48 protein-coding genes (2 of these 48 cut by a window edge) are annotated in these 57271 nt (G+C 70.9%); 26 read left to right on the forward strand and 22 right to left on the reverse strand.

The annotated features are described in order from the left end of the window. The 3 genes in view from AB0I38_RS18660 to AB0I38_RS18670 are tightly spaced (at most 2 nt apart) and all read right to left on the reverse strand, a layout consistent with a single transcriptional unit that may run on beyond the window. A protein-coding gene (locus AB0I38_RS18660; RefSeq protein WP_358468938.1) for a DNA repair ATPase crosses the window boundary here: on the reverse strand, window positions 1-268 show its 5' portion. It extends 4619 nt beyond the left edge of the window; only the first 268 of its 4887 coding nucleotides appear in the window; its start codon is at window positions 266-268; its stop codon lies off the left edge, out of view. Between the two features lie 2 nt (window positions 269-270). Then, window positions 271-2367, reverse strand: coding sequence for a flotillin family protein (locus tag AB0I38_RS18665; protein WP_358468941.1), 2097 nt, complete (start codon window positions 2365-2367; stop codon window positions 271-273). Further along, complete coding sequence (locus AB0I38_RS18670) at window positions 2367-2900, reverse strand: hypothetical protein (RefSeq protein WP_358468944.1); 534 nt, start codon at window positions 2898-2900, stop codon at window positions 2367-2369. The genes AB0I38_RS18665 and AB0I38_RS18670 overlap by 1 nt, the downstream gene beginning before the upstream one ends. Before the next feature lie 203 nt (window positions 2901-3103). On the opposite strand from AB0I38_RS18670, the gene AB0I38_RS18675 reads away from it, so the two are divergent. Further along, a complete protein-coding gene (locus AB0I38_RS18675; RefSeq protein ID WP_358468947.1) occupies window positions 3104-4015 on the forward strand; it encodes an NADP-dependent oxidoreductase in 912 nt (303 codons plus the stop codon). A gap of 33 nt (window positions 4016-4048) precedes the next feature. On the opposite strand, the gene AB0I38_RS18680 is transcribed toward AB0I38_RS18675, so the two are convergent. Next, the gene (locus AB0I38_RS18680) at window positions 4049-7117 is read right to left on the reverse strand and encodes an AfsR/SARP family transcriptional regulator (RefSeq protein WP_358468950.1); all 3069 of its coding nucleotides are present in this window, start codon (window positions 7115-7117) and stop codon (window positions 4049-4051) included. A gap of 552 nt (window positions 7118-7669) precedes the next feature. On the opposite strand from AB0I38_RS18680, the gene AB0I38_RS18685 reads away from it, so the two are divergent. From AB0I38_RS18685 to AB0I38_RS18700, 4 genes are all read left to right on the forward strand, one after another. Further along, window positions 7670-8770, forward strand: a complete 1101-nt coding sequence (locus tag AB0I38_RS18685; RefSeq protein ID WP_358468953.1) for a TOMM precursor leader peptide-binding protein — start codon at window positions 7670-7672, stop codon at window positions 8768-8770. Further along, on the forward strand, window positions 8767-10026 hold the full coding sequence (locus tag AB0I38_RS18690) for a hypothetical protein (protein WP_358468956.1): 1260 nt from the start codon (window positions 8767-8769) through the stop codon (window positions 10024-10026). Before AB0I38_RS18685 ends, AB0I38_RS18690 begins: the two co-directional genes overlap by 4 nt. A 551-nt stretch (window positions 10027-10577) precedes the next feature. Continuing rightward, window positions 10578-11138: a PadR family transcriptional regulator gene (locus tag AB0I38_RS18695; RefSeq protein WP_358468959.1), complete on the forward strand. Its 561-nt coding sequence runs from the start codon at window positions 10578-10580 to the stop codon at window positions 11136-11138. Between the two features lie 11 nt (window positions 11139-11149). Further along, a complete protein-coding gene (locus AB0I38_RS18700; RefSeq protein ID WP_358468962.1) occupies window positions 11150-11869 on the forward strand; it encodes a VOC family protein in 720 nt (239 codons plus the stop codon). Between the two features lie 120 nt (window positions 11870-11989). Here AB0I38_RS18700 and AB0I38_RS18705 read toward each other — a convergent pair whose 3' ends face one another. The 3 genes from AB0I38_RS18705 to AB0I38_RS18715 form a co-directional block, all read right to left on the reverse strand. Next, window positions 11990-12868: a 1,4-dihydroxy-2-naphthoyl-CoA synthase gene (locus AB0I38_RS18705; protein ID WP_358468965.1), complete on the reverse strand. Its 879-nt coding sequence runs from the start codon at window positions 12866-12868 to the stop codon at window positions 11990-11992. Window positions 12869-12878: 10 nt separating this feature from the next. Further along, window positions 12879-13391 (reverse strand): PadR family transcriptional regulator, encoded by a 513-nt coding sequence (locus AB0I38_RS18710; RefSeq protein WP_358468968.1) that lies wholly within the window; start codon window positions 13389-13391, stop codon window positions 12879-12881. A 120-nt stretch (window positions 13392-13511) separates the two neighbouring features. After that, on the reverse strand, window positions 13512-13844 hold the full coding sequence (locus tag AB0I38_RS18715; RefSeq protein WP_189122310.1) for an ArsR/SmtB family transcription factor: 333 nt from the start codon (window positions 13842-13844) through the stop codon (window positions 13512-13514). Between the two features lie 87 nt (window positions 13845-13931). On the opposite strand from AB0I38_RS18715, the gene AB0I38_RS18720 reads away from it, so the two are divergent. Next, window positions 13932-14102 carry a DUF3073 family protein gene (locus AB0I38_RS18720; RefSeq protein WP_358468972.1) on the forward strand — a complete coding sequence of 57 codons (171 nt, stop codon included), beginning with the start codon at window positions 13932-13934 and terminating at the stop codon, window positions 14100-14102. A gap of 150 nt (window positions 14103-14252) precedes the next feature. On the opposite strand, the gene AB0I38_RS18725 is transcribed toward AB0I38_RS18720, so the two are convergent. Continuing rightward, window positions 14253-15659: an LCP family protein gene (locus tag AB0I38_RS18725; RefSeq protein ID WP_358468975.1), complete on the reverse strand. Its 1407-nt coding sequence runs from the start codon at window positions 15657-15659 to the stop codon at window positions 14253-14255. A gap of 327 nt (window positions 15660-15986) precedes the next feature. Here AB0I38_RS18725 and AB0I38_RS18730 point away from each other — a divergent pair, with 327 nt between their 5' ends. Genes AB0I38_RS18730 through AB0I38_RS18740 form a run of 3 tightly spaced genes read left to right on the forward strand, consistent with a single transcriptional unit; the run spans window position 15987 to window position 20305 of the window. After that, entirely contained in the window at window positions 15987-16385 is a 399-nt protein-coding gene (locus AB0I38_RS18730) for a DUF1992 domain-containing protein (protein WP_358468978.1), read from the forward strand. 46 nt (window positions 16386-16431) lie between these two features. Then, window positions 16432-18735, forward strand: coding sequence for a xanthine dehydrogenase family protein molybdopterin-binding subunit (locus AB0I38_RS18735; RefSeq protein ID WP_358468981.1), 2304 nt, complete (start codon window positions 16432-16434; stop codon window positions 18733-18735). A gap of 10 nt (window positions 18736-18745) precedes the next feature. Beyond that, window positions 18746-20305 carry a phospholipase D family protein gene (locus AB0I38_RS18740; RefSeq protein WP_358468984.1) on the forward strand — a complete coding sequence of 520 codons (1560 nt, stop codon included), beginning with the start codon at window positions 18746-18748 and terminating at the stop codon, window positions 20303-20305. A gap of 140 nt (window positions 20306-20445) precedes the next feature. Here the strand turns inward: AB0I38_RS18740 and aroQ are convergent, their stop codons facing one another. Both aroQ and AB0I38_RS18750 read right to left on the reverse strand, forming a co-directional pair. Further along, the gene (gene aroQ / locus AB0I38_RS18745; RefSeq protein WP_358468987.1) at window positions 20446-20895 is read right to left on the reverse strand and encodes a type II 3-dehydroquinate dehydratase; all 450 of its coding nucleotides are present in this window, start codon (window positions 20893-20895) and stop codon (window positions 20446-20448) included. A 127-nt stretch (window positions 20896-21022) separates the two neighbouring features. Beyond that, window positions 21023-21841, reverse strand: coding sequence for an NAD-dependent epimerase/dehydratase family protein (locus AB0I38_RS18750; protein ID WP_358468990.1), 819 nt, complete (start codon window positions 21839-21841; stop codon window positions 21023-21025). 345 nt (window positions 21842-22186) lie between these two features. Here AB0I38_RS18750 and AB0I38_RS18755 point away from each other — a divergent pair, with 345 nt between their 5' ends. The 3 genes from AB0I38_RS18755 to AB0I38_RS18765 all read left to right on the forward strand — a co-directional run bounded on the left by AB0I38_RS18755 (window position 22187) and on the right by AB0I38_RS18765 (window position 25652). Next, entirely contained in the window at window positions 22187-22333 is a 147-nt protein-coding gene (locus tag AB0I38_RS18755; protein ID WP_358468993.1) for a hypothetical protein, read from the forward strand. A gap of 30 nt (window positions 22334-22363) precedes the next feature. Then, the gene (locus AB0I38_RS18760; RefSeq protein WP_358468996.1) at window positions 22364-24904 is read left to right on the forward strand and encodes a DUF4118 domain-containing protein; all 2541 of its coding nucleotides are present in this window, start codon (window positions 22364-22366) and stop codon (window positions 24902-24904) included. 79 nt (window positions 24905-24983) lie between these two features. Continuing rightward, the gene (locus AB0I38_RS18765; RefSeq protein WP_358468999.1) at window positions 24984-25652 is read left to right on the forward strand and encodes a response regulator; all 669 of its coding nucleotides are present in this window, start codon (window positions 24984-24986) and stop codon (window positions 25650-25652) included. Window positions 25653-25722: 70 nt separating this feature from the next. On the opposite strand, the gene AB0I38_RS18770 is transcribed toward AB0I38_RS18765, so the two are convergent. Beyond that, window positions 25723-26907 carry a site-2 protease family protein gene (locus tag AB0I38_RS18770; protein ID WP_358469002.1) on the reverse strand — a complete coding sequence of 395 codons (1185 nt, stop codon included), beginning with the start codon at window positions 26905-26907 and terminating at the stop codon, window positions 25723-25725. 306 nt (window positions 26908-27213) lie between these two features. On the opposite strand from AB0I38_RS18770, the gene AB0I38_RS18775 reads away from it, so the two are divergent. From AB0I38_RS18775 to nrfD, 5 genes are all read left to right on the forward strand, one after another. Next, window positions 27214-29349 carry a polysaccharide lyase 8 family protein gene (locus AB0I38_RS18775; protein ID WP_358469005.1) on the forward strand — a complete coding sequence of 712 codons (2136 nt, stop codon included), beginning with the start codon at window positions 27214-27216 and terminating at the stop codon, window positions 29347-29349. Window positions 29350-29394: 45 nt separating this feature from the next. Beyond that, the gene (locus tag AB0I38_RS18780) at window positions 29395-30354 is read left to right on the forward strand and encodes a hypothetical protein (protein ID WP_358469008.1); all 960 of its coding nucleotides are present in this window, start codon (window positions 29395-29397) and stop codon (window positions 30352-30354) included. 80 nt (window positions 30355-30434) lie between these two features. Next, on the forward strand, window positions 30435-33599 hold the full coding sequence (fdh, locus tag AB0I38_RS18785) for a formate dehydrogenase (RefSeq protein ID WP_358469011.1): 3165 nt from the start codon (window positions 30435-30437) through the stop codon (window positions 33597-33599). Then, entirely contained in the window at window positions 33592-34473 is an 882-nt protein-coding gene (locus AB0I38_RS18790; protein WP_358469014.1) for a 4Fe-4S dicluster domain-containing protein, read from the forward strand. Before fdh ends, AB0I38_RS18790 begins: the two co-directional genes overlap by 8 nt. Then, a complete protein-coding gene (gene nrfD / locus AB0I38_RS18795) occupies window positions 34467-35429 on the forward strand; it encodes an NrfD/PsrC family molybdoenzyme membrane anchor subunit (RefSeq protein WP_358469016.1) in 963 nt (320 codons plus the stop codon). The genes AB0I38_RS18790 and nrfD overlap by 7 nt, the downstream gene beginning before the upstream one ends. A 113-nt stretch (window positions 35430-35542) precedes the next feature. Here nrfD and selD read toward each other — a convergent pair whose 3' ends face one another. After that, a complete protein-coding gene (selD, locus tag AB0I38_RS18800) occupies window positions 35543-36517 on the reverse strand; it encodes a selenide, water dikinase SelD (protein ID WP_436838758.1) in 975 nt (324 codons plus the stop codon). Window positions 36518-36788: 271 nt separating this feature from the next. Between selD and selA the strand changes: the two genes are divergently transcribed. The 4 genes from selA (at window position 36789) to fdhA (ending at window position 42089) form a co-directional block, all read left to right on the forward strand. Next, complete coding sequence (gene selA, locus AB0I38_RS18805; protein WP_358469020.1) at window positions 36789-38078, forward strand: L-seryl-tRNA(Sec) selenium transferase; 1290 nt, start codon at window positions 36789-36791, stop codon at window positions 38076-38078. Continuing rightward, window positions 38078-39850, forward strand: coding sequence for a selenocysteine-specific translation elongation factor (selB, locus tag AB0I38_RS18810; protein WP_358469023.1), 1773 nt, complete (start codon window positions 38078-38080; stop codon window positions 39848-39850). The genes selA and selB overlap by 1 nt, the downstream gene beginning before the upstream one ends. A 65-nt stretch (window positions 39851-39915) precedes the next feature. Further along, window positions 39916-40809 carry an MIP/aquaporin family protein gene (locus AB0I38_RS18815; protein ID WP_358469025.1) on the forward strand — a complete coding sequence of 298 codons (894 nt, stop codon included), beginning with the start codon at window positions 39916-39918 and terminating at the stop codon, window positions 40807-40809. A 56-nt stretch (window positions 40810-40865) separates the two neighbouring features. Next, a complete protein-coding gene (fdhA, locus tag AB0I38_RS18820; protein WP_358469027.1) occupies window positions 40866-42089 on the forward strand; it encodes a formaldehyde dehydrogenase, glutathione-independent in 1224 nt (407 codons plus the stop codon). Window positions 42090-42164: 75 nt separating this feature from the next. Here the strand turns inward: fdhA and AB0I38_RS18825 are convergent, their stop codons facing one another. Together AB0I38_RS18825 and AB0I38_RS18830 are read right to left on the reverse strand one after the other, a co-directional pair. Then, window positions 42165-44603, reverse strand: a complete 2439-nt coding sequence (locus AB0I38_RS18825) for a PEP/pyruvate-binding domain-containing protein (RefSeq protein WP_358469029.1) — start codon at window positions 44601-44603, stop codon at window positions 42165-42167. Continuing rightward, window positions 44600-45259, reverse strand: a complete 660-nt coding sequence (locus AB0I38_RS18830; RefSeq protein ID WP_358469032.1) for a TetR/AcrR family transcriptional regulator — start codon at window positions 45257-45259, stop codon at window positions 44600-44602. Before AB0I38_RS18830 ends, AB0I38_RS18825 begins: the two co-directional genes overlap by 4 nt. A 119-nt stretch (window positions 45260-45378) precedes the next feature. Here AB0I38_RS18830 and AB0I38_RS18835 point away from each other — a divergent pair, with 119 nt between their 5' ends. Both AB0I38_RS18835 and AB0I38_RS18840 read left to right on the forward strand, forming a co-directional pair. Beyond that, window positions 45379-45783, forward strand: a complete 405-nt coding sequence (locus AB0I38_RS18835; RefSeq protein ID WP_358469035.1) for an ArsR/SmtB family transcription factor — start codon at window positions 45379-45381, stop codon at window positions 45781-45783. 68 nt (window positions 45784-45851) lie between these two features. Then, on the forward strand, window positions 45852-46919 hold the full coding sequence (locus AB0I38_RS18840; protein WP_358469038.1) for a cation diffusion facilitator family transporter: 1068 nt from the start codon (window positions 45852-45854) through the stop codon (window positions 46917-46919). 12 nt (window positions 46920-46931) lie between these two features. On the opposite strand, the gene pstB is transcribed toward AB0I38_RS18840, so the two are convergent. The 8 genes from pstB to AB0I38_RS18880 form a co-directional block, all read right to left on the reverse strand. Then, window positions 46932-47759, reverse strand: a complete 828-nt coding sequence (pstB, locus tag AB0I38_RS18845; RefSeq protein WP_358469205.1) for a phosphate ABC transporter ATP-binding protein PstB — start codon at window positions 47757-47759, stop codon at window positions 46932-46934. Window positions 47760-47787: 28 nt separating this feature from the next. Next, a complete protein-coding gene (gene pstA / locus AB0I38_RS18850) occupies window positions 47788-48678 on the reverse strand; it encodes a phosphate ABC transporter permease PstA (protein ID WP_358469041.1) in 891 nt (296 codons plus the stop codon). Further along, complete coding sequence (gene pstC / locus AB0I38_RS18855; protein ID WP_358469044.1) at window positions 48678-49616, reverse strand: phosphate ABC transporter permease subunit PstC; 939 nt, start codon at window positions 49614-49616, stop codon at window positions 48678-48680. Before pstC ends, pstA begins: the two co-directional genes overlap by 1 nt. Further along, window positions 49616-50614: a PstS family phosphate ABC transporter substrate-binding protein gene (locus AB0I38_RS18860; protein ID WP_358469047.1), complete on the reverse strand. Its 999-nt coding sequence runs from the start codon at window positions 50612-50614 to the stop codon at window positions 49616-49618. The genes pstC and AB0I38_RS18860 overlap by 1 nt, the downstream gene beginning before the upstream one ends. Window positions 50615-50761: 147 nt before the next feature. Continuing rightward, window positions 50762-51508, reverse strand: coding sequence for a FadR/GntR family transcriptional regulator (locus AB0I38_RS18865; protein ID WP_358469050.1), 747 nt, complete (start codon window positions 51506-51508; stop codon window positions 50762-50764). A 30-nt stretch (window positions 51509-51538) separates the two neighbouring features. Then, window positions 51539-52279: a hypothetical protein gene (locus AB0I38_RS18870; protein ID WP_358469052.1), complete on the reverse strand. Its 741-nt coding sequence runs from the start codon at window positions 52277-52279 to the stop codon at window positions 51539-51541. A 216-nt stretch (window positions 52280-52495) separates the two neighbouring features. Next, complete coding sequence (locus AB0I38_RS18875) at window positions 52496-52684, reverse strand: hypothetical protein (RefSeq protein ID WP_358469055.1); 189 nt, start codon at window positions 52682-52684, stop codon at window positions 52496-52498. Window positions 52685-52747: 63 nt separating this feature from the next. Further along, window positions 52748-53668, reverse strand: a complete 921-nt coding sequence (locus AB0I38_RS18880) for a DUF4437 domain-containing protein (protein WP_358469058.1) — start codon at window positions 53666-53668, stop codon at window positions 52748-52750. Window positions 53669-54212: 544 nt separating this feature from the next. Between AB0I38_RS18880 and AB0I38_RS18885 the strand changes: the two genes are divergently transcribed. The 3 genes in view from AB0I38_RS18885 to AB0I38_RS18895 are tightly spaced (at most 46 nt apart) and all read left to right on the forward strand, a layout consistent with a single transcriptional unit that may run on beyond the window. After that, complete coding sequence (locus AB0I38_RS18885; RefSeq protein WP_358469061.1) at window positions 54213-55106, forward strand: isocitrate lyase/PEP mutase family protein; 894 nt, start codon at window positions 54213-54215, stop codon at window positions 55104-55106. Between the two features lie 46 nt (window positions 55107-55152). After that, a complete protein-coding gene (leuC, locus tag AB0I38_RS18890; RefSeq protein ID WP_358469064.1) occupies window positions 55153-56604 on the forward strand; it encodes a 3-isopropylmalate dehydratase large subunit in 1452 nt (483 codons plus the stop codon). A 2-nt stretch (window positions 56605-56606) separates the two neighbouring features. Further along, window positions 56607-57271: the 5' end (the start) of a hydantoinase/oxoprolinase family protein gene (locus AB0I38_RS18895; protein WP_358469067.1), read on the forward strand. 1387 nt of this gene lie beyond the right edge of the window; 665 of the gene's 2052 nt are visible here — the first part of the coding sequence; the start codon lies at window positions 56607-56609; its stop codon lies beyond the right edge, outside the window.

Consider the following 57271-nt stretch of genomic DNA (forward strand, 5'->3'; position numbering starts at 1 on the left):
TCAGGCCGATGAAGACGTTGTAGCCGAAGAGCATGACGTCGCCCAGGGAGACGATGTCCCTGGGGACGCAGTTGTTCTCCGTGCGGATGCGCTCGGTGCCGACCAGGCGCAGCTCGGTGCCGCCGAACACGTCCAGCCGCCGGGCGTTGACCGTCTCGGCCGCGCGGGCGAGGGCCTTGGCCTGGGCCTCCAGCCGGTTTCTGAGCACCTCGTAGGTCCCGGCCGCCAGGTCCGGCGTGTCCGTGACGGAGTCGCCGGACGCGGTCATCGTCACACCCTGGCCGCGGCGAGGGCGGCCACCGGGGAGTCCGCCACCCCGAGGCGGCGTGCCGTCTCCAGCAACTCACCGAACGCCACCGAGTCGGGTCCGCCGCTCTGCATGAGCCGCAGGAGCAGCGCCGACACGGTCAGGTTCTTCAGGTCCTCGGTGCTCACCCCGCCCACCAGCGCCGAGAGGTCCGACGCCAAACTCGCCGTCCCGTTGAGGTACGGCGCCGCCAGCGCGCCGGCGACCTCCGAATGCTCCATGAACCCGTCCACCGCCTTGCCCGCGGTGATCGAGCCCACCACCTTGTCGAAGAACATCGTGTCGCCGCCCACGATGTCGATGTTGGCCTTGGCCAGGCCGGCCGCCAGCACGCTGGCCTGCGACTCGGCCACCTGCCGGCTGACGTCGATCTGCCGGAGCCGTACCTCGGTCTCGGCCTCCAGCCGCAGGCGGTACTCCTCGTGCGCCCGGCTCGCCTCGTCCAGCGCGGCCAGCGCGGCGGCCTTCTCCGTCAGACCCTCGGCCTCGGCCTTGAGCTTCTCGCCCACCGCCGCCGCCGAGGCCACCGCCATCGCCTGCTCGCCCTCCGCGCGCGCCTTGAGGCGGTCGCCGTCGACCAGGGCCATCGCCCGGGCGCCCTCGGCCTCGGCGCGCAGCTTCTCGCTCAGCACCAGCGCCTCCGCGCGGCCGACCTTCTCGATCGCCTCCGCGTCGCGTTCCCGCACCTGGACCTCGGCCAGCCCGGCCGCCGCCGACTCCGCCTGCACGCCCTCGGCCAGCCGGATCTTGGCCCGGGCCTCCAGCTCGGCGGCCTGCTGCCGGGCCTCGGCCAGCACCAGCTCCTCGCGGGCCCTGAACTTGGACGCCGTCTCGGCCGCCTCGGCTGCCTTGATGTCCTTGACCAGGTTCTCCTGGGCTTCGGCCTCGGCCGCGATGATCACGGTCTGGCGGACCCGCTCGGCCTCCTCGACCGCGCGCAGCCGCTTGATGCTCTCCTCCTGCTCGGCCACCGTCCGGTCGACGGCGATGCGCTCGCGCACGACCTCGGCGATCGACCGCTTCTCGGTCTCGACCTCCTTGTCCTTGGCGATGCGCGACAGCTCGGTCTCGCGCTCACGCGCGATGACCTCGAGCAGGCGGTCCTTCTCGATGCGCTCGCTCTCGATGGCGATCACGCGCTCGCGGTTCTTCTCCGCGACGGCCACCTCGCGGGCCCGGTTCTCGTGCTGCACGCCGAGCTGCTCGTCGGTCTTGATGTTGGCGGTCTGCGCCTTCAGCCGCTCCTCGGCCTGCACGCGGGCGGTCTCGGCCTCCTCGCGGGCCTTCATGGTCTCGATCTCGCGCTTCTGCTTGATCTCGGCGTCGGCCTGGCGGCGTTGCAGCTCCAGGATGGCCTCGCGGGCGTCGACGTTCTGGCGGGTGATCTCCTTCTCCTCGGCGCGCTGGAACTCGTTGGTGCGGACGTGCTCGAGCGCGGTCAGCTCGGTGATCTTGCGGATGCCCTGGGCGTCCAGGATGTTGCTCTTGTCCAGGGCCTGCAGCGAGGTCTGCTCCAGGTAGTCGATGGCCGCGTCCTCCAGGCTGTAGCCGTTGAGGTCGGTGCCGATCAGCCGGATGATCTGGTCGCGGAACTCGTCGCGCTTGGTGTAGAGGTCGACGAAGTCGAGCTGCTTGCCGGCGGTCTTGAGCGCCTCGGAGAACTTCGCGCTGAACAACTCCTGCAGCGTCGTCTCGTCACTCGCCCGTACGGTGCCGATGGCCTGGGCCACCTTGATCACGTCCTCGGCGGTCTTGTTGACCCGGACGAAGAACGTGATCTTGATGTCGGCCCGGATGTTGTCGCGGCAGATCAGTCCCTCACGACCGGTCCGCCCGATCTCGATGGTCTTGACGGAGATGTCCATGATCTCGGACCGGTGGACGACGGGGAGCACGATGGCGCCGGTGAACGTCACGTCGACCTTGTTCACCTTGGAAATGATCAGCGCCTTGCCCTGTTCGACCTTGCGGAAAAGGCGGCTGATGAGAATGAGCAGGCCTATGACGACGACCAGGACGACTGCCAGGAATACGCCGAGGCCGGTCGAGATGACATCCATCAGTTCTCCTTTTCGTAGGGCATGACCCAGAAGAATTCGCCGTCCGCGTCGTACTCGAAGATCAGCGCGTCGTCGCCGCGGGCGAGGTTGTCCGTGCCGGTGGTCCGCACCTGGACGACGGCCGAGGAGCCGTCGGGGGCGGTGACCTCGGCCTGGCCGAAGTCGGAGGTCGCCTGGCCGGTGCGGATCACGCACATCTGGCCGACGAAGTCGCCACGGGAGTGCGTGCGCGGCTCGGGGACCAGTCGCCGCAGGGTGGTCAGCGCGGCGCGGACGCACACCCACGCGCCGGCCGCCGCGACGACCGGCACGACCGTCAGCGCGGGACCGCTCACCAACTGGCTGCCGATCAGACTGAGCAGCCAGGCCAGCGCGACCAGCAGGGAGATCGTGATGCCGGCGGGGACGCCGCCCAGCCCCAGCCAGGTGGCGTCCGGCTCGTCGAGGTCGAGCAGGCCGGCGATGACGACGACCCAGTACGCGACGACCACGACGAGGAGGAAGCTGAAGATGACAGTCGGAAAGCTCAGCACGACATGGAAGAAATCGGTCATTAGGTCCCTATTTGCCCCGTTGTAGCCCCGTCCCCGTGAAGCCCGTAAAGGACTATATCTAGATAAAGGCGGAGTAAAGGGAAAAGTTCCCCACATCGTGAATTACGAAGTTGATGCAGCTCTGGCCGGTTGACCTCAACCATGGTTGAGGCAGCAGGCTGACCGCTATGAGCGGAAATATCATGAGAGCAGCGGCCTTCGCCGCCTTCGGCGGGCCTGAGGTCCTCCAGGTCATGGAGCTGCCCGCGCCGCAGGCGGGGCCGGGACAGGTACGGGTGCGGGTCAGGGCCGCCGGAGTGCAGCCGTACGACGCGGCGGTGCGCGCGGGCTGGACCCCGCCCGGCGTCACCGGCGACCTGCCGCGCGTTCCGGGCAACGAGTTCGCGGGCGTGGTGGACCAGGTCGGGGAGGGCGTCACCGAGGTGTCGGCCGGCGAAGAGGTGCTCGGCTTCTCACAACTCAACGCCTACGCCGAGTACATCGTGGTCCCCGCCTCCGCTGTGGCGGCCAAGCCGGACCGGGTGCCCTGGGAGGTGGCGGGCGCGCTGACCGCCGCCGTGCAGACGGCCGAGCTGGCGCTCGACGGGCTGGCGGTGGCCTCCGGCGACACGCTGCTCATCCACGGCGCGGCCGGCGCGGTGGGCACGGCCGCGGTGCAGATCGCCCTTAGCAGGGGCGCCACCGTGATCGGCACCGCCCGCGAGGAGAACCACGCCCACCTGCACGACCTCGGCGCCGTCCCGGTCGTCTACGGCGACGGGCTGACCGAACGGGTGCGCGCGCTCGCCCCCGGCGGCGTGGACGCGGCGCTCGACGGCGCGGGCGGGGTGGCGGTGGACGTCTCGCTGGCGCTGGTCAAGGATCGCGGGCGCGTCATCACGCTGGTCGAGCACGCCAAGGCCGCCGGTCTGGGTATCGGCGTGGTCCAGGGTGAGCGGACTGCGGAGCGCCTCGGCCGCTACGCGCGCCTGTACGCCGAGGGCCGGCTGAAGTTCCCGATCCGCCGGACGTACCGGCTGGAGCAGGCGGCCGAGGCGCACCGGGAGATCGAGACCGGCCACGGCCGCGGCAAGATCGCCCTCATCGTCGGCTGAGCCACCGAGGAGCCGACCGGCGCGATGAAGCGGTCACCGGGCCGGCGGCTCCGCTCCGCGAGGAGCGGAGCCGCCCTGACAGCCCGCGAGCAACTCGGTGAGCTCCGCGACCTCGGTGTGGTTGTCGAGCTCCGCGAACAGCCGGCGGGCTCTGCTCCAGGCCTCGTGAGCCTGGCCGGGATCGGTGGCGGCGTAGAGGGCGCCGAGGAGCTTGAGAGCCTGCGCCTCAGGGTAAGGGCTGGCGAGTTCGCGCCAGATGTCGACGGCGGCGATGGTGTGCTCGACGGCCCGGGTGAGGTCGCCCTCCGCCTGTTCGAGCTCTCCGAGGGCGCGCAGTGACATGGCTTCCTGGTATCTCGCTCCCCACTGACGCGTCAGCCGGATGCTCCTTTCGAGCACCTGCCTGGCCCGGGGATCGCCGAGTTTGACGTAGATGATGCCCAGGTGCGGCATGAGCGTGATCTCGCTGCCCAGGCTGCGGAGGGAGCGGGCGTACGCCAGGCCGCGCGTGATGTGCTCCTCCGCTTCGTGGAGCCTGCCCTGATCGCGTCGTACGATGCCGAGCATGTTGTGGATCCGGCACAGCTGTGACGTGAGGGGCACATCCTCAGCGAGTCGCAGGCTGACCTCCAGATGGGCAGCGGCTCGCTCGTTGTCGCCCCGGATTCGGTGGCCGTACCCCAATTGCCACTCCGCTTCGACCTGCCCGAGCACATAGCCGGCTGCCTTGGCCTTCTCCAGCGCCGCGTCGAGATGCGCCACCGCTTGCCTGGAGTCTCCGCTGACCACGAACGCGGTCCCGGCCAGGATGCGCGCGTCGACCTCGCCCCGTACGTCGTCCATCAGCTCGAAGAGCTCCACCGCCGAAAGCGCGTGCGCGAGGGCTTCGTCCTCGGCATGCCGTGGCGCCATGCGAAGGCATTCGGCGAGGTCGCGCAGCATGAAGGCGCGCCCCCGCCGGTCGTCGGCGCGCTCGCAGGCCGCCAGCGCGATCCGGCTCATCGACTCCCAGTCGTCGTAGTAATCACGCAGCTCGAAGAAGTTGACGGCCGAGTCGGCGAGCTGCCAGCAGAGCGTGTGCGATCCGAACGAGGCAGCCTGCGTAACCGCCGCGCGCAGCGCCTCTCTCTCGGCCTCGAACCAGGCGCAGGGATCCGCGATCTCGACACGAGGCTCGTGATGCGCGTCCTCGGCCTGGAGCGTCGGGAAGACCCTGCCTGGGAGCAGCGTGTCGGCCCGCCGCGCGAGGACCAGCCAAGCGCCGAGCGCACGGGTGACGGCCGCGTGAATCTGCCGTGGAGAGGCTTCGATGTCCGCGCGGTCGCGGGCGTGCAGGCGGATCAGGTCGTGGAACCGGTAACGCGACTGACCGGCGGCGTCCACGCCCGCGAGGTTGAGAAGGTTGGCGCTCAGCAGCTCGCCGAGGCATCGCTCGGCCTCCTCCGGGGACGTGTCGAGCACCGCCGCCGCCACCCAACCGGCGAAGTCGGGGGTGTCCAGCTTGCTGAGCAGGTAGTAGAGCCGCTGGGTCGTCGGTGACAGGGCCGCGTAACCGAGACCGAGCGAGGCCCGTACGGTGAGGTCGCCGACTGAGAGCTCGTCGAGACGTCGTCGCTCGTCGCGCAGGAGCTCGGCGATGCGGGCGAGGGGCCAGTCGGGCCGGGAGGCCAGGCGCGCCCCGGCGGCTCGGACGGCGAGCGGCAGGTGGCCACAGAGCCGGACGACCTCGGCGGCCTCCACGGATGCGGCCCGTGCCTGCTCCGACCCGGTGATCCGGGCCAGCAGTTCGATGGCCTGCGTGGGCCGGAAGACATCGAGGCGCAGGTGCAGGGCGCCGGCCAGGCCCATCAGCCGGTGGCGGCTGGTGGTCAGCACCGCGCAGCTGCTGGAGCCTGGCAGCAGGGGCCTGACCTGCGATTCGTCGGCCACGTTGTCAATCAGCACGAGCATCCGCTTGCCGGCCAGGAGCGATCGGTAGAGGGCGGTGCGATCGCCGATCGACTCCGGGATCGCGGCTCCTTCGACGCCGAGTGCGCGCAGCATCGCTTCCAGCGCTCGGGCGGCGGCGGCGGAGTCGTCGGCGCCGGAGAGGCCGACGTAGAGCTGGCCGTCCGGAAACGCGCCCGTCAGCTCGTGCGCCACGTGCAGGGCGAGCGTGGTCTTGCCGACCCCGCCCATGCCCGAGATGGCGCAGATCGTCAGCGCCTGGCGCCGGTCCGGGGACAGCGCGTCCCGGAGTGTTGCCACCTCGTCGTCCCGGCCGGTGAAGTCGGCGATCGTCGGCGGGAGCTGGCGCGGGACCAGCGGCGAGGGCGACTCGCCCGGACCTTCCGCCGCAGGCCACGCGCCGGGTTTCGCCGGAGGATCGATCTGCTCGTCGCCACGGAGGATCGCCTCGTGCACGCGGCGCAGGAGGGGACCCGGCTCAAGGCCCAGCTCCTCCGCGAGCACGTCGCGGACGTTGGTGTAGGTCTCCAGCGCCTCGATCCGACGGCCGGACCGGTAGAGGGCGAGCATCAGATGCGCGTGCAGGCTCTCCTGATAGGGGTGGGTCTGGGCCGCCTCGCGTAGGTCGCCCACCGCCTCCGCGTGCCGCCCGAGGGCCAGCTCGGTCTCCGCCCACCGCTCGTAGACGGTGAGCCGGAGTTGTTCGAGGCTCAGCGCCTGCTGCGCGATCGGCTCGGAATCGATGAACTCCGCGAACGCGGGCCCCCGCCAGAGATCCAGCGCGCGCCGGAAACAACGGCCGGCCGACTCGTGATCGTGTGCGGTGAAGGCCGCCGTGCCCTCCGCCGCGAGTTTCCTGAATTGCGCGGCGTCCACCTCGCCGTGCGTGACGAGCTCATATCCGCCCGATCTGGCGAGCAGCCGGTCGGCGCCCAGTTGAACGCGTAGCTGGTGCACGTACGACTGGAGGTTGCTGCGCGCGGACACGGGCGGCTGGTCGCCCCACAGCACCGTGGTCAGAAAATCGTTGGAGACCGGCTGATCGGCCCGCGAAATGAAACCGACGAGTAGGGCGCGTAATTTCCGGGCGCTGCCGAGATGAATGCGCCGTCCGTCGTGGATCACCTGGAGTGGGCCTAGGATCTCGAAACGCATCCAGTCTTGCTCCGCCTTGGAATATGCATAGAGGAGATCGCTGGAAGTGGTCTGCCGCTCGGTCGTGCTCGCTGAGCGGCGAAACTCGACGGGTTGGTGTGGCGATTTTAGGTCGTCACCGTGCCTGGCGCAAAGGCGGGTGGCCCGGATCCGGTTCGGCGCCCGGGACGTCCCGCCCGCGGGGGGCGATCCACCTGCTCGGTCGTACGGACGGGGCCGTCGTGCGGACGGGGACGCCCGGCGGCCCCGCCCGGACCGACGTTTCCGTCACATACTCGCCACTGTGGGTGATGTAGCGCCGCCATGGTGGCGGTTCGTACATTTTGGACATCCTTACGGATTCAATTCGTCGGTGCCGAAAAACACCGGGAGGTGAACATGGAGAAGCAGAAGAACGAGACCAAGAAGCTTGAGCTCAAGGTCCGCAAGCTCGAGAAGATCGAGACGACCAAGATCCGCGAAGGCAGCGGCTGAGCTGGTACGACACGCCGGAGCCGATCGAGCATAAGCGATCGGCTCCGGCGTTCCATGTGACGAAAGAGTGCGCTGCGCATGCGGAAACCTCGTGTCAAACGCGTTCATCTGCCGACGGTCCTCCCGGACGGCCGGATAAGACTCGGCCTCGGTCAGTACGGCGTGGCCGCCGAATTGCAGGACGACGCCGAAGGGAACATCGCGCGAATCCTCACCCTCATGGACGGCACCCGGGACATCGAGCGGATCTGCGCCGACTTCGTGGCGAACAGCCCGGAGGTGGACCGGGAGAACGTCCGCGAGATCATCGAGGCACTCATCGACGAGGGGTTCATCGAGGACGCCGAGGCGGAGCCGCCCGGCAACCTCTCCGCACGGGAGCTGGAGAGGTACGCGCGCGCCAGCCACTTCTACTCCTGGATCGACACCGTCCCTCGGGAGTCCCCCTACACCGTCCAGTCGAAGATCAAAGAAGCCGAAGTGGGTCTGCTGGGCGTGGGCGGCACCGGATCCGCCGTCGCGGCGGGCCTGGTGGCGAGCGGCATCGGCGCGCTGCACCTGTCCGACTTCGACGAGATCCAGGAATCCAACCTGACCCGGCAGCTCCTCTACACCGAGCAGGACATCGGCGCCTCCAAGGTGGAGCGGGCGGTCGCCCGGCTACGCGCGATGAACAGTCTGGTCAAGGTGACGGGCAGCGACGTCAAGGCGACCGGGCCCGACGACCTGGCCGCGTTGATGACCGACTGCGACGTGTTCGTGCTCTGCGCCGACGAGCCCCAGCCGGACATCATGCTCTGGACGAACGAGGCCGCACTGCGTACGGGAACGCCATGGTTCGTCAGTTTCTACGCCGGGCCGATGGCGGTGGTTGGCTCCTTCCATCCCGGCGAGACGGGATGCTGGCTCTGCGCGCGTCGTGACGAGGACGCGAAGAAGGACGCCTCGGGGGAGCGACAGCTCGTTACCGAGGGCCGACCGCCGAACGCGGTGGTCGCCGCGAGCGCCAACATCAGCGGCCACATGTGCGCGCTGGAGGTGTTGTACCACCTTGGCGGCCTGCCCACCCAGGCGCGCGGACGGATCTTCCACTGGAACTTCGCGGTCTGGGACCACGTCTACGCCGTGGACGTGGTGCGCCACGACGACTGCCCCGCCTGTGGCTCGGTGGGCGGATGACGGCACCCGCCGCCGTGGATTCGACCGGCACGCTCCTACTGCGCCCGCTCAGCATCCAGGGCGATGACGACCCGGACAGCGTCATCGTCGGGCGGCCGGAGCTCGGCGAGTTCGTCAGCCTGCCCGCCCTCTACGGCAAGGCGGTCGAGCTGCTCGGCGACGGCCTCCCGATCGGCGTGGTCCAGCGCCGGATCGAGGACGAGCACGATGTCGAACTGGATGTCGTGCAACTCGTGGAGGCACTCGTCGACCTCGGCTTCGTCGCCCAGCTGAACGGCGTGGACCTGCCGGACCCGGCGGACAAGGCCCCGCCGCCCCACCTGCCCTGGCTGGCCGAGAGGCACGTGAGGTGGATCTTCGGCCGTCCGATGGGAGTGCTGTGCGCGGTTGTGGTCGGCGCGGCGGTCGTGACCCTGTTCGGCCGGCCCGATCTGGTGCCTGTGTACCACGACTTCTTCTGGAGCGATTACATCGGGCTCACGACGCTGGTCAACACCGCGATGTTCTCGGTGGTGATCAGCCTGCACGAGCTGATGCACCTGGCGGCCGCTCGGTCGCTCGGCACTCCGGCGCGCATCGGGTTCGGCACCCGTCTGCACAACCTGGTCGTGCAGACCGACGTCACCGCTATCTGGTCGGTGCCGAGGCGCTCGCGTTACCGCGTCTACCTGGCGGGGACCTACTGCGACCTCTTCCTCTTGGCGATCCTGCTACTCGTGCTCGGCCACGCGAACCCGCCGGAGGGGGTCGCGGCGCTCCTGCGGGCCCTCGCGCTGGTCACCATGCTGAGCGTGCCGATACAACTGCACGTCTACATGCGGACCGACTTCTACTTCGTGCTCGCCGACCTCCTGCGCTGCCGCAACCTGTTCGGCGACGGGCTCGGCTACGCCCGCTACCTGCTCCGCCGAGCGGCCGCCGTCGTCAAGCGGGCGCGGCCCCCCGCCGACCCGAGCGCCGAGCTGTCCGCCCACGAACGGCGGGCGGTGCGGATCTACGCGGTGCTGCTCGTCCCCGCCGCGACGGTCGCCCTCGGCACGTTCGCGATCTACACCCTGCCGATCATCGTCAGCTCCTTGTTGCAGGCGCTGGTCGCCGTCTGGGGTGGCCTGAACGGCGGCTCTGTGCTGCAGGGCGTCGACGGCGGTCTCTTCCTGCTCGTCGAGGGGGGCATCCAGACGCTTTTCGTGATCACCTTCGTCCGGTCACACCCCCACTGGTTTCGCCGCCGGTCAGTAGCGCCAGGGGTACGGTGACCAGTCGGGCTCGCGCTTCGCTGCCCGCTCGGTAGTCCGAACGCCAGCGCCGCAGCGTCCGCTCCAGCACGTCGGCGCCGGCCGAGACCCGCGCCAGGGGTACGCCGTCCTCCAGGTGCGGACGAAGCAGCCGCCACCGTTCCATCGCCTGGAGCCGTCGCCGGTGGGACAGGCCGCTCAGCGCTGCCGTCGGCCCGTCACGACCCTCCGGCCCGCCTGACCCGCCCGTCTCGCGTACCGCCACGACTACAACACTCCCCCCATCAATGATCGTCCACCACCATCGACCTGATTGAGCCTTGGCGCAGGTCCGCCGCAGAACGGGACGACCTCGGCGGCGAGGTAGAGGCCAGGACTGATGGGCTTCTTGTCGGCGGACGGTCCAGCGCGCCGACCGCATCGCCTTCCTGGGCGGTGGCCGGTCGTCGAGGAGGGTGATCACGAGGAGCTGGTACGCCGCGGCGGCCGCTACGCCGATTTCCTCCACGTTGGTGCGGTATGCTCCCGGCAGCAGCTAGCCAAATTCGGCTAGTGAAGATCGGGAGGGTTCGATGAAGCCGGTACGGCTGCTGGTCCTGGGCGCGCTGCGCAGGCGCGGGCGCGCCCACGGCTACCAGGTCCGCACGGATCTGGAGTCGTGGGGCGCGCACGAGTGGTCAACCGCCACCTCGGGCTCGGTCTATCACGCGCTCAAGAGCATGGCCGGTCAGGGCCTGCTGGTGACGCACGAGACGGTCGCCTCCGAGGCCGGAGGGCCGCCGCGGATCGAGTACGAGCTGACCCAGCAGGGCGAGCGGGAGTACCTCGACCTGCTGGGCCAAGCGCTGGCCGACCGCGAGCCGAGCCTGGACGTGCTGGGCGCCGCTGTCGGCCTCATCGAGGACCTTCCCCGGGAGCGGGCCCTGGAGTTGCTGCGCCAGCGGGCCCGCGCCATGCGCGAGTGGCGCGCGAGCATCACCGCGTACCTGCCCGAGGGCACGGATCTGGCGACCTGGGGCCCGGTGGGCGAGGTGCTGTCCCTGTGGCTGAGCACCGCCGACGCCGGCGCCCAGTGGACCGACCGAATGATCCGCCGCCTGGAAGAGGGCGCGTTCACCATGACCGGCGAATAGGAGTTCCCCCGATGGCCAACGAGATCGCCATACCGCTGCTTCCCTGCCGCTCCATCGACGAAATGGTCGACTTCTACACGATGCTCGGTTTCCGCCGGATCTACTACCAGGTCCGGCCGAACCCGTACGTGTTGCTCAAGCGCGAGGATCTCCAGCTGGGCTTCTTCGGCATGCCGGAGGCGTTCAAGTCCGAAGACTCCTACGGGACCTGCGTGATCGTCGTGCCGGACACCGGAGAGCTGTTCGAGGCGTTCGCCGCGGGTATGCGCGCGGCGCACGGCAAGCTCCTGGTCTCCGGCATCCCCCGGATGACCCGGCCGCGCAGGCGGAAGAACGACGGCAACCACTCCGGCTTCGCCGTCATCGACCCCGGCGGCAACTGGATCCGCTTCATGGCCGCCCGCCCCCTGCCGGAGAAGGAGGAGGCCACGAGCAGGCTCACCACCTCGCTGAACCGGGCGGTCGTGATGGGCGACTCCAACGGCAATCACGAGCGGGCGGCCGAGATCCTGGACGGCGCTCTGGAGCGGGACAAGGACACCGCGTCGGCGGCCGAGCTGCTGGAGGCGCTGGTCTACCGGGCCGAGCTCGCCGTCCGCGCCAAGGACCACGCCGCCGCCGGGCACGCCCTGGCCCGGGCGCGCGCCCTCACCCTGACCGAGGCAGAACGCGAGCAGCTCGCCCAGTCCCTGGCGGCCATCGACGACCTCGAGGCCGTGCTAGGTCTCTGACCGGGTACGGCGCTTGCGAGGGGCCGCCGAGCGGGGCGGCTGCGCGCGCATGTGGTCGCGCACGCGGGTCATGATGTCGCCGAGGTAGCGCACGTCCTCCTTAAGGACTGCGCCGTAGGCTCAGTAGTGCCAGGGGTACGGTGACCAGTCGGGCTCGCGCTTCTCCAGGAACGAGTCGCGCCCCTCGGCCGCCTCGTCGGTCATGTAGGCGAGCCGGGTCGCCTCGCCGACCAGGACCTGCTGTCCCACCAGGCCGTCGTCGATCAGGTTGAAGGAGAACTTCAGCATGCGCTGTGACGTGGGCGACTTGCCGTTGATCTTGCGGCCCCACTCCAGGGCCGTGGTCTCCAGCTCGGCGTGCGGCACGACGGCGTTGACCATGCCCATCCGGTGGGCGTCGGCGGCCGAGTAGGTGTCGCCCAGGAAGAAGATCTCCCTGGCGAACTTCTGGCCCACCTGACGTGCCAGGTAGGCGGAGCCGAAGCCGCCGTCGAAGCTGGCCACGTCGGCGTCGGTCTGCTTGAAGCGGGCGTGCTCCTCGCTGGCCAGCGTCAGGTCGGCCACCACGTGCAGGCTGTGCCCGCCGCCCGCGGCCCAGCCGGGCACCACGCAGATCACGATCTTGGGCATGAACCGGATCAGCCGCTGCACCTCAAGGATGTGCAGCCGCCCGGTCGAGACCGTGCCGTCGGAGTATTGATAACCGTCCTTGCCCCTGATGCGCTGGTCGCCGCCGGAGCAGAAGGCCCAGCCGCCGTCCTTGGGCGAGGGGCCGTTGCCGGTGAGCAGCACGCACCCGACGTCGGTGGTCTGCCGGGCGTGGTCGAGCGCCCGGTAGAGCTCGTCGACCGTCTGCGGCCGGAAGGCGTTGCGCACCTCGGGACGGTCGAACGCGATGCGGACGGTGCCCTGGTCGACCGCGCGGTGGTAGGTGATGTCGGTGAAGTCGAATCCCTCGACAGCCTGCCACGCTTTGGGATCGAACAGTTCGGAGACCATGGGCGAGAGCCTACCGAATCTGCTCTTCGGCCCATTCGGCCCACTCCTGCTGCGCCTTGCTGATGCGCAGGCCGTACTCGAGGGCGATGCGGCCGTACACGGACAGGTTGTCGGTGCCGCTCTCGACGAACCCGCGGATGCCCTCCAGACGCTCTCCTTCCTTGCCGGACAGCTCGGCCTGGCGGTGGAGGTAGGCGCGGGCCCGCTCGGGTGAGATCTGGGCCAGGAAGAAGACCCGCAGCAGCATGTCGCTGCGGGTCGCCCTGGCCGGCTCGACCTCGGTGATCCAGCGGCGCAGCTCGGTCAAACCCTCGGCGGTGATCGAGTATTCCTTGCGGCCGCGCGGCCCCTCGGCCACCACGTCCACGAGGCCGGCGTCGGCCAGCTTGCCCAGCTCGGCGTAGAGCTGGCTCTGCGTGGCGGGCCACGTGTTGGAGAGCGAGACCTCGAACAGCTTCATCAGGTCGTATCCGCTCGCGGGTCCCTCGGACAGGAGCCCGAGTGCGGCGTGTCGAAGACTCATATTCCTATGTTGACATATCTCGCCAGGAGGTTCTAGCTTCGACATGTCGCTGTAGGAATATTAGGGAGTCTCCGCCATTCGCGGCCTGCTCCGGTCACCGCGCCGCCGGTCGGCCGCCGGTCAGGGGACCTCGGCGCGCAGCTCGGCCAGCAGCTCGCCCTGATCGGCGAGCATGTCGGTGAGGATGCGCCGGGCCGCCCCGAGCAGGTCGGCCAGCTCGGGGGTGGCCAGGGTGTAGACGACGGTGCTGCCTTCGCGGATGGCGCTCACGATCCCGGCTCTGCGCAGGACCGCCAGCTGCTGGGAGAGGCTCGAAGCCTCGATGTCGATCTGAGTCAGAAGATCCCGGACGGGAAGCGGGCCTTCCTGGAGTAGCTCCAACACTCGGATGCGAGCGGGGTGGCCGAGAGTTCGGAAGAAATCAGCCTTGGCCTGATAGACCTCCACGTGCATACTGCCCAGACTAATCCAGTTCAGTTGCATAATTCTTCAAGTCGTAAGGTTGTTGGCTAGGATGAGCGCGGGGACTAGGGAGTAGCCATGGGTCGAGGAAGAGCCAAGGCGAAGCAGACGAAGGTCGCTCGCCAGCTTAAGTACACAAACCAGAGCATCGACTACGACCGGCTCCGCGAGGAACTAGGCGCGGACACCGGGCGAGACGAGATGCACACGAACGCGGGTTCCGAGCAGGAGTCCGAGCGCGCGCAGTGACGCGGGCCAGCCTGGCCGGCGCGCAGGTGACGTGTCGGGCCGTCTGGCCTCCGGAGCCCGCTCGGGCACCGAGGGCCGCAGACGGCCCAGCACCTCACGACGGCGAGGCCGGCGGGCCCATCGTTCCTGCTACTGTCACGCGGCCTACTATCACGCGGCGCAGGTGTCGTGCGTCGCGTCGAACCCGTCGAGCGCGTCGGTGTCACCGGTGCGCAGGGCCTTGAGCCCCTTCCAGTCGTCACCGACGACCAGCACCAGGCGGCTGGTCCGCGCGCCGGGCACCGCCCTGGGCGTGGCGGTGACCAGGTCCTTGACCAGCGTCGGCACTCTCGTCTCACCGTTCGGCGAGTAGAGGATCAAGCTCTTCGCGTACGGCTTGCGTGCCGCGTCGGTGACCTTGGTGATGTGATAGCCCCGCTGCTCCAGCGCGGCGGCCACCTGCGAGCCGAGACCGCCCCGATAGGTGCCGTTGCGCAGCTCGATCTGGACCTTCGACCGGGAGACCTTCGTCTGGCCGCCCTTGACGCGCCCCGGCCCGCTGTCCCTGGCGACGAGCCGGAAGAGCCGCGTCGCCTGCGGCTGGACCCACTCGACCCGGCCCGGCTGGCTCAGTGAGTAGTGCCACGGCGTGGTGATGAAGCGGATCTGGCCGGCGGTGAGCCCCTGGAGGCTGCCGGCCAGGTCCTTCATCACTCCGGGCGTGAGGCCGGGATCGGTGGTGACGGCCCTGGTGCCCGCGTCGAGGAAGCCGATGAGCCTCGCGGGATTGGTCAGCGTCTCGCCGCTCATCACCTTCTGGACCATCGACGCGATGAACATCTGCTGGCGCTGGATGCGGCCGATGTCGGAGCCGTCGCCGAGGCTGTAGCGGGCGCGGACGTAGCCGAGCGCCTCCTCGCCGTCGAGCGTCTGGCGCCCGGCGGGCAGGTGGAGCAGCGCCTTGGTGTCGTCGACCCGCTCCGGCAGGCAGACCTCGACGCCGCCGACGGCGTCGACCATGCTCTTGAAGCCGGTGAAGTCGACCTTGACGAAGTGGTCGATGTGGATGCCGGTCAGCGCCTCGATCGTCTTCCAGGTGCAGGTGATGCCGCCGGAGTTGAACGACTCGTTGATCATGCCGAGGTGCGGCCGCTGGCCGGGCAGGGCGCCCTTCGCGCGGCAGAAGGGGAGCTGCACCAGCGAGTCGCGAGGGAAGCTGACCACGATCGCGGTGTCGCGCCGGGACGAGACGTGCGCGAGCATGATCGTGTCGGTGCGCTCGCCCGGGAGCCTGCCGTACCTGGCGTTCTTGCCGTCGCGCTGGTCGGAGCCGACGATCAGCACGTTCATGGCGGTGCCCGCCACCTTGGGCGGGCGGGTCGCGCCCAGGTCGTCCTGGGTGACCTCGATGTGCTTGACGTTGCCGGTCAGTTTGACGTAGACGACGGCCGTGGCGCCCACGACCAGCAGGACGAACCCCAGCGCGATCGCGATCGACCAGCGCAGCCAGCACACGCCGGCGCGGCGCGACGTGCGCGGTGACGGGGAAGGCGGCGCATCGACAAGCCCGCGGCTCACGTGACTCCCAAACAGGACGGGGCCGAGCGCGCCGCCCGTGGCGAGAGCCTCTCCGTGCAGATGTCGGCCGGTTGAACCTCGCCGAGTCTACTCAGGCGATGCGCGAGCCACATGAGGACGGCGAGATCTCCCGTTAGTCCGGCACGTTCACCCGCGGGGAGACCGCGCCACGCGCGGATCGAGCCAGACCGTGCCGGTGGCGGTCTCGTCGCGGGCGGCGGCCGGCTGTGCCGGTGGCGGTCTTGTCGCGGGCGGCGCCCGCCGGCCGTCCCGCGGGCCCTGGGTAGCCTGGACGGGAAGCCACGAGAACATCCCGGGAGCCGCATCGTGACGGAGCGCAGACCCCTTGGCATGCCCTTCGAGTCGTGGATCGACCGGCAGATCCGCGAGGCGGAGGAGCGCGGCGAGTTCGACGACCTGCCGGGCAAGGGCAAGCCGCTCCCCGATCGCAACGAGGCCACCGACGAGATGTGGTGGATCAAGCAGAAGCTGAAGAGCGAGAACCTGTCCATGCCGCTGCCGCCGACGCTCGCCCTGCGCAAGGAGGCCGAGCAGGCCCTGGCCGACGCGCTGGGCGCCCGGACCGAGGCCGAGGCCCGGCGGATCGTCGAGGAGATCAACGCGAGGATCCGTGAGGCGATCAGGACGGGCCTGCCCGGCCCGCCGCTCAACCTGATGCCCTACGACGTCGAGCGGGTCGTGTCCGACTGGCGGCGCGCCCGGTAGTTCCCGGCGTCTGGACCGCCCGTGTGATCGAGTTCACAATCGGTCCATGGGTGACGGGACACAGATAGGCGCCAGGACACCGCGCAGGGAGGACGCCCGGCTGCTCACCGGCCGGGCCGGATACGTCGGCAACGTACGGCTGCCGGGCATGGCCCACGCCGTCGTGGTCCGCAGCCCCATCGCCCACGGGCGGCTGGCCGGCTGCGACGCCAAGGCGGCCTGGACGGTCGAGGGCCTGCTCGACGTCATCACCCCGGCCGACGCGACCGCCGTCCGGCTGCCCTGCGTCACCCTCGCGACCGGCCAGCGGCATACGTCCTATCCGATCCTGGACCAGGCGGTCCGCTACGCGGGCCAGCCGCTCGTGCTGGTCGTCGCCGAGACGCCGGAGGCCGCCGCGGACGCGGCCGGGCTGGTCGACCTGGAGTTCGACGAGCTGCCCGCGGTCATCGGGATCGAGCGGGCGCTGGATCCCGGGGCTCCGCTGCTCTATCCCGAATGGGGCACCAACCTGGTCACCGACTCCGTCCTCGGCGACCCCGACTGCGACGAGGCCATCGCGGGGGCGGAGCACGTCGTCGAGCTGACGCTCGGCTTCGGCCGGGCCTCGCCCCACCCCATCGAGCCGCGCGGGATCGTCGCGTCCTTCGACGGCGAGGAACTCATCGTCCGCACGTCCACGCAGGCCCCGCACCACGTACGCGAGCACGTCGCGGACGCGCTCGGGCTGACGCACGACAGGGTGCGCGTGGTCAGCCGCGAAGCCGGAGGCGGGTTCGGCGGGAAGGAGCACCTCTACCCGGACGAGGCACTCGTCTGCCTGGCCGCGATGCGCCTGGGCCGCCCGGTGAGCTGGACCGAGTCGCCCGGCGACCGCCTGGTCGCCACGCTGCCCGCGCGGGCCGCCGTGCACCGCGCCCGGCTGGCGCTCGACGCGGACGGGCGGTTCGTCGCCCTGCACGCCGACGTGGTCGGCGACCTCGGCGGCCACCCGTCCAACGTGGGCATCTCGCCGTTCGCGGTGACGGCCATCATGCTGCCCGGCCCCTACCGCTTCGACCGGGTCGCGGTACGGCTGCGCGGCGTCGTCACCACGACCACGCCGACCGGCTCCTACCGGGGCTTCGGCCAGCCCGAGGCCACCTGGACCCGTGAGCGGCTGGTCGACGAGGCGGCCCGGCGGCTCGGCGTGGACCCCGTGGAGCTGCGGCTGCGCAACCTGCTCGGGCCCGGCGAGCTGCCCTGCACCACCAGGACCTACCAGCCGTACGACTCCGGCGACTACCCGCGCGCCCTGCGGACCCTGCGCGACCTGATCGTGCCCCCGGCGGGAGGCGACGGGCGCCGCCGCGGGATCGGGTTCTCCTGCCACGTGGAGGCCACCGGGCTGGGCCCGTCGATGGCCATGAAGGCGACCGGCATGCTGGCTGGCGGCTACGAGACCGCGGTGCTGCGGATGGAGCCGGACGCCTCGGTCGTGGTCTCGTCGGGCGTGGCGGCCATGGGGCAGGGCATCGAGACGGCGCTGGCCCAGATCGCCGCCGACCGGGTCGGGGTGCCGTTCGAGCGGGTGCGGGTGGTGCTCGGCGACACCGCCGTCACGCCGTACTCCTCGATCGGGTCCATCGCCAGCCGTTCGCTCGCGGTGGGCGGGGGCGCGCTCACGCAGGCCGCGGCGCGGCTCCGGGACAAGATCGTGGCCATCGCGGCCCACCGGCTGGAGGCGGCCCCGGAGGACCTGGATCTCGTCGGCTCCGCCGTACAGGTGAAGGGTGATCCGCGGACGGCCCTGACGCTGCGGGAGATCGCCACGTCGGCGTGGCGCGGCTGGGACCTGCCCGAAGGCATGTCGCCAGGGCTGGAGGAACGGGTCAGCTACGACCCCGTGGCCTACACCTTCGCCTACGGGGCGCACGCCGCGGCCGTCGCGGTCGATCCGGAGACGGGGGCCGTCGAGGTGGAGGGCTACTGGGCCGTCGGTGACTCGGGCGTACAGGTGAACCCGGCCATCGTCGAGGGCCAACTGCGCGGCGGCATCGCGCAGGGCATCGGCATGGCGCTGACCGAGGAGATCGTCTATACCGACGACGGGCAGCCCGTCACCGAGTACCTGTTGCCGACGACGCGCGAGATCCCCGACATCCACGTCGCGATGCTGGAGACGCCCTCGCCGATCACGCCCGGCGGCATGAAGGGCGCCGGTGAGGCCGGGACCATCGGGCCGCCGGCCGCCATCGGCAACGCCGTCGCCGCCGCCCTCCCGGAGATCGCCGACCGGGTCACCAGCACGCCGCTGACTCCCGAGGCCGTCTGGTCGCTGCTGAGGCATGAACACGGAGCGACCGGGTAGCCCGGGTCGGATGGGGCTCACGGACTGGTTCCTCACCGAGGAGGAACGCGGCAATCCGTTCACCCGGCTGACCGCCTGGTCGACGGGAAACCTGGTGCGCCCGCTCGCCCACGGCGCCACGTACTTCGCCGAACTCCAGGAGCGCCTGGACGGGCTCGGCGACGACGACCTGCTGCTGTTCGCCGACTGGCGCGGCGATCCCGACGAGCGGCTGAGCGACGGCGGCCCCCGGGTGGCGGGCGCGATGGCCCGCGCGGCGGGCAACGGAGCGCTGGTCAGGGGGCTGCTCTGGCGGTCGCACCTCAACCTGCTGCGCTTCAGCGCCGCCGAGAACCGGCACTTCGGCGCGGACATCGAGGAGGTCGGCGGGCAGGCCGTGCTCGACACACGGGTACGGCCCCGCGGCTCGCACCACCAGAAGTTCGTCGTGTTACGCCACAGCTCGGGCTCGGCCCGGGACGTGGCCTTCGTCGGCGGCATCGACCTGTGCCATAGCCGCCGCGACGACGCCCGGCACGGCGGCGACCCGCAGGCCGCGCCCATGCCCGACGTGTACGGCGAGCGGCCGCCCTGGCACGACCTTCAGGTGGCGATCCACGGGCCGGCCGTGGCCGAGGTGGAGAAGGTCTTCCGCGAACGCTGGGAGGACCCGGCGCCCGCGACCCGCCAGCCGCTGCGGAGATTACGCGACCACTTCCAGCGGATGGACGACGTGCCTCCGCTGCCGCCGCCTGGTCCACCGCCGGCCCCGGCCGGGACCCATGCCGTGCAACTGCTACGCACCTATCCCCACCGGCGCAGCGCCTACCCGTTCGCCCCGAGAAGAGGGGAGCGGAGCGTGGCGCGCGCCTACCAGAAGGTGCTGCGCCGGGCGAGCGCGCTCGTCTATCTGGAGGACCAGTACCTGTGGTCGACCGAGGTGATCGAGCCGTTCGCCGAGGCGCTGGAACGCGAGCCGGAGCTCCGCATGATGATCGTGGTGCCGCGCCACCCCGACCAGGACGGCTGGCTGGCCGGCCCCGCCAGCCTGATCGGCCGGAGCGAGGCGCTCGCCCGGCTCCGGCAGGCGGGCGGCGACCGGGTCGCGGTCTACGACCTGGAGAACCACGCGGGCACCCCGGTGTACGTGCACGCGAAGGCGTGCGTGGTCGACGACGTGTGGGCGAGCGTCGGGTCCGACAACGTCAACCTGCGGTCGTGGACGTACGACTCGGAGCTGAGCTGCGCGATCGTGGACGAGGAGCTGGACCCGCGCCCGCCGGGCGGGGCCCGCGTGTTCGCCAGGCGGCTGCGGCTCGCGCTGGCCGCCGAGCACCTCGACCGCGACCCGGGCGACGTGGACGAACTGTGCGATCCGAAGATCGCCTTCGAGGCGTTCGCCGAGTCGGCGCGGCGCCTGGAGTCGTGGCACCAGGGTGGCTGCCGGGGGGCGCGCCCGCCCGGACGGCTGCGCCCGCACCCTCAGCCGGAGCTGGGGCGGCTGCGGCGGACGCTGGCCATGCCGTTGTACCGGCTCGCCGTCGACCCCGACGGCCGGCCCCCGGACCTGCGCCGGTCGCGCCGGTTCTGACGCATGGTTCTGACGCGGCGGTGGCGTGCCTGGCTCTGATCCGCTGGTCTGATCCGCTGGTCTGACCCGCTGGTCTGACCCGCTGGTCTGACCCGCTGGTTTCCGCGCTGCCGGCTGGTCTGCCGGTTCTGGCGGTGGGGTCAGCGGGTGGCCTGGAACAGGCCGTTGATGGCCAGGACGTAGCCGTACACGCCGAAGCCGACGACGATGCCGCGGGCGACCGGCGACAGGTAGGAGTGGTGCCGGAACGGCTCACGCCGGTGCACGTTGGAGATGTGCACCTCGATCACGGGCAGCTCGACGCTCTCGATGGCGTCGTGCAGGGCCACCGAGGTGTGGGTGTAGGCCCCGGCGTTGAACACCGCGCCGATGGACCGGCCGGCCTTCACCTCGGCGCCCGCCTCCTGGATCCAGTCGATCAGCTGGCCCTCGTGGTTGGACTGGCGGAAGTCGACGTCGAGCCCGAGCTTCCCGGCCTCCTGCCGGCACAGCTCCTCGACCTCGGCCAGCGTGGTCGAGCCGTAGACCTCGGGCTTTCGGGTGCCGAGCAGGTTGAGGTTGGGGCCGTTGAGTATCAGGACCGATGCCATGGGTGCCTCGATTCGGGTGGACTTCTCGGAGCTGCGCCCATCCTCTCCGATCCGCTCCTCTCCCCCTGCCCAGCCGTACGGCGAACCTTCCCTGGCCCGGCCGTACGGCGAGCTCGGCCCGAGGCGGTCAGTGGGCGAAGGAGAATCCAGCGCCCCGGAGCTTGGCGGAGCTCAGGGGGACGGTCGGTGTCCTGATCTCGCCGCGGAAGGTCAGCGCGGGCCACCCCTCGGCGGCGCAGATCTCGCCGAACATCTCCTCGTTCGTCCGGGGGGTGACGGCGTCGGGGACGGCGTTGTAGATGCCGGTCAGGCCCTCGCTCACCACGAAGTCGAGGGCCGCCGCCGCGTCACGGTAGTCGATCCGGTAGAGCAGGGCGGCGGCGGAGAAGGGGACGCTGCCGCCCAGCACCTCGTGGGCGAGCTTCACCCGGGTGGGGTAGTCGAGGTCGCGGGGATGGCCGTAGACGTCGGGGATGCGGACGACCGCCCCGCCGGTCGTGGCCAGCACCGCCTGCTCGGCGGCGACGAAGTTGCGCGGCGAGGCGTCGGGATCGGTGGTCGTCGGCGTCTCCTCGTCCACCACGGCTCCCGTGCCGGCGCCGTACACGGAGACCGAGCTGGTGAAGACCACCCGGGGGTGCGCCTCGGCGGCGGTCCGCGCGCTCGCGGTCAGCGTGTCGGCGTATTCGGCGACGCGCTGGCCGGCGTCGAAGGAGCGGGCGAGGCGCGGGCTCACGGTCAGCACCACGGCGTCGGCCCCGTCGGTCACCCGCTCCACGGCCGGTCGGTCGCTGCCCCGCAGGACCGCCACGTCGGAGCAGACCTCTCGCAGCTCCTCGACCCGTCCGGGCGTGGTGGTGGTGCCGGTCACCTGATGGCCCGCCTCGGTCCAGCGGCGGGCGAGCTCCATGCCCACGTTGCCACAGCCGATGATCACGTAACGCACGTCAAGACCTCCTAGGGAAACGCTGTTTCACTTTGCCCTACGAGCCGCCCTCACCGCCACCGCACAGAACGAGGTATTCGCGGGCACCTCCTGGTGCGCCCCCCGCGTTGAGTTCGTTCGCACTTCTGGCCTGAGCCCCCGCGTAGAGTTCGTTCGCACTTCCGGCATGAGCCCCCGCGTAGAGATCGCGTCAACTTCCGGCCGCTGCGCGTATAGAACCCGTCAAGAAGTGAGAAACAGGCCGATTTCGGGGCTTTGCTTGCCATATCGCCACCTGTCCTGGTGGTCGAAGGGCCGCCCGACCGGGCGGTCAGCGTCAACCATGCCTGTCCGGAGGCTCCCTTCGTGACCACTTACGATGGCCTCAAGGTGGAATGCGGCAGGCCGGGTGAGGACTATGCGGCAGGCAGGACCGTCCCCCTCAGGGACGACACGAGGACATCCGTGGCCGTGAACGTGCTCCGGCTCAACCTGGCGCTCGACCGGTCGTGACCAGGAGCCGTACATGACCAGGGGCCGTACATGACCAGAGGCCGTCTGCGGGTCTACCTCGGGGCCGCTCCCGGGGTGGGCAAGACGTACGCCATGCTCAGCGAGGCCCGCCGGGCCCGCGAGCGCGGCAGGGACGTGGTCGTGGGGCTCGTCGAGACCCACGGCCGGCCCCGCACCGCCGAGCTGCTGGAGGGCCTGGAGATCGTCCCCCGCAGGACCATGGTCCACCGGGGCGCCACCTTCACCGAGCTCGACGTCGAGGCGGTCATCCGGCGGGCGCCCAAGATCGTGCTGATCGACGAGCTGGCCCACACCAACGTGCCCGGCTCGGCCAACCCCAAGCGCTGGCAGGACATCGACGAGGTGCTGGACGCGGGGATCGACGTCGTCTCCACGGTCAACATCCAGCACCTGGAGTCGGTCAACGACGTGGTGCAGGAGATCACCGGCGTCCCGCAGCGCGAGACCGTCCCCGACGAGGTGGTGCGGCGGGCCGACCAGGTGGAGCTGGTCGACATGTCGCCCGAGGCGCTGCGCCGCCGGATGTCCCACGGCAACGTCTACGGCCCCGAGAAGCTGGACGCCGCACTCGCCAACTACTTCCGCGTCGGCAACCTCACCGCCCTGCGCGAGCTGGCCCTGCTCTGGGTCGCCGGCAAGGTCGACGACCAGCTCGACCGCTACCGCGCCGAGCACGGCATCGCCGGCACGTGGGAGACCCGCGAGCGCGTCGTGGTCGCGCTGACCGGCGGCCCCGAGGGGGACACACTGGTACGGCGGGCCGCCCGGATCGCCGCCCGGAACAAGGGCGCCGACCTGATCGCGGTGCACGTGACCAGCGCCGACGGGCTGGCCGGAGGCGACCCGGCCCACCTGGCTCGCCAGCGCACCCTGGTCGAGAGCATGGGCGGCACCTACCACCAGGTCGTCGGCGACGACATCCCGCGCGCCCTGCTCGACTTCGCCCGGGGGGTGAACGCGACCCAGCTCGTGCTCGGCGCGTCGAGACGGGGCCGGCTGGCGCAGGTCCTCTCGCGAGGGGTGGGCGTCACGACCACGGCGCTGTCCGGCTCGATCGACGTCCACATGATCACGCATGCCGAGGTGAGCAAGGCCGGCACCCGCCGGCCGCGTTCCCGGGCGGCGCTCACCCGCAGGCGGCGGCTGGCCGGATGGGTCATGGCCGTCGCCGGGATGCCTCTGCTGACCGCGGTGCTGCTGCCGTTCGCCGGGACGCTGGCGCTGCCCAGCGAGATCCTGCTGTTCCTGCTCATGGTCGTCGGGGTGGCGCTGGTCGGCGGCATGTGGCCGGCGCTGACCGCGGCCGTCGGCGGCTCGCTGCTGCTCAACTGGTTCTTCACGCCGCCGTCCGGTCAGTTCACCGTCTACGATCCGCAGAACTTCCTGGCGCTGACCGTGTTCGTGCTGGTCGCCGCCGCGGTGAGCGTGATCGTGGACCTCGCGGCCCGGCGCACGCGGGAGGCCGCCCATGCCGGCGCGGAGGCGGAGCTGCTGTCCACCCTGGCCGGCCACGTGCTGCGCGGCCAGGCCGCGGTGCCGTCGCTGCTCGCCCGGATGCGGGAGACGTTCGGGCTGGCCTCGGTCACACTGCTGGAACGGCTCGGCGAGCCGTTCCCGGAGGACCGCTCCGAGCCCGGGGCATGGCGGATCGTGGCCACGTCGGGCGGCGCCCCGGCCACCTGCCCGGACACCGCCGACACCGACGTGGTGATCGACGACGACCTGGTCCTCGCGGCGCGTGGCCGGCTGACCGAGGCCGCCGACCGGCGGGTGCTGGAGGCGTTCGCCGCCGAGACCGCCGTGGCGCTGCGCCAGCAACGCCTGCAGGAGGAGCTGGACCGGGCCAAGCCGCTGGCCGTGGTGGACCGGATGCGCACGGCGCTGCTCGCGGCCGTCAGCCACGACCTGCGCACCCCGCTGGCCGCGGCCAAGGCGGCGGTGGAGAGCCTGGGCAACACCGACATCGACTGGTCGGAGCGGGATCGCGTCGAGCTGCTGGCCACCGCTGAGGAGTCACTGGAGAGGCTGGAGCGGCTCGTCGTCAACCTGCTCGACATGAGCCGCCTGCAGGCCGGCGTGCTGGGGGCCGACCTCCAGCCCGTACTCGTCGAGGAGGTCCTGCCCCGGGCGATCGACGACCTCGGACCGGTTCGCGACGACGTCGAGGGCGACATTCCGGCCGGGCTGCCCGAAATCATCGCCGACCCGGCGCTGCTGGAACGAGTGCTGGTCAACCTGATGTTCAACGCGGCCCGCTTCAGCCCGCCCGGCGAACACGTGCTGATCACCGCCAGCCAGTACGCCGGCCAGGTCGAGATCCGCGTCATCGACCGCGGCCCCGGCATCCCGCGCGAGGCGCACGACCGGGTCTTCCTGCCCTTCCAGCGCCTCGGTGACCGCGACAACCACTCAGGAGTCGGCCTCGGTCTCGCGCTGTCCCGAGGGCTGGCCGAGGCCATGGGCGGCACCCTCGTGCCGGATGAGACGCCGGGCGGCGGTCTCACCATGATCCTGACGCTGCCTGTCGCGACGGAAGCGGGCCTCCTGTGACCCCACGTGCTGCCTGCCGCGACGGAAGCGGGTCTCCGGTGACTCGCGTGCTGCCTGTCGCTACGGAAGGAGGTCTCCGGTGACCCGGGTGCTGGTCGTCGACGACGAACCGCAGATCCTGCGGGCCCTCCGGATCAACCTGGCGGCCCGGCACTACGAGGTCGCGGTCGCCGCGGACGGCGGCACCGCCCTGCGCGAGGCCGCCGACTGGCATCCCGACCTGATCATCCTCGATCTCGGGCTGCCCGACCTCGACGGCGTGGACGTCATCCACGGCCTGCGCGGCTGGACCAGTGTCCCGATCATCGTGCTGTCCGGCCGGGCCGACGGCCACGACAAGATCGAGGCGCTCGACGCGGGGGCCGACGACTACGTCACCAAGCCGTTCGGGGTCGACGAACTGCTCGCCCGGATCCGCGCCGTGACCCGCCGGACCAGCGCCCAGGAGCCGGAGCCCGCCCGTGTCCGGCTCGGCGAGCACGTGGTGGACCTGGCAGGTAAGACGATCTCCGGCGACGTACGGCTCACGCCCACGGAGTGGCACATCCTGGAGCTACTGCTGCGCCACCCCGGCAAGCTGATCAGCCAGCGGCAGATCCTCACCGAGGTGTGGGGCGCTCAGTACGTCAAGGAGACCCACTACCTGCGCCAGTACATGGCCCAGCTGCGCCGCAAGCTGGAGCGGGATCCGGCGCGTCCGGTTCATCTGATCACTGAGCCGGGCATGGGTTACCGCTTCCAGCCTTGAGACTTGCGGTCGTGAGGCACCCAGCCCTGAGGTACCCGGCCGTGAGACTTCCCGCCGTGAAGGGAAGGCGTCAGGGGCGGGGGTGGTCGGTGTACGGGGGTGCCAGGTCGGCGCCGCCCGGCCGGCGGGGCCGCAGGTCGGCGGTCTGGATCACCCGGCTGATGTCGCTGGGCGTGATCAGCCCGACCAGGTGACCGCCGTCGTCGAGGACGACCGCGCGCCCGTCGGCGCAGCCGTCCATGCGCGCGAGCAGGTCGGTCAGCGCGTCGTCCGGCCGCGCCGTGGGCACCTCGCCCGGCGGGCAGGCGATGTCCCGCAGCCGGGTCGAGGCGCGCCGGTCGGCGGGCACCCGGCGGATCCGGTTGAGCGTCACCAGACCGGCGAAGACGCCGTGCTCGTCCACGAGCGGATAGGTCGACAGGTGCGAGACCATCACCAACCGGTCGATCAGGGTCGTCACGGACTCGTCGGGGTACGCCGCGACGGGGTGCGCCGTCATCACCCGGCTCACCGGGATGCCGTGCAGGGCGGGGGCGACCACGGCCTGTTGCTCTTCGGCGCTGGCGGCGTTCACCAGGAACAGTCCGATCAGGGCCAGCCACAGCCCCTGGAAGCCGAGCCCGGTGACGAGCTGGGCGAAGCCCAGGGCGATCAGCGCGTAACCGAAGATCCGGCCCGCGCGGGCGGCGGTGATCGAGGCCCTGACCTGGTCGCCGTGCCACTTCCACAGCACCGCGCGCAGCACCCGCCCGCCGTCCAGCGGCGCGGCCGGGATCAGGTTGAACACGGCCAGCAGCACGTTGATCCCGGCCAGGTAGGCGAACATGCCGACGACCAGGGACGTGGCGCCGGCCACGCCGGCCAGCCAGGCCACCAGCCCGAACACCGCCCCGGCGACCAGGCTGGTGGCCGGTCCGACAGCGGCGATCCGGAAGTCGGCGCCCGGTGTGCGGGCCTGGCCGCGCAGCCGGGCCACGCCGCCGAGCAGCCAGAGCGTGATGCCCGCCACCTCGATGCCGTGCCGCTTGGCGACCATGGCGTGGGCCAGCTCGTGGGCGAGCAGCGAGGCCAGGAACAGCAGCGCGGTCACGAGCGCGGCGATCACGTAGATCGCCACCGAGTGCCCCGGAAAGGTGACCGGGAACCGGCCGAAGGCCAGTCCGACCACCAGGATCACCACGATGACGAGCACGCTGACGTTGAGGCCGACCGGCACTCCACCGATCCGGCCAAGACTGATGGAGGAGCGCATCATCTCTCCCGTGCTAGTTCACGCGTCCCCTTCCCTCCACCGGCACATGCACACAGATCACGCCACAAAGCTCACCCGGCCATAATCGTTTGCGTGACGGGGTACTCCAGGCGATTATTTCTCCAGCTCAGCGCCGCCGCCGCTGGGGCGGCCGTCCCGGGGCAGGACACGCGCTCTCGGGATCAGGACGCTCAGGACCAGAACTCTCAGAACCGGAACTCTCAGGATCAGGACTTTCGGGATCAGGATTCTCGGGGCCGGGAGTTCGGGGAGCAGGAGTTCGACCGGCTGCGCCAACGGTGGCGGGACGTGACGGCGGGGTCGGGGTTCGACGCGGCGGCGGAGCCGTACCGGACGCGGCTGGCCAGGCTGGGCTCGACGGCGGCGGCCTACCGCGACCTGATGGCGCCGGGCGGCGCGTCGCTCTGGCCCGGCCTCCCCTTCCCCTCCTTTCGTGACACCCCGGCGCGGCTGCGGACCATGGCGCGCGCGTTCGCCCTGCCGGGGACCGGCCTGACCGGTGACGCGGAGCTGGCCGGGGCCGTGGCGTCCGGGATCGACCACTACCGGCGGCGGGTCTACGCGGCGGGCGCGAAGGCGGCCGGCAACTGGTGGAACTGGGAGATCGGCGTCCCCAAGCGGCTCCTCGACGCGGCCGTGCTCATCGGGCCCCACCTGACGGAACGGCAGGGCGCGGCGCTGGCGGAGGCGGTGGACCACTTCGTCCCCGACTGCCGCCTGGACGACTACAGCGGCAACAGCACCGGGGCCAACCGGGTGGACCTGTGCACGGTGCTGCTGCTGCGCGCCGTCCTCACCGCCGACCCCGGCCGGGCCGCACGGGCCGCCTCGGGGCTCTCCCCGACCTTCCCGTACGTCTCGGAGGGCGACGGTCTCTACCGGGACGGCTCGTTCATCCAGCACACGTTCGTCCCCTACCAGGGCACCTACGGGGCGGTGCTGCTGTCCGGGCTGGCGACGCTGTTCGCGGTGCTGCGCGGTTCGCCGTGGGAGATCACCGACCCGAACCGGCAGGTCGTGTACGACTCCGTCGAGAGGTCGTTCGCGCCCGTCGTCCACGACGGCGTGTGCATGGACCTCGTCAGCGGCCGGGCGATCGGCAGGCACCCGTACGGCGACCACCGGAGGGGACGCGCGATCGCCTCCGCGATCCTGCTCCTCGCCGAGACCGCCTCCGCCGCCGAGCGGTCCCGCTGGCAGGCCCTCGTCAAGGGGTGGGCGGCGCGGAACACGCCCCAGCCCATGCTCGGCGCGGTGGAGGCCACCGACCTGGGGTTCCACGCCCGGCTGGCCGCGGTCCTGGACGACGCCGCGATCCCCACGGCCGCCGAGCCCGTGGGGCATCGGCTGCTCGCGATGAGCGCCCGCGCGGTGCACCGCAGGCCAGGCTGGTGCGCGGGGCTCAGCATGGCCTCCCACCGGATCGGCCACTACGAGCACGGCAACGGCGAGAACCTGCGTGGCTGGCACACCGGCTCCGGAATGCTCTACTGGTGGACCGAGGGCCACGGCGACCAGTATTCAGACGGCTTCTGGTCCACGGTCGACCCCTACCGCCTGCCGGGCACGACGGTCTCCACCAGGCGACTGCCCGACGGCGCCGGGGCGAGCTGGGGCGACACCTGCCCGCCGGGCCGCTGGGTGGGCGGCGCCACCGACGGCACGTACGCCACGGTCGGCCAGCACCTGAACGGCCTGGAGAGCACCGTGGAGGCGTTCAAGTCGTGGTTCTTCCTCGACGACGCCGTGGTCTGCCTGGGCGCGGGGATCAGCGGCGCGGACGGCGTGCCGGTCGAGACCATCGTGGACAACCGCCGGACCGGCGCGTTCCTCACCGTGGACGCCGCCGGACACTGGGCGCACCTGGAGGGACACGGCGGCTACGTCCTGCCCGACGGCGACCGTCTGCGCACGTCGCGCGAGGAGCGCGGCTCCGGGACGGCCCGCCGCACCTACGTGACCCTCTGGTTCGACCATGGCGTCGATCCCGCCTCGGCGGGATACGTCTACCTGCTGCTGCCGGGGGCGGACCAGGCCGAGACCCGGGCTCGGGCCGCCGACCCCGGGTGGGCGCGGGTGCTCGTCAACACCGCCCGGCGGCAGGGAGTGCACGTCCCGTCACTTGGGATCACCGCCGTCAACTTCTGGAACGCGGGAACCGCCGGCGGGCTGACCGCCAGCGCGCCGTGCGCGGTGCTCGTCCGCGAGCGCGGCGACGGCACCGCCACGCTGACCGTGTCGGACCCCCGGCGCGACCTGGGCGAGCTGACCGTGACCTGGGACCGGCCGGTCGCCGAGGTGATCCGTGGGCACCGGCTCCTGGCTCGCGCGACGACCGGGGCGAAGCTCACGCTCTCCTTCGGCCGGTTGTCCGGCCAGGGCGGCGGTTCGACGACGGTGACCGTACGGATCCGGTCTTTATGATCTCGATTTACCGACGCCCCAATTGACCATCTATGCTCTCGATCCATGTCATTTCAAGCACCTCCGCTGAGCAGTCCGAACGCGGGCAACCGCGAATCGGCGGCGCCCACACCGGCGCAACCCCAGAAAGCCGAGGACCAGCCTCATGAAGAGGAGAAAGCGGGCGTTCTTGACGTCTTAGAGAAGGTCGGATCGGTAGTCGTCCCGCTCGGCGTCACCCTGTACGCGCTGCTCTACATCGGCTACCAAGGGATCTACTCGTTCTTCGGCGTCACTCCTGAGCAGGCGGGCATCGACCAGGCAGTGCTACTCGGGCGGCTGCTGGGCACGCTCGTGCCCCTGCTGATCGCCGGCGGGCTCGTCGTCGGGCTCATCGTCAGCCTGGGCTGGCTGCTGAACGTGATCACCCGCGGCTGGACGGGCCGAGTGGTCCAGGGAAGCAGGCAGCGCCCGTGGATCATCGCGGTCATCGCCGCCGCGTGGGCCGGCCTGTCCTACCTGGGGTACATGTACTACCTGACCGCGCTGGCCAGCAATCTCGACTCGAAGGCGCTGGAACTCGAAGCCCTGGACCTGGTCATAGTCATCGGCCTCGGCGTGCTGGCCTACGTCGTGCCCTTCCGGCTGCTGCGCCGCAAACCGCTCGGCCGCGCGGGCTTGAAGGTGCTGGTCGGAGCGCTCACCGGGGTCGGCGTCGGGTTCGCCCTCATCATCCAGATGTTCATGGGCACGCTCCAGGTGCTGGAGAAGGGCGAGACGACCGCGCTGCTGGACGCCGTGGGATTTCAGACCCAGTGGGCCAAGCTCCAGGACAGCAGCGGTAAGCCGCTCTACGACAGCCGGTGGATGATGATCCTGGGTGAGCGTGAGGGCGGATACGCGATCTACGACTGCGACAAGGCGATAACGTTCCGCAAGTTCTCCGAGAGCACGATCCTGAACGAGCTGCAGACGTACTCGCCTGACCGCGAAGCCGGCTTCACCTGCGGAAGTCTCGCGGAATAGGGCCGCTGCCCGCAGGAACCGTGCCGGGGTGATTACCTCCGTCAGACGGGGGCAGCACTCCTGTCGTGGCAGGTAGGGGCATGTTCTCCAGGTGGCCGCTGATCAGGCAGCTCCTGGGCGAGGACGGCAGGAGAGACGCGGCGCGGTCGGCGCGGACCGACGCGCTGCGCCCGCGCACCGAGCGGGCCGACACGGTCGCCCGCTCCGTCTGCCCCTACTGCGCGGTCGGTTGCGGCCAGCTCGTCTACGTCAAGGACGGCCGGGTCAGCCAGATCGAGGGCGACCCCGACTCGCCCATCTCTCGCGGCCGGCTGTGTCCCAAGGGTTCGGCCAGCAAGCAACTCGTCACCCATGAGGGCCGCCAGACCCGGGTGCTCTACCGGCGGCCGCACGGCACCGAGTGGGAGCCGCTCGACCTCGACACCGCGATGGAGATGATCACCGACCGGGTGCTGCGGACCCGGCGCGAGACGTGGCAGCAGACCGACGGGGACAAGGTCGTGCGCCGCACCATGGGCATCGCCGGACTGGGCGGGGCGACGCTCGACAACGAAGAGAACTACCTGATGAAGAAGCTCTACACCGCCCTCGGCGCGATCCAGGTGGAGAACCAGGCGCGCATTTGACACTCCTCCACCGTCCCCGGTCTGGGGACCAGCTTCGGGCGTGGCGGTGCCACCGGCTTCCAGCAGGACCTCGCGGGCGCGGACTGCATCGTCATCCAGGGCTCCAACATGGCCGAATGCCATCCGGTCGGCTTCCAGTGGGTGATGGAGGCCAAGGCGCGCGGGGCGAAGGTGTTTCACGTGGATCCACGCTTCACCCGCACCAGCGCGATGGCCGACACCTACCTGCCGATCCGCGCGGGCAGCGACATCGTGCTGCTCGGCGCGCTGATCAACCACGTGCTGGGCAACGGGCTGGACTTCCGTGAGTACGTGCTGGCCTATACCAACGCCTCGTCCATCGTGTCCGAGGACTTCCAGGACACCGAGGAGCTCGACGGGCTGTTCTCCGGCTTCGACCCGGAGACGCGTACGTACGACCCCGCGAGCTGGTCGTACGAGGAGGATGGAGGACCGGAGCCGGACGAGCGGGGGGAGGGCGGGCGGCGTCACGCGGAGGCCGCCGGAGCCGACCGCTACGGCTCGGGCGGAGCCGCCGCGCCACCCAGGCCGCGGACCGACCCGACGCTGAGCGATCCGCGCTGCGTCTACCAGATCCTCAAGCGGCACTTCGCCCGCTACACCCCTGAGCTGGTCGAACGGATGTGCGGCATCCAGCAGGCCGACTTCGCCGAGCTGGCCGAGGCGATCACCGCCAACTCCGGCCGGGAGCGGACCACCGCCTGGGTGTATTCGGTCGGCTGGACCCAGCACACGGTCGGCGCGCAGTACATCCGCACCGCCTCGATCCTGCAACTGCTGCTCGGCAACATGGGCCGGCCCGGCGGCGGCATCCTGGCGCTGCGCGGGCACGCCAGCATCCAGGGCTCGACCGACATCCCGACCCTGTTCAACATCCTGCCCGGCTACCTGTCCATGCCGCACGCCCACCGGCACGAGGGCCTGGACGACTACCTGGAGCACGAGGGCGGTGAGACCGGCTTCTGGGGCAACCGGCGCTCCTACCTGGTGAGCCTGCTCAAGGCGTGGTGGGGCGAGGCGGCCACCGAGGAGAACGACTTCTGCTTCGACTACCTGCCGCGCATCACCGGCGACCACGGCCACTACACGACCGTGATGAACCAGATCGACGGCACGGTGAAGGGCTACTTCGTGGTGGGGGAGAACCCGGCGGTCGGCTCCTCCGGCGGCCGGGCGCAGCGGTTCGGCCTGGCCAACCTCGACTGGCTGGTGGTGCGCGACCTGACGCTGGTGGAGACGGCGACGTTCTGGCGGGACGGCCCGGAGCTGGAGACCGGCGAGCTGCGCACCGAGGACATCGCCACCGAGGTGTTCTTCCTGCCGGCGGCGAGTCACGTCGAGAAGGAGGGCACGTTCACCAACACGCAGCGGCTGCTGCAGTGGCGCGAGAAAGCGCTCGACCCGCCCGGTGACTGCCGGAGCGACCTGTGGTTCTACTACCACCTCGGCAAGCGGATCAGGCAGCGGCTGACCGAGGACGAGATCGACCGGCCGGTACGCGAGCTGACCTGGGACTACCCGGAGGAGGGCGAGCGCGCCGAGCCCTTGGCGACTGCCGTGCTGCGCGAGATCGGCGGCGTCGGGCCCGACGGGCGGGCGCTGTCCGCCTACACCCAGCTCAGGCCCGACGGCTCCACCCAGTGCGGCTGCTGGATCTACTGCGGGGTCTACGCCGACGAGGTCAACCAGGCAGCCCGCCGGCGGCCGGGCCGCGAGCAGACGCCCGTGGCGCCCGAATGGGGCTGGGCCTGGCCGGCCAACCGGCGGATCCTCTACAACCGGGCCTCCGCCGACCCCGAGGGCCGCCCGTGGAGCGAGCGCAAGGCGTTCGTCTGGTGGGACGAGGAGCAGGGTGAGTGGACCGGGCTCGACGTGCCGGACTTCGAGAAGAACAAGCCGCCCGGCTACCTGCCGCCCGAAGGCGCCAAGGCGCAGGACGCGCTGGCCGGGACCGACCCGTTCATCATGCAGTCGGACGGCAAGGGCTGGCTGTACGCGCCGCTGGGCCTGGCCGACGGGCCGATGCCGGCGCACTACGAGCCGCACGAGTCGCCGGTGCACAACCCGCTCTACCGTCAGCAGGCCAACCCGGCACGCCGGATCTACCACCGTCCGGAGAGCCCTTACAACCCGCCGGAGTCACCCCGGTTCCCGTACGTGCTGACCACCTACCGGCTCACCGAGCACCACACGGCGGGCGCCATGAGCCGGCCGCTGGCCTATCTCGCCGAGTTGCAGCCGGAGCTGTTCTGCGAGGTGTCGCCCCAGCTCGCGGCCGAGGTCGGGCTGGTCAACGGCGGTTGGGCGACGATCGTGACCAGCCGCTCGCTGATCGAGGCCAGGGTGCTGGTCACCGGCAGGGTCCGGCCGCTGCGCGTCCAGGGCAGGGTGATCCACCAGGTCGGCCTGCCGTACCACTGGGGGTGGGGCAGCGGCGGCCTGGTGACCGGTGACGTCGCCAACGACCTGCTGCCGATCGTGCTCGACCCCAACGTCTACATCCAGGAGAGCAAGGCGATGACCTGCCATGTCCGGCCGGGCCGGCGGCCCAGGGGACAGGCGCTGCTCGACCTGATGGAGGAGTACCGGTATGGCTGAGCGGATGGGCTTCTTCACCGACACCAGCGTGTGCATCGGCTGCAAGGCGTGCGAGGTGGCCTGTAAGGAGTGGAACGAGCTGCCCGACGACGGGTTCGTCTTCGAGGCGACCTCCTACGACAACACCGGGGCGCTCGGCGCGAGCACCTGGCGGCACGTCGCCTTCATCGAGCAGACGCGCACGGTGCGGATGGACGGTCACGAGGAGGACGTGGACCGCTGGCTGATGTCGTCGGACGTGTGCAAGCACTGCACGCACGCCGCGTGCCTGGACGTCTGCCCGACCGGCGCGCTGTTCCGCACCGAGTTCGACACGGTGGTGGTGCAGCCGGACGTCTGCAACGGCTGCGGCTACTGCGTGCCGGCCTGCCCGTACGGCGTGATCGACCGCAGGCAGGACGACGGGCGGGCCTGGAAGTGCACGATGTGCTACGACCGGCAGCTCGGCGGGCTGGAGCCGGCCTGCGCGAAGGCGTGCCCGACCGACTCGATCCAATTCGGCCCGCTCGACGAGCTTCGCGAGCGGGCCGCCGGCCGGCTGGCCGGTCTGCACGCCGACGGTCACACCGAGGCCCGGCTGTACGGCGAGAGCCCCGACGACGGGGTGGGCGGCACGGGCGCGTTCTTCCTGCTGCTCGACGAACCCGAGGTGTACGGCCTGCCGCCGGATCCCGTGGTCACCACCCGCGACCTGCCGGCCATGTGGCGCTGGGCCGGGGCGGCGGCGGTCTCCATGGTGGGTGTCGTGGCGGCGGCCTTCCTGGAGAGCAGGGTTTCGGGGAACAGGGTTCCGGCGGGCAGGAGTCTGGTGGGCGGGGTTCTGGGACGCGGTGCTCCAGGACGCGGGGTTCTGGGCGGTAGGGGGCGATGGTGAAGCGGGAACGGGCGATGGTGCCGGAGGCGGAGTTCCGGTCCTACTACGGGCGGCCGGTGATCAAGGCCCCGATCTGGCACGAGCCCCACATGCCGACATATCTATACCTGGGCGGAATGTCGGGGGCGTCGTCCCTGATGGCCATCCTGGCCAGGTACACCGGATACCCGGGGCTCGCCCGCACCGCCAGGGTCGCGGCGGCGGTCGGCTCGGCCGCCGGAGCCGTCCTGCTCGCCGCCGAACTGGGCAGGCCCGAACGGTTCCTCAACATGTTCCGGCTGTTCAAGGTCACCTCGCCGATGAGCGTGGGCTCCTGGATCCTGGCCGCGCAGGGCGGCCTAGCGGCGCTCGCCGCCACCTCCGAGCTGACCGGGATCCTCCCGGTGGCCGGTGACGCCGCCGTGCTGGCCTCCGGGCTGACCGGTCCGCTCACCGCCACCTACACGGCGGTGCTCGTCGCCGACACCGCCGTGCCCGCCTGGCACGAGGCCCACCGGGAGCTGCCGTTCCTGTTCGCCGGGAGCGCGCTGGCCAGCGCGGGAGCCGTCGGCCTGGTGGCCGCGCCCCGTGCCGAGGCGGCACCGGCCCGCGCGGTGGCGGTCGCCGGGTCCGTCTTGGAGACCGTCGCCGGCGTGGTGATGGAACGCCGGCTGGGGCTGCTCGGCGAGCCGTACCGGCTGGGGCGGGCGGGACGCCTGATGCGCGCGGCCCGCGCGCTGACCGTCGGCGGCGCGGCCCTCGCCGCCGTCAGCGGGCGCGGCCGGACGCTCGCCGTGCTGTCCGGCCTGGCCCTCACCGCGGGCGCCCTGTGCACCCGGTTCGGGATCCTGGAGGCGGGCCGCGCCTCCGCCGCCGACCCGAAGTACACCGTCATCCCACAGCGGCAACGCCTCGACGCCCGCGCCGAACCGAGCGCGGCTCCACCTGACGAGCGCGAGCCCGCGAACCGGACGTAACCCTCGGCAGAGCGGTAACGCGGCTTTGCCGGAGGAGGGTGAGCCCGCGAACCCGACGTAACCCCCGGCGCAGCCGCGACGCGACTCCGCCGTGCGCGGAGCTCGATGGGGGATCAGCGCAGTCGCAGGGCGGCTCCGTCGAAGGGGATGAGCTCTCCGACGATGGGGGCGCCGGGGATCTCGGCGGCCACCAGCAGGCCGCCGGAGGTCTGGGCGTCGGCCAGGAGCAGGATGTCCTCCTCGTCAATGCCTCCCGAGTCGAGGTGCGGCTGCACCCAGGCCAGGTTGCGCCGGGTGCCGCCGCTGACGAAGCCGTCGCGCACCGCCTCGCGGGCCCCCTCCAGGTAGGGAACGGCGGCCGCATCGACCACCGCCGTCACACCGCTCGCCCGGGCCAGCTTGTACAGGTGGCCGAGCAGGCCGAACCCGGTCACGTCCGTCGCGCACCGCGCGCCGGCCGCGAGCGCTGCCCGGGAGGCGTCGCGGTTGAGCGTGGTCATCGAGGCGACGGCCTGCGCGAACACCTCGCCGGTCGCCTTGTGCCGGGAGTTGAGCACCCCGACGCCGAGGGGCTTGCTGAGGGAGAGCGGCAGCCCCGCCCGGCCGCCGTCGATGCGCAGCAGCCGGTCGGGGTCGGCCAGGCCGGTGACGGCCATGCCGTACTTGGGCTCCGGATCGTCGATGCTGTGACCGCCCGCGACGTGGCAGGAGGCGGCCCGGGCCACGTCCAGCCCGCCGCGCAGCACCTCCTTGGCCAGCTCCAGCGGCAGCTGCGCCATCGGCCAGCCGAGCAGGTTGACCGCCACCAGCGGCTGCCCGCCCACCGCGTAGACGTCCGACAGGGCGTTGGCCGCCGCGATGCGTCCCCAGTCGTACGGGTCGTCGACCACGGGCGTGAAGAAGTCGGCCGTGGCCACGATCGCCCGGCCGTTCTCGATGCGGACCACGGCGGCGTCGTCACCGTCGTCGAGCCCGATGAGCAGGTCGCCTTCGGGGGAGGACCCCCCGAGCAGGCCCGCCACGACGGCCTCCAGCTCGCCGGGCGGGATCTTGCAGGCACAACCGCCTCCGTGCGCATACTGCGTCATCCGGACCCGCCCGACCCGCGTCGTGGTCTCCGTCACGGCTGCCTGGACCAAGTCTCGTCCGGCCTGCGGCGTCGTGTCCGTCATACCTGCTCGGATCGTGTCCGATGTGCCCGTGTCGTTATGTTCGTCCATGCCGCCTCACCGAAATCGATCGTGGGAACGCCGCCGGTCGGCGTGCCCTCCTCAGCGGTACCCGCCCGCGAGCGAATTGTCCCGCGATCTTCGGCAGGGCGAGTTCTGTTCCGGTACGTGGCCGTTCTATGTTCGGACGGTGGACCCTCGAAGGCATGTGCCGCGCACCGATGCCGTACTAGCCGATCCACGCCTCGCCTCGGCGGCGGAGCGGCTCGGCCGGTCGGTCGTCAAGGACGCGGTGACCCGCGCCCAGCAGCGGGCCCGTGAGGGGGAGATCCACCCCGAGGAAGTCGCCGACGAGGCGGTGGCGGCGCTCCCGCCGCACGCCGCCAGCCTGCGGACGGTGATCAACGCGACTGGCGTGCTGATCCACACCAACCTCGGCCGGGCGTCCCTCTCGCCCGCCGCGATCGCGGCGGCGGCCGCCGCCGCCGGACCCGTGGACGTGGAGTTCGACCTGGCGACCGGCGCTCGGGCCCGGCGCGGGCGCGGGGCGCTCGACGCGCTCGCCTCGGCCGTCCCCGACGCTGAGGGCGTGCACGTCGTCAACAACAACGCGGCGGCCCTCGTCCTGGTGGCGACCGCGCTGGCCGCCGGACGGGAGATCGTGATCAGCCGGGGCGAGCTGGTCGAGATCGGCGACGGATTCCGCATTCCCGACCTGCTCGTCTCGACCGGGGCGCGGTTGCGCGAGGTCGGCACCACCAACCGCACCTCCTACGACGACTACGCGGCGGCCGTGGGCCCGGAGACCGGCTGCCTGCTCAAGGTGCACCCGTCGAACTTCCGGGTCGAGGGCTTCACCGGCTCCGTCGAGGTGCCGGCGCTCACCGGGCTCGGCGTGCCCCTCGTCGTCGACATCGGCTCCGGCCTGCTCACCCGCGAGCCGCTGCTGCCCGACGAGCCCGACGCGGCGACCGTGCTCAGAGAGGGGGCACATCTGGTGACGGCCAGCGGCGACAAGCTCCTCGGCGGGCCCCAGGCGGGGCTGCTGCTCGGCCGCCGCGACCTGGTCGAGCGATGCAGGCGTCACCCGCTCGCCCGCGCGCTGCGGGTCGACAAGCTGACCCTCGCGGCGCTGGAGGCCACGCTGCGCGGTCCCATCCCTCCGGTGCGGCAGGCACTGCACGCGGATCCGGCCGTACTCGGCGACCGCGCCGCCGTGCTCGCCGGCAAGCTGGGCGCCGCCGGGGTCGACGCGTGGGCGGTGCCGAGCGAGGCCACGGTGGGCGGCGGCGGGGCGCCGGGCGTGACGCTGCCGAGCGCCGCCGTGAGCCTGCCCGAGCGGTTCGCGGTGCCGCTCAGAACGGGCGACACTCCCGTCGTCGGCCGGATCGAGGGCGGCCGGCTGCTGCTCGACCTGCGCGGGGTCCCCGCCGACCGCGACGACGACGTGATCCGCGCGATCCTCCAGGCGAACCACTGATGCACGTCGTCGCCACCGCGGGGCACGTCGACCACGGCAAGTCCACGCTGGTACGGGCGCTCACCGGCATGGAGCCCGACCGGCTGGAAGAGGAGCGGCGGCGTGGGCTGACGATCGAACTGGGTTACGCCTGGGCGGCGCTGCCCTCGGGCCGGGTGCTCGCCTTCGTGGACGTTCCGGGCCATGAGCGCTTTCTCGGCACGATGCTGGCGGGGGTCGGCCCGGTGCCGGCCGTTATGTTCGTGGTGGCCGCCGATGAGGGCTGGATGCCGCAGTCCGAGGAGCACCTGGTGGCGCTGGAGGCCCTTGGCGTACGGCATGGCCTGCTCGTGGTGACCCGCTGCGACCTGCGCGACCCGGCGGCGGCGATGGAGCAGGCGCGGGTCCGCCTGGCCGCCGCCGGTCTGGCCGGGGTCGAGGCGCTCGCGGTGAGCGGACGCACCGGGCAGGGCGTCGCGGAGCTGAGGAAGGCCCTGGACCGGCTGGTCGCCGCGCTGCCCCGGCCCGATCCGGCCGCTCCGGTACGCCTGTGGGTCGATCGGGCGTTCACGGTGCCGGGCAGCGGCACGGTGGTGACCGGCACCCTGCCCGAGGGCACGATCTCGGTGGGCGACCGGCTGGAGCTGGACGGCGAGACCGTCGGCGTCAGGTCACTGGAGTCCCTGAAGGAGTCGCTGACCTCGGTGAGCGGGGTGGCCAGGGTGGCGGTCAACCTGCGCGGCCGAGGGCTGCCGGAGCGCGGCCAGGCGCTGGTCACGCCCGGTCGATGGACCTACACCGACCTGGTCGACGTCCGGATCTCCCCAGCCGGGGCGGCGGAGGGTGAGCTGCCCGGCCGGCTGACCGCGCACCTCGGGTCGGCCGCGGTGGTGTGCGAGTCACGGCCGCTCGGCCCGCGCGTCCTGCGGCTGCGGCTGGCCCGGCCGCTGCCGCTGCACCTCGGCGACGTGCTGCTGCTGCGCGACCCCGGCCGCGATCGGGGTGAGGTGCGGGTGCTGGCCGGGGCGAGCGTGCTCGACGTGCGCCCGCCGGCGCTGCGCCGCCGGGGTGCGGCGCGGGCCCGCGCGGCCCTGCTGGAGTCGGCCGCTCCGGACGCCGCCTCCGCCCTGCGCCTCCATCGGCTGCTCCGCACCAGCGAACTGCTCGCCATGGGCGTCGCTCCCCGCGAAGGCGCGGAGCCGGTGTGTGGCGACTGGCATGCCGATCCGGCGCACTGGGCCGAGCTGGCGGAGCGGCTGGCGGAGGTGGCGGGGCGGCACGCCGCGGCGCATCCGCTGGAGCCCGGCATGCCGGTCGAGGCCGCCCGGCACGAGCTGGGCCTGCCCGACCGGCGGCTGGTCGTGGCCCTGGTCCGGCCGCCGCTCGCGGTCGTCGAGGGCCGGATCCTGAGCCGCCCGCCGGGACTGCCCGCACCTGTGGCGAGGGCGGTCGAGCGGCTCGGACTGGAGCTGGCCGCGAGTCCCTTCCAGGCGCCGGAGGCCGGGCGGCTGGCGGAGCTGGGGCTGGGCATCCGGGAGCTGGCGGCGGCCGTACGGGCCGGGCGGCTGCTGCGGGTGGGAGAGGGCGTCGTGCTGCTGCCCGGTGCCGACGCCCGAGCGGCGGAGCTGCTGCGAGACCTGCCCCAGCCGTTCACGGTCAGCCAGGCCAGGCAGGCGCTCGGCACCAGCCGCCGGGTCGCGGTCCCGCTGCTCGAACTCCTCGACCGCACCGGGCTCACCGAGCGGGTGGACGGCGTTCACCGCCGCTGCCGGATGCCGTCGGCCGGTCTCTGAATGGCTCTAGGAAGGCCGGGTATGGTCGAAATTAAGGCATAAACCATCGTTGTCGGGGGGTTGCGATGGTTGGAGACCTGCCGCGGCGTCTCGTCGCGGAAGCCATCGGCACGATGTTGCTTGTGCTCTTCGGCGCCGGCTCGATCGTGGCCGCGCTGGTGCTCGGCAAGGGTGAGCTGGACTACGCCGGGCTGGGCATCATCTCGCTGTCGTTCGCCGTGGTCGTCGCGATCGTCATCTACGCCTTCGGCAGCACGTCGGGCGCGCACATCAATCCCGCCGTCACTGTCGCGCTCGCGGTGGGACGCCGGTTCCCGTGGGCCGAGGTGCCGTTCTACATCGTCGCCCAGCTCGTCGGCGCGTTCGCCGGTGGGTTGCTGATCGTGGCCGGGTTCGGGCGGCGGGCGGTCGGTCTGGCCGGGGTCGGGCTGACCAAGCTCGGCGAGGGCGTCAGCTACGGGCAGGGCATCCTGCTGGAGGCGCTCGGGACGTTCCTGCTGCTGCTCACGATCATGGCGCTGGCCGTCGACCGCCGGGCGCCGTCCGGCTGGGCCGGCCTGGTCATCGGCCTGGCCGTGGCCTGCGAGATCTTCCTTATCGGCCCGTTCACCAACGGCTCGGTCAATCCCGCCCGCACCTTCGGGCCGTACCTGACGAACAGCCTGTTCGGCGGCGACACGCCCTGGGCGCAGTTCGGCGTCTACGTCGCGGGGCCGGTCATCGGCGCGGTCCTCGGTGTGCTCGTCTACGACCTCGTCGCCCGCCCGGTGCGCGAGCTGCCCGAGACGGCCGAGCAGGGCACCGCCGGAGAGATCGTCGGTGAGCGCGAGCCACTCGACAGCGGCCCCGGGGGAACCGTGTGCGAGATCCCGGAGGCCCGCCTCCCGCACGACGACCGCGCTCGCGACCCCGCGGGCCACGGAGTCCGCCGGCGTTGGCGTTCGGACCACAGGAGGTGATGCGCGCTTCGGTGAACGACCGGTCAACCACCACGTCGTACGAGGGAAGGAACGTCATGCCTCGCAACAGAGCCGTCATATACGAAGGCCCGGGCAAGGTCGAGGTACACGAGGTCAGCTATCCCGAGTTCGAGCTCAAGGACGGCCCAGGGGTCAATCCGGCCAACGTGGGGCGCAAGTTGCCGCACGCCGCGATCCTCAAGGCCGTCGCGACGAACATCTGCGGCAGCGACCAGCACATGGTCCGCGGCCGCACCACGGCCCCGCAGGGGCTCGCCCTGGGTCACGAGATCACCGGCGAGGTCGTCGAGACCGGGCCGGACGCGGAGTTCATCAAGGCCGGCGACCTCGTGTCCGTCCCGTTCAACATCTCCTGCGGCCGCTGCCGCAACTGCAAGGAGGGCAAGACCGGAATCTGCGAGAACGTCAACCCCGACCGGCCGGGCTCGGCGTACGGCTACGTCGACATGGGCGGCTGGGTCGGCGGGCAGGCCGACTACGTCCTGGTCCCGTACGCCGACTGGAACCTGCTCAAGTTCCCGGACAAGGACCGGGCCATGGAGAAGATCCTCGACCTGGCCATGCTCTCCGACATCTTCCCGACCGGTTACCACGGCTGCGTGAGCGCGGGTGTGGGGCCGGGCTCGACCGTCTACGTCGCGGGCGCGGGTCCTGTGGGACTCGCCGCCGCGGCCTCCGCGAACCTGCTCGGGGCCGCCGTGGTCATCGTCGGCGACCTGAACAAGGAGCGGCTGGACCAGGCCCACAGCTTCGGCTGCGAGACCGTCAACGTGGCCATGGGGGAGCCGAGGGACCAGATCGAGCAGATCCTCGGCGTGCCGGAGGTCGACTGCGCCGTCGACGCGGTGGGCTTCGAGGCCCGCGGCCACGGGCGCGAGGCGGAGGAGGAGCACCCGGCCACCGTGCTCAACACGCTCATGGACGTCACCCGGGCGGGTGGCGCGCTGGGCATTCCCGGCCTGTACGTGACCGGGGACCCTGGAGCGCGTGAGGAGGCGGCCAAGCAGGGGTCGCTGTCGCTCCAGTTGGGTCTCGGCTGGGCCAAGTCGCTCAGCTTCGTCACCGGCCAGTGCCCCGTCATGAGGTACAACCGGCAGCTCATGATGGCGATCCTGTACGACCGGGTGCAGATCGCGAAGGCGGTCAACGCCACGCCGATCCCGCTCGACGAGGCGCCGCGCGGCTACCACGAGTTCGACGAGGGAGCCGCCCGCAAGTACGTGCTCGACCCGCACGGCATGCTCGCCTCGGCGTCCTGACGGCGCCGGCCCGGCGGCGCCGCCGCCGTCCGCGAGCGACGCGCCCGCGCCGCTCGCGGCGGGTGTCCGGACCGGTTACGGGCCGAGCGTGACGGTGCCGGCGGCGCCGTCGATGGTCACCCGATCACCGGTGCGGATCTCCCGCGTGGCGTCGCGCACGCAGATGACGGCGGGAATGCCGTACTCGCGGGCCACCGTGGGCCCGTGGGCCATCGGCGAGCCGGTCTCGGTCACCAGCCCGGCGGCCGTCAGGAACAGGGGCGTCCAACCGGGGTCGGTGGTGGGCGCCACCAGGATCTCGCCGGGCTCCACGCGCGCCCCGGCGGGGTCGAGGATCACCCGTGCCGGGCCGCTGGCGGTGCCCGGCGCCGCCGCCAGGCCGACGAGCGTGCCCTCGGCGGGCGGCGTGTCCGGCGCGAGAGCCTCCAGGTCGGTGCCGTCGGAGAGCAGCAGCACCGGGACGCTGCGACGGCGCGACTCCCGCTCGTGCACGGCCCGGCGGGAGGCGACCAGCTCGCGTTGATCCGTGCCCTCGGCCGCCGCGGCCGCCTCCCGGAGGTCGAGGAACATGATGTCGTCGGCCCGGTCGAGCAGGCCGCGCCCGGCCAGCTCGGCCCCGGCCAGCAGGAGCTGGCGGCGCGTCTCGGCCAGTGGATACAGCCAGGCGAACTTGCCGAGCTCCCGCAGGCCGCTCAGCGCGCGGGCCCGGAGCAGGAAGAACCTGGCCAGCCGGGCCCGGACCGGTCGCCGCCGGGCGCGCCGTACCAGCTCGTCGATCTTCTGCTCCGCCTCGCGGGCCGCTCGGGCGAAGCGCCGGTCCGGCGCCTGGCCGGGGTCGGTGAGACGGAGGTAGTTGGCGATCGCGGAGAAGAGCGGCGTCGGGTCCTCGGCCCACCGGGGCACGCCGAGGTCGGCCTCGGCGGCGCCCCGCATGCCGTACTCGGCGAGGAACGCCTCCAGGCCGATGCCGGGCAGCTCGCCCTCCCGGTAACGTCGCGCGAGCTCGGTCGCGGGCGTGTCGAGCAGCAGGTCGCGATGCTCGCCGATGTTCGCCGCGAGCCGCCACAGGGTCAGGTCCATCTCGGTGGTGACGTTGTACGGCATGCCGCGCTGCACGGTCTCGATCTCGCCCTCGGCGGTGACGCCCTTGAGCAGCCAGGCGCCCAGCCGGACGGAGAGCATGCCCGCGTACAGGGCCGACATCGACCGCATCATGCTCCCGGTCACGAAGGAACGCTGGAGGCCGGTGGCGAGGCGCACCCGCTCGGCCGCCGTGGCCCCGTTCGCGAAGCCGGGGGGCGGCGCGGCCAGCCGCCGGGCCTCCTCCGCCACCCGGAAGGCCCTCTCGCGGGCCGGAGCGGGGCGGACCAGGGCCCGCACGACTCCGGCCGTGATCAGCGGGGCGAACCGCAGCGTCATCCTGACCACGGTGCTCAGCCGGTACGGCCGGCCGGGCAGCGGCGCGAACCGGGGATCCGCTGACAACCGCTCCATCGCCACGGCGGCCCGCGGCCCGTAGATCCGCAGCACCTCGGGCAGTCGCTCGCGGCTCGCCCGGTGCCGGACGAGATCCGTCAGGTCGATGTAGAGGCGCCCGCCCACGGCGACGACCGACCTGGGCCCGTCGATCGGATCGACCCTGACCCCGCAGACGGCGGCCAGGTCGGCGATGACCACCTTGAACGCCGACATCCCTATGGGGGTGAACGGTCGCAGCATCCCCTCCATGTGGCCGAACTCGAAGTAGACGCGAGGCCCGGGCCGGTCGCTCTCCGGCGGGAGGGGGAAGAGCGTGGTGATGGGCCGGGACTGCAGCAGCCAGAGGGCTCCCTCGCGGTCGAAGGCCCACTCGACGTCCTGAGGCGCCCCGAAGTGCTCCTGAAGCCGTTGCCCGGCGTCGTACAGCGCGGTCAGGTGTCGCGGGCCGAGGCAGCCGTGCGCGCCGGTCGGCTCGCGGCCGTCCAGCAGGTAGTGGTCGGTGTCGGTCGACCCGTCGACCACGGCGGTGCCGAGACCGGGGGCGGCGTCGACGACCATCTGGGTGCGGGTGCCGGTGATCGGGTTGGCGGTGAAGAGCACTCCGGCGACCTCGGGGTCGACCATGCGCTGCACCACGACCGCCATGGAGACCGAGTCCTCGTCGATCCCGTTGGCCTTCCGGTAGGCGATCGCGCGCTCGGACCGCAGCGAGGCCCAGCAGGCGCGGACGGCGCTCAGCAGATCGGCGGCTCCGCTCACCCCGAGGAAGGTGTCCTGCTGTCCGGCGAAGCTGGCGTCCGGCAGGTCCTCCGCGGTGGCACTGGACCGGACGGCCACCGGGCCGCCGCCCAGCCTGGTGTAGGCCTTGACGAGCTCGCTCTCGGGGATGACGCCCGCGGCGTGCGCCTCGGTGGTCAGGCAGAAGCCCGCGGGCACCGCCTCACCTGCCCCGATCAGCTCGCCGAGCCCGGCGGCCTTGCCGCCCACCAACTCGACCATGCTCGCGTTCACCCGGGCGAGTTCGATCACGTTCATGGGGGTCCTCCTTGTGGCGGAGCGGGGCTCCGCGAGGTGAGGTCAAGGGCCTGCTCCATGGCGGCCCGGTATTCGGCGGCCTCGCGCGGGGTGAGCATGGGGTGGGACTGGATGTCGAGCAGGGCACGGTAGAACAGCCGCTCGCCCTCCGGGGAGAAGACGTCGGCGCCGAGGCCGCGTGACACGTGCTGGTGCAGGATCCCGATGGCCAGCCCCATCGCGGTGGCCACCGTCGCGCGGGCCTTCCGGTCGACGTCTGACGGGTCGGGCCGGTGCTGGTCGAGCTCGGCGAACCACTCCTCGCCCATCTCGACCATCTCGTCGAACAACTGGGCGGCGCCGCCCTCGGTGAGGGAGCGCGCGAGATAGCGCTGGTAGGGCCCCATCACTCTGATGGGGCTCAGGTTTCCGGGGGTGGGCCCGGCGTGGGCCTGGGCGTTGAGCCGACGGACGATCTTCGCCAGGTGGTCGTCGCAGGCCTCGCGGAGCGCCTGCTTGGAGCCGAAGTGGTGGCGTACCAGCCCCGGTGACACGCCGGCCGTCTCGGCGATGGCGCGGATGGTGGCCCGTTCGAAGCCCAGCTCGCCGAAGTGCTGCAACGCCGCGTCCCTGATGCGGGCGCGAGCGGTGAGGTCTTCGGGGTCAGGTCGGGTCATCTTCATCCTATTCACTGGTATCGTTTACTGTTCATACACATAGCAAGCTATACACACGTATAGCGGTAAGTCCAGCCCCGGCTTGACGGTTACCGCCACGCCGTACCTATGGTCTTCATGTGAAGGCTTCTTCAACCAACGAGGTGTCCGACATCGAAAGCTGCAGCGCTCGGGTGGTGGATGCGGAGCGCGTGGCCCTGGTGTCCTCGCGAATGCCCGCCGAAGGCGACCTGGCCGACACGGCCGACGTCTTCGGCCTGCTCTCCGATCCGGGCAGGCTCCGCCTCCTGCTCGCGTTGCTCGAAGGAGAGCTCTGCGTCTGCGACCTGGCCGTGGTCAGCGGGTTGAGCGAGTCCGCGACCTCGCACGCGCTGCGCCTGCTCCGGGCCCACCGCGTGGTCTCGGTGCGGCGGGCCGGCCGGATGGCCTACTACCGGCTGGACGACGCGCACGTGCGGATGCTGCTCGACCTGGCCGTGGCCCACACCGAGCACACCCAGGCGGTGCATCCAGAGCGCGACTGAGCACCCTGGTGGACGGCGATTGACAGAACCGGATTCGATCGTGCACCCTCACATATGAGCAATCATTCATGCGTTTGAGTGATGTCGTGCCCGCGGGGCAGGAGAGCAGGAGATCCTGGCCCGCGGTGACGCGGCTGCCCATAGGAGAGGACGCGACCATGACCGGTCATGGCCACAGCGAGCACCAAGGTCACGGGCACGGTCATGCCGTCACCATCGACGCGGACCGTCGTTACCTCGGCGGCGCGCTGGTGCTGATCGTCGGGTTCATGGCGATCGAGGTCGTCGTCGGCCTGGCGGCCCAGTCGCTGGCCCTGATCTCCGACGCCGGCCACATGCTGACCGACGCGGTGGCGATCATCCTGGCCCTGGTCGCGATGCGGATCGCCGCCCGCCCCCCGCGCGGCGGCTTCACCTACGGGCTGAAGCGGGCGGAGATCATCTCGGCCCAGGTCAACGGCATCACCTTGCTGCTGCTGAGCGTCTACTTCATCTACGAGGGCGTTCGCCGGGTCATCGAGCCGCCGCACGTGGAAGGTCTCTACGTGGTGGTGACCGGCCTGGCCGGCATCGCCGTCAACCTGGTGGCCACCTGGCTGCTGTCGCGCGCCAACCGGTCCAGCCTGAACATCGAGGGCGCCTACCAGCACATCCTCAACGACCTGTTCGCGTTCACGGCGACCACGGTGGCGGGCACGGTCGTGTGGCTGACCGGCTGGGCCCAGGCCGACGCCATCGCCGCCCTGGTCGTGGCGGGGCTGATGCTGAAGGCCGGCTGGGGGCTGGTGCGCGACTCCGGCCGGGTGTTCATGGAGGCCGCGCCGGTCGGCATGAACCCTGCCGAGATCGGGCAGCGGGCCGCCGCGCTGCCGCACGTGGTCGAGGTGCACGACCTGCACGTCTGGGAGGTGACCTCCGGTTACGCGGCCCTGTCCGCGCACATCCTGGTCACGCCGGGCGTCGACTGCCATGCCGTACGAATGGCCGCCGAGCGGCTGCTGCACGACACGTACGGGATCGAGCACACCACGCTGCAGGTGGACCACGCCCCGGACCGGCCGCTGCCGCCCGGCGAGGCCGACGCCCACTGCGCCGACCCGCACGGTCCCGCGCACCGGGGCAGCTCGGCGGTGTGAGCCCGGTCCGGGTCAACCGAAGCGCCCGGTGATGTAGTCCTCGGTGCGCTTGTCGGTTGGATTGGTGAAGATGCGGCTGGTCTCGTCGAACTCCACCAGGCGCCCGTGCCGCTCGCCGCGCTCGTCGACGTCGGCGGTGAAGAACGCGGTGCGGTTGGAGACGCGGGCCGCCTGCTGCATGTTGTGCGTGACGATCACGATCGTGTAGTCGCGCGACAGCTCCTGCATCAGGTCCTCGATCTTGGTGGTGGCGATCGGGTCGAGGGCCGAGCACGGCTCGTCCATCAGGATCACCTCGGGCTTGACCGCGATGGCCCGTGCGATGCAGAGGCGCTGCTGCTGACCGCCCGACAGTGACAGGGCGTTCTGCTTCAGCTTGTCCTTGACCTCGTCCCACAGGGCGGCCTGGGTGAGCGCCTCCTCGACGAGGTCGTCCATCTTGCCCTTCATGCCGTTGACCCGGGGGCCGTAGGCGATGTTGTCGTAGATCGACTTGGGGAAGGGGTTCGGCTTCTGGAAGACCATGCCGATGCGCCGCCGCACCTCGATCGGGTCCACGTGCGCGCCGTAGAGGTTCTCGCCGTGGTACATGATCGTGCCGGCCGCGCGGGCGCCGGGGATGAGGTCGTTCATCCGGTTGAAGCAGCGCAGCACCGTGCTCTTGCCGCAGCCGGACGGGCCGATCATCGCGGTGATCTCGCGGTTGCCGATGGTCAGGTCGACCTCGCGTACGGCCTCGTACTCGCCGTAGAAGACGCTGAGGCCGGAAACGGTGAAGACCGGGTCGAGGGCTTCGGCGTTGCGGGGGGCCACCGGGCCGCGGACCGTGACGTTCGGCATGGACGTTCCTATCTCAGTCATCTTTTCCTCACCAGCGCTTCTGGTAGCGGTTACGGAGCCAGATGGCGGCGGAGTTCATCAGCAGCAGGATCACGAGCAGGATCACGATCGCCGCCGAGGCCAGGATGTGGAACCCCTCACGCGACTGGGAGATCCAGTTGAAGATCTGGATCGGCAGGACGGTGTAGCTGGCGAAGAGCCCGTCCGGGTTGAACCTGATGAACGACACGGCGCCCAGCATGAGCAGCGGGGCGGCCTCGCCGATCGCCCGCGACAGGGCCAGGATCGAGCCGGTCGCGATGCCCGGGATCGAGGCGGGCAGCACCTGCCGGGAGATCGTCTGCCACTGCGTCGCGCCCAGGGCCAGCGAGCCCTCGCGGATGGACGGCGGGACCGCGCGGATCGCCTCACGCGAGGCGATGATCACGATGGGCAGCACCAGCAGCCCGAGGGTGATCGACGCGGTGATCACGCTGAAGCCGAGACCGAACGTCCGGGCGATGATGCCGAGGCCCAGGATGCCGTAGACGATCGACGGGATCGCCGCCAGGTTCTGGATGTTGAGCTCGATGACCCGGTTCCACCAGCGGTTCTTGTCCGCGTACTCCTCCAGGTAGATCGCCGCGGCGATGCCGGTCGGCAGGGTGAGGAGCGCGGTGATCGAGATGACCCACAGGGTGCCGGTGATGGCCGACTGTGCTCCGGCGATGTCCGGGTTGCGGACCGACGGCATGTTCTCCCACAGGCGGGAGTCGAGCCGCGGCCAGCCCTCGATGAGGACGTAGGAGACGAGGGCGAGCAGGAAGACGAACGCGATCGCCAGGCTGGCGATCAGGGCGATCCGGAACAGGTGTTCCCTGAGCGGCTGCCCCTTGCTCGCCAGCTGGACGGCTGAGCGCGGCGTCGAGAGAACGGCCATTACTCGTACACCTCACGGTACTTCCGCACCAGACGGGCGCTGACGTAGTTCATCGCGAACGTCATCACGAAGAGCAGTGAGCCGACCGCGAAGATGGTGTTGTAGTCGACGGTGCCGATGGGCACGTCGCCCGAGCCCGCCTGGGCGATGAACGCGGCCATGGTCTGCATCGCCTTGCCGAGGTCGAGGGTGAAGTTGGGCTGGCCGCCGCCGGCGATGTAGACGATCATCGTCTCGCCCGCGCCTCGCGAGATCGCGAGGATGACGGCCGCGACGATGCCGGAGAAGGCCGCCGGGAGCACCACGCGGAGCGAGGTGATCATCCTGGAGGCGCCCAGCGCGTACGAACCCTCACGCAGCCCGCTCGGCACCGCGGTCATCGCGTCCTCGGAGAGCGAGGCGACGATCGGGATGATCATGAAGCCGACGACCAGGCCCGCGCACAGCGCGTTGAAGATCTCGATCTCGAACGGCAGGACGCTTCGCAGCAGCGGCGTGACGAAGCTCAGCGCGAAGAAGCCGAAGACCACGGTCGGGATGCCCGCCAGTACTTCGAGGACCGGCTTGCAGATCTTCCTGACCCGCGGCCTGGCGTACTCCGACAGGTAGATGGCGGCGCCCAGGCCCAGCGGCACGGCCACCACGATCGCGATGCCGGTCGTGATGAGGGTCGCGCTGACCAGCGGCAGCACGCCGTAGTGCGGAGGCTCGAACAGCGGCCCCCAGTGGGTGGAGGTGAAGAACTCCGACGCGCTGACCTGGCCGAAGAACCTGATCGTGGGCTCCAGCAGCGACACCACGATGCCGATGGTCGTGGCGACGGAGACTAGGGCGGCCACCAGCAGGACCGCCTTGATGACCTGCTCGCCGTGACGCGGGCGCGACCGCGCCAGGGACATGGGTGTCCCCGGCGCGGTCGCCGAGTGGCGGGAAGCCATCAGCCCGCCTGCGTCTTGAGCGTGGCGAGGTCGGTCTTGAGCTTGGCCTCCTGCTCGGCGTTCAGCGGGACGAACTGAGCGTCCGTCGCGATCTTGCCGATGTTGGTGACGAAGAAGTCGAGGAAGGCGGTGACCTCGGGCCGCTTCGTGGCCCCGGCCGACGGGTAGACGAACAGCGCCCGGGACAGCGGGGCGTAGGTGCCGTTCTGCGCGGCCTCGACGCTCGGGGCGACGCAGCCCTTGCCGGAGTCGATCTCCACGGCCTTCAGCTTGTCGGCGTTCTCCTCGAAGTAGGTGAAGCCGAAGTAGCCCAGGCCGCCCTTGGAGCCCGTCACACCCTGGACGGTGATGTTGTCGTCCTCGCTGGGGCTGTAGTCCTTGCGGCTCGCGCCCTCCTCACCGTTGATCTCGTCGGTGAAGTAGTCGAAGGTGCCCGAGTCGGTGCCCGGCCCGAACAGCTTCAGCGGCTCGTCGGGGAACGTGGCGTCGACCTGCTTCCAGGTGGTCACCTTGCCCTCGGCCGCCGGCTCCCACATCTTCTTGAGCTGGTCGGTGGTGAGGCAGGTCACCCAGGTGTTCTCCTTGTTCACCACCACGGTGAGCGCGTCGGTCGCGACGGACAGCTCGCTGTACTTGATGCCCTTGGCCTCGCATGCGGCCTTCTCCTCGTCCTTGATCGGACGGGAGGCGTCGGCGACGTCGGTCTCGCCGTTGCAGAACTTCTCAAAGCCGCCACCGGTGCCCGAGGTGCCCACCGTGACGTTGACCTTCGGCTGCTCGTCGGCGAAGAACTCCGCGGCGGCGCTGGTCAGGGGCGCGACGGTGCTGGAGCCGTCGATCTTGACCTGCCCGGTCAGCTCGGCCCCGCCGGCCTGGGTGGCGGCAGTGGTGCCCTCCCCGGCGGGCGGCGTGGTGTTGGTGCCGCCGCATGCGGCGGAAAGGGCCACAACGATGGCGGCCGTCGCCACCGCGCTGAGGCGGCGCTGTCCACTGGTCACGGTATGCGTTCCTTCTCCGTTGTGAGCTCTGGTTGCGGTGCAACTAGATACAAACGGGAGAAAGTGAACAGACGGCGAACAGGTCATGACCGCATCTGGAAGGGGTGTGCCAAGGCGCGTGAATCTCCGCCCCTCGCGCGCGGAGCCTCAGGACTCCTCGTGGTAGGCGTCGCGGATGCGGCTGAGGTGGGCCTGCATGGCGGCGCCGGCGCCCTCGGCGTCGCCGGCCTCGATGCGCTCGATGATCGCCTCGTGCTCCTGGTCGACCCTGGCCCAGAACTCGGGCGGGGCATCGGTGTTGAGGAAGCGGGTCTGGAGCACCCGGAACACCGGCTCGGTCATCATCGCGAGCAGGCCGTTGCCGCTCGCCTCGATGATGATGCCGTGGAAGTGCCGGTGCTCATGGAACTTCACGCTGCGGCCCCGGCTGTGCTTCTCGCGTTCCACCGCGGCGCGCAGCGCGTCGAGGTGCCGCCGCTCATGCCGCCGCGCGGCCAGGGCGGTGGCGGGCACCTCCAGCAGCTCGCGGCCTTCGAGGATGTCGGACAGCCGCAGCGCGGCCGAGCCCGACATCAGGCCGATGCCGGCCTCCAGGTAGTCGCTGATCTGGGCCGGCTCGATCCGCGAGACGAAGGTGCCCCCGGTGGTGCCGCGGACGGTCTTCACGAATCCCTGCGAGGCGAGCACGCGCAGCGCCTCGCGGACCGTGCTCCGGCTCACCCCGAAGTTTCCGCAGAGGTCGGTCTCCGACGGAAGGCGATCTCCCGAGGCGAGCCGGCCGTCGAGGATCAGCTCCTCCAACTGGTCGGCTACCTGCTGGTAAGCCGGGCGTAGCCGGTTGACCGGCAGTTTCGGCTTCGCGGGACCACCGCCGTTCCGTTGCGAACTGGCCATGTCCGTCCCATTCTCAAAATCCTGTGCGTGCTACAGGCCGAAGGTGCTGCCGGGCTTCCACAGGCCAAGGAACGCCGCCAGGGCGACGCAGATCCAGATCGTGTACGCGTACGGCCGGGCGCCGCGCAGCGTCTTGCCGAGCTGCCGCTCGACCTCCGGAGACGAGCCCGACTCGGCGAGCTTGGTGAAGGCCTGGCCGAACGGGAGCAGGACCCGTTCCATCCCGACGGCGCTGCCGACCGCGATCGCGTACAGCAGGACCTTGGCGCCGAGCCACGTCGGGTTGCTCGTGGCGCCGAACGGTGCCGGCGTCACCATGACGTAGATCGCGATGGCCGCGATGGCCAGCGCGACGACGGCCTTGCCGATGAAATCGGCGCGTTCGAGGAAGTGCCCGAGCCGGTCGGGGCTGGACGGCGGCCGGCCACTGCGGCGGAACAGGTAGATCGTGACACCCGCCCACAGCAGGCACAGGAGCAGGATCGTGACGAGCGGCCAGCCGCGGAAGGGCTCACCGAGCGGGTTGAGCGCCATCAGGCTCACGCCGCTCGCGAGGAAGAGCGTCATGCTGACACGAGGGAAGAAGTCGATCACACGCATGATCCCGGCCGCGGTGAAGCGGGCCTCGGTCGACAGCTTGCGGTTGATGATCTGCAGATGGGCGAGATAGACGCCCATGTCCGCGCCCAGCCAGAGGACGAAGAGCACGATGTGCACCCAGAGCAGCGATGACTGCAGCAGGGAGTAGTGGACGAACTCACTGGCCTCCATGGGCGGGCCCCCGATCCGGACGTGCCTGGCGAGACGCCGTCAACGCGTGCGCCGTCAACGCGTGCGGGTTCGCTCGTGAGCGTGGGGGTGTGGGGGTGCGAAACCGGTTCATACTTCTCCGTCGGTGTGCCGCCGCCGCGTGCGGCAAGCGAGGGTCCGGGCCCGAGCCGGGCCAGGCCGGATTGCCGGTAGATGAGATCCGACCTGGCCAGGCGGTCAGTAGACGGGCTTCGGGCCCGGGGTCGGGATGCGCAGGATCTGCGTGATGTACGTGCCGCAGCGCGGGCAGAGGCCCTCGGCTCCGGCGCTCCCGTCCTTGGACTCGATGACCTCGCCGTTGAAGCCGCTGTGCTCTTCGCACTGCGGGCAGAAGCTGTAGTACTCGTACTCTTCACTGGTCGTCATGGATGTGACCTCGCTTTCCGTGTCCTGGGGGCCGGGTTCGGCGCCCATGTGAGGCGCGCCTTGCTAGCGGCCCGCGCCGTCCCAGGGGCCGATCGAACGGGAGCGCACCGGCAGGCCCGCGATCTCGGGACGCTGCGCCGGGTTGTCGGGGTCGTAGTTCTTCGGCACTCCGTGCACCTTGACCTCGGGGTGCTCCGTGACCCAGTTGACGAGGTCGCCGTCGAGGCGGAAGAACCACATGGTGCCCTTGTCCGGGCCCGCATGGAACGCGCCGTGCTTGACCTTGGCCGGACGGAAGAAGTAGGTGCCGGGCGTGATGTGGCCGTAGTTGTAGTCCATGTCGCCGTAGATCGTGTACGCCTCCTCGAAGACCGGGTGGTGCGCCACCTTGTGGTCGGTCCAGTTCGGCGGGGCGTACGAGATCAGCGACACGAAGCCCTTGGTGTGGTCGTCCTCGGGCGAGGGGTCGCGGTAGAGGAACTTGACGTGCAGGAACCGCTGGCTGTCGCCCTCGTAGATGTTGCGCTGCCAGGCGATGTCCTTCTCCTGCACGCAGGTGAGGAAGCCGGGCTTGTCGGTGGCGGTGTTGCCGCCCTGCGGGACGTACTTGGTGCGGTTCTTCTCGGAGCGGGAGAAGCCGAAGTCACCGTACTCACGGAAGACGAGCGCCTCGGTGCCGGCCTTGGCCGCCATGCGGGGCACCGCGAGACCGGCCGGCGCGCGGAAGTAACCGCCCTTGCGGAGCACCTGGTCGCCCACCAGGACCTCGCCCTCGAGGACGTACCACTCGGTGTCGGCGTGGTGGTAGCCGGCCGGACGCTCCCAGGCCTCCTCGAAGATGACGCGCGTGGAGGCGGCGCCGTTCTCCTCGTCGTAGGAAAGGTTGCGCTGGAGGACCTTGCCGAGCTGGCCCTCACTGTGGGGCAACTCCACGGGGTGCCAGATCAGATCGGCGCTGTCGATCAACTCCACGTGCGGTCTCATACATGAACTCCTGCCGGCGGTCGTGATGGTGGAAGGGCTGTCCCGTGATTCGACGGGCCCGGCCGGCCATGGGAGATCGACGCTGACGACCTTGCGCCCGGCTCGTTCGGGGATCCCGTGAGATCGAGTGAAGGTTCCTCAGTGAGGAACAGTCTGATGTATTTAGTACAGCATTGTGTAAGCGAGCGCGTCAAGGGTCGGTGCGGCCTTGCGGGTCATCCTCGGAGTAATCGCGTCCAAGGTCGGGAGGGTGCCGGGCCGAGGCCCGTGCGGCATAGATCTGATGCTTGACTTAATGTCGGTCACCAACAGGCCAAAGTCCACCGAAGACCGGCGTTAAACGCCAGATGGCCAGCGCCATCGCTGCTCCGGCCGATATGTCTGCTGTATCTACAGGAGCGTTGACACCGTCACGGGTGGCCGACTAGCCTCATCGCCTAGAGGTTTCTCCCGCCGAGGCACGTCCGGCCTCGCTCAGCGCAGCCCATGGTGCGCCGCGCTGCTCGCCTGAGCAATACATCAGTGTTATTAAGCGGAGGTTTGGATGGAGATCGGTTCGGCATCGGGCCGACCTGAGTCCAAGAGGGCTCGGTTCAGAAGGCTGCTGGCGCAGGACGCCGTGACCGTGGCTCCAGGGGTGTTCGACGGGATCTCCACCCGGCTGGTCGAGCAGGCCGGATTCGACGTGGGCTACGCGACCGGCGCCGGCGCGGCCGCGTCGATGCTGGGGCTTCCCGACCTGGGGATGATGGGCCTCGCGGACATCGCCGACCACGTCGGCCGGCTGGCCGCCTCCACCTCGATGCCGCTCTTCTGTGACGCCGACACCGGCTACGGCAGCATCGGTTCGGTCATCCGCACGGTCGAGCTCTACGAGGCCGCCGGCGTCGCCGGCCTGCATCTGGAGGACCAGAGCTTCCCCAAGCGCTGCGGCCACTTTCCCGGCAAGCAGGTCGTGCAGGCGGAGGAGTTCGAGCGGCTGCTGAAGGCCGCGCTCTCCGCCCGGTCCGACCCCGACTTCGTGATCGCCGCCCGCACCGACGCCCGCGGCCCGCTCGGGCTGGACGAGGCGATCTCCCGGGCCAACAGATACGCCGACGCCGGGGCCGACCTGCTCTTCGTCGAGGCGCCGCTGAGCGTCGAGGACTTCGAGGCCATCGGCGCCAGGGTCCAGGCGCCCAAGGTGGCGAACATGATCTCCAACAGCGTCACTCCGGTGCTGACCCATCAAGAGCTGACCGATCTCGGATTCGCCCTGGCCATCTACCCGATCGTGGCCCTCGGGCCGGCGGCCGTGGCGATGCAGGAGGCTCTCGTGCACCTGGCCGAGGACGGGCACGACCGGGCCTCCATGCACGGCTGGAGCTCCATCGACCTCGGCACCACCATGGGCCTGGCCGAGTGGTCCGAGAGAATCGCCGAGTTCGAGGCGCGATGACCACCGCCGAGGGTGGGGTCGGTGCGCCGGCGCGGGGCGTCACGACGTGAACTCGCCCCGCGGTCCGCGCACTCTCCTCGACAAGATCTGGGATGAGCATGTGGTGGTGCCGGGGGACTCACCGGACGCGCCCGACCTTCTCTACATCGACCTGCACCTCGTCCAGGAGGTGTCCAGCCCCCAGGCCTTCGACGAACTGCGGGCGGCGGAGCGGGGGGTCAGGCGCCCCGACCTGACGATCGCCACCCAGGACCACAGCGTCCCGACGAGAGGCCGCCGGTTCGGCGTCAAGGACGTCGTCGCGCGGACGCAGATCGAGCAGCTCGCCAGGAACTGCGAGGAGTTCGGGGTCCCGCTGCTCCCGCTCGGCTCGGCGGACCAGGGCATCGTGCACGTCATCGGGCCGGAGCTCGGGCTGAGCCAACCGGGCATGGTGATCGTGTGCGGTGACAGCCACACTTCGACCCACGGCGCGTTCGGCGCGCTGGCCTTCGGCATCGGGACGAGCGAGGTGGCCCACGTCCTGGCCACGCAGTGCCTACCGCAGCGCAAGCCCAGGACCATGCTGATCGAGGTCGGCGGCCGGCTGCCCGCGGGCACCACGGCCAAGGACCTGGCGCTGACCGTCATCCGGCGGCTCGGCACCGGCGGTGGCACCGGCCACGTCATCGAGTACCGGGGCGAGGCGGTCGCGGCGCTGTCCATGGAAGCCCGGATGACGTTGTGCAACATGAGCATCGAGGCCGGCGCCAGGGCGGCGTTGATCCCTCCCGACGAGGTCACCCTCGCCTACCTGCGGGGACGCCGTCGCGCTCCCGGCGGACAGGCGTGGGACCAGGCCGTGGCCCACTGGTCACGGCTGTGCGGCGACCTCGGCGCCCGCTACGACGCGTCCCTGACCATGGACGCCGGCGACGTGGTCCCGACGGTGACGTGGGGGACGAACCCGGCGATGAGCGCGCCCGTGACCGGGCACGTGCCGCACCCGCGTGACACCGAAGATCCCGAGGCCACCGCCCGCGCCCTTGAGTATCAGGGCATCAGCCCCGGCACCCCCATCGAGGAGATCGCCGTCGACAGGGTGTTCATCGGCTCGTGCACGAACGCGCGGATCGAGGATCTGCGGTCGGCCGCCGCCGTGCTGCGCGGCCGGACGCTGGCCGCCCACGTCCGGGCCATGGTCGTGCCCGGGTCGGCCCAGGTCAAGGCCGAGGCCGAGCGCGAGGGGCTCGACGTGATCTTCCGTGCCGCCGGGTTCGAATGGCGTGACGCCGGCTGCTCGATGTGCCTGTCGATGAGCGAGGACGTGGTCGCCCCCGGAGAGCGGTGCGCCTCGACCTCCAACCGCAACTTCGAGGGCCGCCAGGGGCCGAAGAGCCGGACCCACCTCGTCTCCCCGGCGATGGCGGCCGCCGCCGCCGTCGCGGGTCACTTCACCGACGTCCGTCGTCTCAAGGCTCAGGAGACGTCTGAACCAGAAAGCGAAGGAACTCTATGAGCATGCGAATCGGAATAGACGTCGGTGGCACCTTCACCGACATCTACCTGCAGGATTCGGATACGGGCCGATTCTGGCTGGGCAAGACTCCTTCGACCGTCGAGCAGTCCGAGGGCGTGGCCACCGGGATCCGCCAGGTGTGCGAGCTGGCCGGGATCCAGCCGCAGGAGCTCGACGCCGTGCTGCACGGCACGACCGTCGCGACCAACGCCGTGCTGGAGGGCAAGGGCGCGCGGGTCGGGCTGCTGGTGACAGCGGGGTGGCGCAACATCCTCCACCTGGGCAACTCCTGGACCCCCGGACCGCTGTTCGGCTTCTTCGACTACCAGCCTCCTGAGCCGATGGTGCCGTTCGAGCGGATCCAGGAGGTCACCGAGCGGATCAGCCCGTCCGGTGAGGTCATCATCGCCCTCGATCCGGAGTCGGCGCGCCGCGCCGTCGACGCGATCCTGGACGAGGACGTCGAGGCGATCACGATCTGCCTGCTCAACGCGCACGGCGACCCCGCCCACGAGCTCGCGGTCCGCGAGATCGCCGTGGAGCGATGCCGGGCGCGCGGCGCCGACCTGCCCATCTCGGTCTCCTCCGAGGTCAGCGCCGAGTTCCGCGAGTACGAGCGCACGGTCACCACCGTGATGAACTCCTACCTCGGCCCCGCCATGCGCCG

The organism is Nonomuraea cavernae (assembly GCF_040655715.1).
Lineage (GTDB): Bacteria > Actinomycetota > Actinomycetes > Streptosporangiales > Streptosporangiaceae > Nonomuraea > Nonomuraea cavernae_A.

Bases quoted from the DNA above. Each gene is read 5' to 3' on its own strand.
- AB0I38_RS18665 (WP_358468941.1), bottom strand. From the start codon at position 2,367: ATGGATGTCATCTCGACCGGCCTCGGCGTATTCCTGGCAGTCGTCCTG.
- AB0I38_RS18675 (WP_358468947.1), top strand. From the start codon at position 3,104: ATGAGAGCAGCGGCCTTCGCCGCCTTCGGCGGGCCTGAGGTCCTCCAG.
- AB0I38_RS18680 (WP_358468950.1), bottom strand. From the start codon at position 7,117: ATGCGTTTCGAGATCCTAGGCCCACTCCAGGTGATCCACGACGGACGG.
- AB0I38_RS18685 (WP_358468953.1), top strand. From the start codon at position 7,670: ATGCGGAAACCTCGTGTCAAACGCGTTCATCTGCCGACGGTCCTCCCG.
- AB0I38_RS18690 (WP_358468956.1), top strand. From the start codon at position 8,767: ATGACGGCACCCGCCGCCGTGGATTCGACCGGCACGCTCCTACTGCGC.
- AB0I38_RS18695 (WP_358468959.1), top strand. From the start codon at position 10,578: ATGAAGCCGGTACGGCTGCTGGTCCTGGGCGCGCTGCGCAGGCGCGGG.
- AB0I38_RS18700 (WP_358468962.1), top strand. From the start codon at position 11,150: ATGGCCAACGAGATCGCCATACCGCTGCTTCCCTGCCGCTCCATCGAC.
- AB0I38_RS18705 (WP_358468965.1), bottom strand. From the start codon at position 12,868: ATGGTCTCCGAACTGTTCGATCCCAAAGCGTGGCAGGCTGTCGAGGGA.
- AB0I38_RS18710 (WP_358468968.1), bottom strand. From the start codon at position 13,391: ATGAGTCTTCGACACGCCGCACTCGGGCTCCTGTCCGAGGGACCCGCG.
- AB0I38_RS18715 (WP_189122310.1), bottom strand. From the start codon at position 13,844: ATGCACGTGGAGGTCTATCAGGCCAAGGCTGATTTCTTCCGAACTCTC.
- AB0I38_RS18720 (WP_358468972.1), top strand. From the start codon at position 13,932: ATGGGTCGAGGAAGAGCCAAGGCGAAGCAGACGAAGGTCGCTCGCCAG.
- AB0I38_RS18735 (WP_358468981.1), top strand. From the start codon at position 16,432: ATGGGTGACGGGACACAGATAGGCGCCAGGACACCGCGCAGGGAGGAC.
- AB0I38_RS18740 (WP_358468984.1), top strand. From the start codon at position 18,746: ATGGGGCTCACGGACTGGTTCCTCACCGAGGAGGAACGCGGCAATCCG.
- aroQ (WP_358468987.1), bottom strand. From the start codon at position 20,895: ATGGCATCGGTCCTGATACTCAACGGCCCCAACCTCAACCTGCTCGGC.
- AB0I38_RS18760 (WP_358468996.1), top strand. From the start codon at position 22,364: ATGACCAGAGGCCGTCTGCGGGTCTACCTCGGGGCCGCTCCCGGGGTG.
- AB0I38_RS18770 (WP_358469002.1), bottom strand. From the start codon at position 26,907: ATGATGCGCTCCTCCATCAGTCTTGGCCGGATCGGTGGAGTGCCGGTC.
- AB0I38_RS18780 (WP_358469008.1), top strand. From the start codon at position 29,395: ATGTCATTTCAAGCACCTCCGCTGAGCAGTCCGAACGCGGGCAACCGC.
- AB0I38_RS18790 (WP_358469014.1), top strand. From the start codon at position 33,592: ATGGCTGAGCGGATGGGCTTCTTCACCGACACCAGCGTGTGCATCGGC.
- nrfD (WP_358469016.1), top strand. From the start codon at position 34,467: ATGGTGAAGCGGGAACGGGCGATGGTGCCGGAGGCGGAGTTCCGGTCC.
- selD (WP_436838758.1), bottom strand. From the start codon at position 36,517: ATGACGCAGTATGCGCACGGAGGCGGTTGTGCCTGCAAGATCCCGCCC.
- selB (WP_358469023.1), top strand. From the start codon at position 38,078: ATGCACGTCGTCGCCACCGCGGGGCACGTCGACCACGGCAAGTCCACG.
- AB0I38_RS18815 (WP_358469025.1), top strand. From the start codon at position 39,916: ATGGTTGGAGACCTGCCGCGGCGTCTCGTCGCGGAAGCCATCGGCACG.
- fdhA (WP_358469027.1), top strand. From the start codon at position 40,866: ATGCCTCGCAACAGAGCCGTCATATACGAAGGCCCGGGCAAGGTCGAG.
- AB0I38_RS18825 (WP_358469029.1), bottom strand. From the start codon at position 44,603: ATGAACGTGATCGAACTCGCCCGGGTGAACGCGAGCATGGTCGAGTTG.
- AB0I38_RS18830 (WP_358469032.1), bottom strand. From the start codon at position 45,259: ATGACCCGACCTGACCCCGAAGACCTCACCGCTCGCGCCCGCATCAGG.
- AB0I38_RS18840 (WP_358469038.1), top strand. From the start codon at position 45,852: ATGCGTTTGAGTGATGTCGTGCCCGCGGGGCAGGAGAGCAGGAGATCC.
- pstB (WP_358469205.1), bottom strand. From the start codon at position 47,759: ATGCCGAACGTCACGGTCCGCGGCCCGGTGGCCCCCCGCAACGCCGAA.
- pstA (WP_358469041.1), bottom strand. From the start codon at position 48,678: ATGGCCGTTCTCTCGACGCCGCGCTCAGCCGTCCAGCTGGCGAGCAAG.
- pstC (WP_358469044.1), bottom strand. From the start codon at position 49,616: ATGGCTTCCCGCCACTCGGCGACCGCGCCGGGGACACCCATGTCCCTG.
- AB0I38_RS18865 (WP_358469050.1), bottom strand. From the start codon at position 51,508: ATGGCCAGTTCGCAACGGAACGGCGGTGGTCCCGCGAAGCCGAAACTG.
- AB0I38_RS18870 (WP_358469052.1), bottom strand. From the start codon at position 52,279: ATGGAGGCCAGTGAGTTCGTCCACTACTCCCTGCTGCAGTCATCGCTG.
- AB0I38_RS18875 (WP_358469055.1), bottom strand. From the start codon at position 52,684: ATGACGACCAGTGAAGAGTACGAGTACTACAGCTTCTGCCCGCAGTGC.
- AB0I38_RS18880 (WP_358469058.1), bottom strand. From the start codon at position 53,668: ATGAGACCGCACGTGGAGTTGATCGACAGCGCCGATCTGATCTGGCAC.
- AB0I38_RS18885 (WP_358469061.1), top strand. From the start codon at position 54,213: ATGGAGATCGGTTCGGCATCGGGCCGACCTGAGTCCAAGAGGGCTCGG.